Origin of the sequence: Anabaena sp. UHCC 0451 (assembly GCF_034931405.1) — a bacterium.
Taxonomy (GTDB): Bacteria; Cyanobacteriota; Cyanobacteriia; order Cyanobacteriales; family Nostocaceae; genus RDYJ01.
The window spans coordinates 57,672-102,079 of sequence record NZ_JAYGHA010000008.1; the positions used below are offsets into that span (position 1 = coordinate 57,672).

Consider the following 44,408-nt stretch of genomic DNA (forward strand, 5'->3'; position numbering starts at 1 on the left):
CCCCGTCACCCTCACTGGAATCGGTAACAAAGAATTTAATTCTGCCACAGGAACAATAGCCTTCAACAACTCCTTAGCAGCAGGTAGTAACAATCTCACGCTAACAGCAAATGAGATTAACTTGCCATCAACTCGTAATTCCGTCACGGGAACAGGTAATATTCAACTTCAACCTTCCACCCCCAGTCAAGATATTGCTTTGGGTGGTACTAATAATAGTGGGACAGAAATTTTAGACCTCACCATATCTGATCTAACTTCTTTAAAAAATGGCTTTAGTTCTATTACTATTGGACGCAATGATGGTAGTGGTAATGTCAATATAGATACTGATCTTGTCATCTTCCAAGATCCAGTCACAATTAATTCTCCTGGTGGGAATCTGACTGTTAGTGGTGACACTCAAATCTCCGCTGTAGATAACGGTTCACTAACTGTAAATACTGATTCGATCACGCTCAATGGCAGTATTACCAACTTAGCCTCACTCAATCTCAATACTAACTTAATTACGCTCAATGGCAGTATTACCACCAACAACCAACCTATCACTTTCCCCAGCCCAGTTTTACTCGGAAGTGGTGCTAATGTTGCTCTCAACTCTGGTAATGCCAACATTAGTTTTGGTAACACCATTGATGGTAATGGCAATTTAAATTTGGCTGCTGGTATAGGTAACATTAACTTTGGTGGTGCGATTGGTGGGATAACACCTTTAAATAGTCTGAATGTTACCGCTGGAAATACAACAGTACCAGGAAATATTACTACTGTAAATGGTGACATTATATTCAATAGTCCAGCTACTCTTACAGGTAACGCCACATTCGACGCAGTAGGTGATGTAATTGTGCCAACAGCGTTTGACCCTATCACAGGAATGCCTGTATCCTACAGTACGGAAACTGCTAAAATAGCCATTAATTCTGGTTTGAATGCGGGAAGCAATTCTCTAACTTTAACGGCTGATAAAATTGACCTGCCAACTTCAGCTAACTCAGTTATAGGCACAGGCAATTTAACACTTCAACCAGCAACACCCACTCAAAACATCGCACTGAATGGTTCTACTGACACAGACACTGAAACCTTAGACATCACCAGCACTGATATAGCAGCCTTAGCAAACGGTTTTAGTTCTATTACCATTGGACGCAATGATGGCAGTGGTGCGATTAGTGTAGCTAGTAATGGTGTAACATTCAAAGACCCAGTTAAAATTCAATCTCCTACTGGTGCAGGTTCAATCACAGCAACCGGAACAATAACAGGTACAGATAACGCTTCAATTAATCTGTTAGCTAACGAGAACATCACCACAAACAGCATCATTACAAATGGACAAAACATAGACGTTACCAGCAACATGGGTTTTATTAACCTTGGTAACTCCTTCAGAACCATTTCTGGTACAAACAGTGCTGGTAATATCAACTTGAATGGTAAAGTTAATCTACTTAACGACATCACATTTAATACAGATGCTTCCAGCCCAGGAAATATTAACTTTACTGGTACAGTTGATGGAGTTAGGAACTTAACCTTAACTGCGGGTACTGGTAATATTAACCTTTATGGTGATTTAGGTAGTACAAATCCACTCAATAGCCTAAATATTACCAGCGCAACTAATACAACTATTTTAGGTAATATTACCTCAAGCAGTGATATCTACTTTGGTAGCCCCCTCACCCTCATTGGTTATGGACAGGTCTTCCAATCTAATGAAGGTTCAATCACAGCAACAGGTGATATAACATCCAATTATCCTCTTACTCTGTTGGCAAACGGTGATATTTCTACTAAGAATATTGATAGTCCAACACCTTACCCTACAAGCAGTCCAACACCTTACCCTACAAGCAGTCCAACTGCTGATAGTTTTATCCTCAAAAGTACCACTGGCACAGTTACGACTCAAGATATTACAACCAATGGTGCAGGAATTAATATTGAAGCCAAAGACAGTATTAAAACTGGAGTTTTAAATTCCAGTTCTACTACTGGTAATGGTGGTAATGTCTTATTAGATCCAGATAATGATATTGAAGTTGCTGCTATCAACGCCCAAGGCGGTAGTAATGGTACTGGTGGTAATGTAGATATTACAACTCGCCGGTTTTTCCGAGCTACTGACACATTTACCGATAATAACGGCACAAATGCGAGTATTTCCACCGCAGGTGGTACAGGCAGTGGTTCTGTTACCATCCGTCATGCTGGTAATGGAGATATCCCATTTGTAGTAGGTGATGCAACTACCAACGGTACTGCGGCCGCCATTACTACAGGTTTCGGTAATGTTATTGCACCTACCAAATCTTTACCAGGTACTTATACTCAAGGCAACACTGGCATTCTTACTCAAGAACCGGAAAATCTACCCAAAAAAGATGTAGAAGAAAGTTCTACAGAAAATAATACACCACTAACTAATACTAATACCAACCTTCCCCCAGCGATACTGGATACAGAGGTTGCAGAATTAGATGAACGTGCGACAAAACAGTATCTGGGACAATCAGAGAAAACCTCAATCAAAAGCTTGTCTGATGTACAGGCTGCCCTGCGCCAAATTGAGGCGAAAACAGGCATTAAACCAGCAATAGTTTATGTAACCTTTACTGCCAGCGGTGACACATCAACAAAGAATAACGATGGACTTGATTTAGTTTTGATTACTGGTAAAGGTAAACCCATCCGCCAATCGGTTGCTGGTGCAACTAGGGCTAAGGTGATGCAAGTAGCTCAAAAGTTTTACGGTGAGATTTCTGATATCAATAAAGCCAACAGTAATAGCTATTTAACCTCAGCCCAGCAATTATATCAATGGCTCATCGCTCCTCAAGAAGCCGAGTTGCAAAAGCAAGGGATTACAAATATGGGCTTTATTATGGATGCTGGTTTACGTTCCATTCCCTTAGCTGCCCTGCACGATGGTAAACAGTTTTTGATTGAAAAATATAGTTTGGGAATGTTACCTAGTATCAGCCTTACAGATGCGAACTACGTTGATATTAAGAAATCCCAAGTCTTAGCAATGGGAGCTAGTGAATTTACCAAAGACCAAAAACAACAACCCTTGCAGGCAGTGCCAATAGAGCTTTATAACATTACCAAATTATGGAATGGTAAATCTTTTCTCAATAAGAGTTTTACCCTAGAAAATCTCAAGATTAAACGCCAACAAAATCCTTTTAGCATGATTCATTTAGCTACTCATGTAGATTTTGTTTCTGACAATTCACGTAACTCCTACATCCAGTTGTACGATAGTAAGCTGACACTAAATCAAGTACGCGAGTTGGGTTGGAATAAACCACCAGTAGAGTTATTAGTTTTAAGTGCCTGTAAATCAGCTTTTGGGGATGAAAAAGCAGAGTTAGGTTTTGCTGGGTTAACAGTACAAAGTGGTGTAAAATCAGCCGTTGCCAGTTTGTGGTATGTTTCTGATGCTGGAACTCTGGGTTTGATGACTGAGTTCTATCGGCAGTTAAAGACTGCACCAATTAAAGGAGAAGCACTGCGACAAGCACAATTGGCAATGCTTCAAAGTAAAGTTGCAGTTGAAGGAAATAAATTAACTGGTGTCAATAGCAGTATTGATTTACCAGCGGAAATATCTACCTATTTACAGAAGAATATTAATGGTAGTCTCTCCCATCCCTACTATTGGTCTGCCTTTACGATGATTGGTAGTCAGTGGTAAAAATTCCCTGCTGAATAAACCCAAAAGCTAGATGAATCAAGGGATTCAGAGTTAAAAAAGGGGAAGAAGGTGCAAGGAATAGACATTAAACCCATCAAGAACTGAACTGACAAGTCAGCGATTACGCTATCACTTTTCCCCTCATGAAAAGACTTTTTCAGCAAGCCCTACTTGAAGCGATAACCAATACCACCATTGATGCTAACAGCAGAAGCGTCACTATTTTGGTAAGCACCTAATCCAACTTTAGCGTTAGTGTAGACGAGGAAGTTTTTAGTTACTTCAGATTCCACCCCAGCACCAACAACTACAGAATCTCTGTTACCCAAAGGTGTAGGTTTACCATCTGACTCTACAAAAGAATAGCCACCAGTGATAAAGGCATTTGTTCTGTTAGCAATGGGTAAATCTACAGAAATTTCGGGAATGATAGCAGAGGTTTCATCGCTCCAGAGGACATTACCACGGGCTGAAAAAGGTGTATTTCCCAATTTCAAACGGCCTGTGACATTTCCGCCAAAAGTAGCAGCATCATTGTTTTGTCCACCATTGGTAACACCAGCAGCTACACCAGCACCAATATAACTAGCATCAGTGCCTTTTTGAGTTTCAGCAGCAGCTTTACCAACTGACAGGAAAGCAGGAACAATAACTAAGGAAGATAAAGCAGAAATTGTGACCAAAGATTTGAGAAAGCGTTTCATAATTGTTACCAAATTTTAGAAGTTTTACTGTTAAATTAACTGTCGAATAACGGTTAAAATTGTTCCAGATGATTTTAAATTTTACCAAAAACCTGGGTCTAAAGCCCCGTGCTTCTAGCACGGCTTTTCTTCAACTTCCGGATCATCTCTCTAAGTACGTCATTTTGAGTGCGATCTGTTTCCTCGCAATATTTCAAAAGTATTTCATACTCTTCATCAGAACACCGAACCGTTAATTTCTTCATGCCGTCATATTGCCGTCAATCTATGGTAGAATACTAGCATGAAAACACTGAAGTTTAAACTCTACGCACACAAACGGAATAGACACCTCAAGCGCACAATTAATGCTGCTGGGGTGATTTATAACCATTGCATTGCCCTACACAAACGGTACTACCGGATGTATGGCAAATGTTTGAGTTGTGCAAAACTTCAGTCACACATTGCCAAACTGCGGAAGAGAAACCCATTTTGGCAATCGCTAGGTTCTCAGGCAGTACAAGATATATGTCAACGCATTGAGAAAGCCTACCAACTATTTTTTAAACATAACAAGAAAGGAGTAAGACCACCAGGATTTAAGAAAGTTAAGAAGTACAAATCCTTCACCCTCAAGCAAGCAGGTTATAAGTTTTTGGGTGGTAACAGGGTAAAAATTGGTAGTAAAATTTATCAATTTTGGAAGTCTAGAGAGATTGAGGGAACAGTCAAAACCCTAACCATTAAACGCACGACCTTGGGTGAATTGTTTATGGTTATTGTTGTTGTTGATGATGGTAGCCCAGAAGTTGAAGTTAAGACGGGTAGAATCGCTGGCTTTGATTTTGGGTTGAAAACATTTCTCACTTGCTCAGACGGCACTAAAATTGAGTCTCCCCAATTTTTCAAGCAGTCCCTAAACGCCATTAAAAAAGCTAGTAAACAGCATTCTAAAAAGTTAACAGGTTCGTCCAACAGGGAACGAGCAAGAAAAAACTTAGTCCGCAAGTATGAGGGTATTTCTAATCGTCGGCGTGACTGGTTCTGGAAGTTAGCCCATGAGTTAACTGATAAGTTTGATGTACTGTGTTTTGAGACTTTAAATCTCAAGGGGATGCAACGTCTTTGGGGCAGGAAGATATCAGACTTGGCGTTTAGTGAGTTTCTGCAAATTCTAGAATGGGTTGCCAAAAAGAAGAATAAAATGGTTGTTTTTATCGACCAGTGGTATCCAAGTTCTAAGACTTGTTCTAGTTGTGGGCATATTCTAGAAAAGATTGATTTGTCTATTAGAGAATGGCGTTGTCCATCCTGCCAGTCAGTAAACGGAAGAGACGAAAACGCTAGTCGCAATATTTGTGCAGTCGGGGCATCGACTGTTGGGTTAGGTAGTGTAAGTCGGTATGAAACTGCAATTGCTGTTTGAGCCTAGAATCCTCACGCCTTTAGGCTGGGGAGTATGTCAAACAGATATAGCCTAGTATTCCAGATGAGAGATTTATATTTTGGTCATTTTCTCAGAGATTGAATCATGGTCAAGACTACAAAGGTATTGTCAGGTTTGATGGGTGTATGTGTCGGGGATGCGTTGGGTGTACCGGTAGAGTTTACAAGCCGTGCTGAACGTCTAAAATCTCCTGTGACATCAATGTTGGGTTATGGTACGTGGAATCAACCGCCTGGAACTTGGTCTGATGATAGTTCCCTAACTTTGTGTTTGGCAGAATGTTTATGTGAGGGATTTTCCCTAGATGCCATAGCTAATTTCTTTTCGCGCTGGTACACAGAAGGTTACTGGGGCGCTCACAGTCAAGTATTTGACATTGGTGGTACTACCAGACAAGCTATTATTAATTGGCAGCAAGGAATGTCACCTATAAATGCAGGTGGTAGTAGTGAAAATAGCAATGGTAATGGTTCTTTAATGCGAATTTTACCAATGGCCTATTTTTATCAAACCTTGACTTTTAGGGAATTAATAGAACGAGTCCATCAAGTTTCTGGCATTACTCATGGCCATCTTCGTTCAAAAATGGCTTGTGGGATTTATATCAGTATTGCGGTAGAGCTATTGGCAGGATTTAAACCCAAAGTAGCTTATTTACAAGGATTAGAGAAGATTCAAGCAATTTATTTTAATCATTTTAATAGTGAATATGCCTTAGAAAAACCCCATTTTGATAGAGTTTTCAGTGGAAAAATTGCCCACATCCCCATTGAAGAGATTAGTTCTGGTGGTTATGTCATTGATACTTTAGAAGCATCTTTGTGGTGTTTCTTAAATAGCTCGTCCTACGCCCAAGCTGTGCTTACAGCCGTTAACTTAGGCGGAGATACGGATACTACTGCGGCTGTGACTGGTGGTTTAGCCGGAATTTATTACGGCGGGGAAAATATTCCTTCAGAATGGCTGGAGCAAATTCCTCGTCAAGAAGACATTATGGAATTGGCCTATCGTTTAGCTATGGCACTCTGAAGAAATACAGGTACAGCTAAATCAGAGACAGGGAGTAAACCTGACCATCAATCAACAGCCTGGTAATGCCTTTGGCTTGTAGATGGGTACTAGCCTTATGCAGCATTCTACTATCAGGAACTTTAATTACGCGATCGCGCTTGGTAGAGAAGCGTTTAGCCACTCGGTGATTATCAAACACTGGCAGAGTTTTCTGTTGAGTTTCGATAGTAGGAATCGGACCCAAATCGCCAAAATCCTTGAGTGGTCTAGTAATTAGTTCCGCAGAGCGGTCAATGACCAAATAACAAGTTTTGGGTAGGTGGGCTACCGACAATGGTAAAACCTGAACGGCGACTTCACCTGCTCTGAGTCTAGTGAATAAAGGCGTTGGTTCCCCAAAGTCCTCGTCTTCAAAATCCTCCTCATCGTCATATAAATCGTCGTCTAAATCGTCCAAATCATCAGACTCGTCCAGTAAATCATCCTCGAACATATCTTCGATGACGTTAGTCACTGGTTCTTCATCCTCTAGGACTGCTCTAGGGATGCTGGGTAATTCTGACGGTTTATGCCGGACAATTTCGATTTCCCTGGCTACTGGCTGTTGTGGCTCTTCTGTGGCAGAAGAGCGGGTTTTCACCCTTCTAATCACCGGAATTGGCCGGGGAATCGGCTCAGGACTAGGAGCTTCTTCTTCTATCCTTGGCTTCTGTATTTCAACCTTGGGCAACTCCAATAAAATCTTATCGCTAGTTGCAGGTTCTGTTTCTATTGGTCGTTGACTCAACAGCGGTAATTGTTCGTAGCTTACCTGCGCTCTGCCTTCAGGGGTTCTAGCAGCGCGTTTTAAAGAAACAAGATATTCGTAATCTTCTTCTGGTAAGGTGCTTTTGAGTAATCTGCTAATCGTTGAGTTGCTGACACCATAGCGTTCTGCCAAAGTCGAGGTGGTTTCGGCAGTCTCTTTATATAACTTGAGAATTTCTTGTTTGTCGGAATCTGTTAATTTTCTCACGGTAGACACCAAAATTTGTTAAGTTCGTTTGCGTCCACTGGTACGCCGCTTGAGGCTCAATGATGCTTCGTATTCTAAAGCAGCGCCCATACCAAATAACACTCCACTAAACACCCAGAACACTTCTAGTATGTCTCCACTTTGATAATCTGGAAGATAGTTAGTGGCATATTTAAACCACATATCTGCAATGTAGAGCGAAAACGCTGCGGCTGCAATCATTCTCCAGGAGAGAGAAACTTTTCCTCCCCAAAAGGCTAACAACATGATTGTAGCGATAATTAACAGCAGTACATCACTAACTACGTAAAACCAATCTAAAATTAGTTTTATTTGCTGCATAAGAGGCTCTAGGTCTGCTGAAATGTCTGGATTTTGCCGAGAAATGAACCAAGCGATAAAACTGCCTAATGCACCAACAGCAAACACAATTAGCCACTGCCATTTTTCTAAGTTGATGCGTCGGGAGAACAAAGCTAGGGACATACCTGTACCCAAGAAGAGATAAGTTATGACAAAAAACACGTCAGCTATAGACACATCCGGTTCTTGTCCCAAACCTATTTCTATATACCCAAAAACTATGCCCCCGATAAAGTAAGCCAACATACCTAAGCCGATAAATAGCCAAACTTTTCGACTGCTGATAATCTGAGTACTCCGCCAATTTCGCCAACACAGAAAACTTGCACCCAAGTATGCTGAACCTTCAAAGATATTAGTTCCCAGTAGATACCAAGCTTCGCGGATTTCTTTGCCATCATTACTGGGATCAGGAATTTTGGCGCTGAACAACAGGAAGTATAATAGAGCTAACATCGCCCAGCCGAGACTAAGCAAAACGATGTTTTGAATGCTAAAGAGGTTTTTTGATCGGTATGAATTGTCGTATGAGTTACTCATAGTTTGTGACTAAGTAGATGCACTGTAGCAGTATGTTTGGCATAATTGATGGTGTTTCCAGTATTTGAGCCACTGGGAATCGTTCAAGTTAACACCTAAAGCTGGTGTCAATGAACGGTTATGTGAGCAAATAATATCCATACTAATGCCAAAGTTTACCGAGTGGAGATTGATTTAACCAACTAATAAATATTAATTGTTCTTCTTCTGCCATATCTTGTAGCCTATCCTCTAATTGATGTGCAAAGTTGGTATCACCAAAATATGTTTTTCCTAGTTTGTGTAGTTCTTCCAGGAGAATAATCACATGAGTTTCTTGCCAAGGAGGTAATTTGGGCATTTGTGAAAGCTCAACAGTTAACAAAGATTTGGCCGATTCTGAGGAAGATGCTTGGGGAAATTGTTTTTGCTGTAATATCCCTGTTATATCTTTTTCAAATAAAGCAGCTTGTCGATTACCTAATAAATCTTCAATATCCAGATAAACGGCTTGCAGCAGCAGAATACTCGCTAAGGTCAAAACTTCAATATTGCTATGGCTACCTGTATCATTTTCTAGCTGTTCTAAGCGTATTTTGCCCCAGACGCTGTAACGCTCTGGTTCTTCTAGCAAGACACAAGCTTTACCACGATTGTCAGTCAGCGATCGCCACAGAGTTTTAGCTTCAACCTCTTGACTGGCTTTGAAAACACTTATCAGGCGGAAGGTTTGCCCCTGATAATGGAGGATCGGCACCTGCTGATCCCGCGTTGGGTGCTGAATAGTCGATATTTCAACATCCTGGCGTTTAAGAATAAACATGGCACTAGCAACTCACTCCTCACAGGGGCTGTTTTGATAAGGGATATCTCATGGACTTGGGCAAGATTGCCAAAAGTATAATTATTTATATTATGGTGGAGGAAAATTAGGCATTTGCCAAATACTTGACCACCCTACGCCAGAGATAACATGGACGTTCATGAGCAAATTCCCCCTTGAGATCACAATATATCGGAAATATACCCTTTGTTTTCGTCTTTTAGTTTACATCGACTGACTCATGACTTGGATATTAGTCTTGAGATTCTGAATTTTCTAATTTGCCCTTGCTTTTTACTAGGAAAAATATATATAATGGTGTATGATGACTTTTTGAGAAGCCAGATATTAGTCTTGGGCGCGTAGCTCAGTGGATAGAGCAATTGCCTTCTAAGCAATCGGTCGCAGGTTCGAACCCTGCCGCGCTCGTTTTAAGTAAGTAAAAACCCTCAAGGGTATAAGTAATTATATCCTGGTTTGGGAAATTAATTGTTAATTTTGCTGCATTACATCAGGTACTTGCTAAAGTATATGGCAATAGTTTTGTTTTATGCTTTAGCAAATAAAACCTCATTTTTATAAATGGTCTTAAAGAAAATACCAATTCACGATATCCTATTAACTTGTTTTGAATTACTCGTGAATTTGTGATTAAGAACGATATCTGGATTACCGAAATGGCTCAAAAAGGTATGATCGCGCCTTTTGAGCCTAGTTTAATCCGAAAAGTACAAAAAGACCCATCTTTAGCTGTGCAACCTGTCATTAGCTATGGTTTATCTTCTTATGGTTATGATATCCGTCTTTCTGGCTCGGAATTTCGGATTTTTCGACACATTCCCGGTACTGTCATTGATCCTAAAAATTTTAATCCCCAAAATTTAGAATCTACTCAACTGCATACAGATGAAAGTGGTAGCTATTTTATCCTACCCGCTCATTCCTATGGTTTGGGTGTTGCCTTAGAAAAACTGGAAGTTCCAGAAAATATTACAGTAATTTGTATAGGTAAATCTACGTATGCTAGATGCGGAATAATAGCAAATTTAACTCCCGCTGAAGCGGCGTGGAGAGGTCATCTTACCTTAGAATTCTCTAATTCTTCCAGTGCTGATTGTCGTATTTATGCTAGTGAAGGTGTTGTACAGCTACTCTTTTTAGAGGGTGAACCATGTGCTGTTAGTTATGAAACTCGTAGGGGTAAATATCAGGATCAAATGGAAATTGTAACTCTTGCTCGCGTATAGTCCAATACTTGTGAAACAGCTATTTTCTCAATAAAACAACTTGATAATTATGTTTTGATAATCGCAATAGCTATCGCTTAATTTTTGCAGGTGTCCAATTAGATAATCATGCCAGAAGAAGAACCAATCTCAGATCCCTTTTTAATACAACTATTAGAAGGGTATAATTTAACAGAGGTGGCTGAGATTGAAAAATATATGATCGAGTGGGATGCTGCTACTTATAGTAGTGTTGCTCAGAGTATATTAGACCATGCTGCTAGAAAAGATATTGACCCTTTAAAGTATTTACGCAAAGCTCATAACTTTAATAAAAAAGGAGCAGTCAGAGTTCCAAAAACTGGATATCGTGGAGATAGTTCAGCTGTATATCGCAAAGGTAATGAATATCTGATTGTCAAACCAGACAAATATGGTAGCGAAAAGATAGTTACTTATGGAGTTAACAATGACTGAAGCAATTTTAAATGAGCAGGAATTGACAAAGAGAAATATTGCTCAATTATTACCACAGTTGACAAATCTCTATCAAAACACCCGCAGGGAAAGAAAAGAAATTGCTACTCAGTTTCCCCCAGAGAATGAAGAGTTTTCACTGTTAGAGGAAATTGAACTTTTAACAGTCAATTTAAGAGGTTATGCCAGTCAAATTGCAGCTACAGGTGACATAGTTAATAAGGAGCAGGTAATTTCTCAATTACAAGCAATGCGAGTTTTTAGTATCACCCAAATTGGGAAATTTTACTTTAACAGTAATGGCAAATATGAACAAATGAAGGATTATATTAGGGTGTTGGATTACTTGAGATTGTTATTGTTAGAATATTTGCAGTCTGTTTAAAATATAAAACTTAACTTTTATCAAAATTGATATAAATGGATGATTTATAACTATTAGCAATCGCCATAGGATTATTGAAAGCTGACACATTTATACATTTGATAAGTGTAAATATGTATTAATTTTCAAAGGTTTATCCTGTTCATAAATAAACTGTTCTTTCATTAACAAAGCCATTTCCGCTTTTTGTAATTCCACACCTAAATACATTGCATGAGATACTTGTAACCCAGGACAATCTGTGAAGATTTGCTGGGAAAGTTTATGTGCAGATTTACCAGAATAACAATTAACTACTTCTCCAGAACCAGGAGTTGTATGTTCGACAATAATTTGATTATTCTGGATAGTAATAATAAAACTACCAGCAGGATCAAAATAGTCTTTTTGCTGAGATATTTTAAGATATTGAGATGAAATTACATTGGCGACATTTTCAAAACAATCATCATAAATATGGGCGCTTTGACTAATGGTAATTAATGCCCCCATTTTCAAAACATGATCAGTTTTTTTAACTAAAGAATTATAAATATACTTTTGTAAAGCTCTTAATCCCATCGCATTTGCTGGCCAAGCTGAGAACATATCATTACTTCTGAAGGTGGCAGTTAAAGATAGTTCATTATCAACTATTCTCACCCAAATATGATTTAAACAAGGAGGACTATCATTATGATCTTGATTAGCATCCCATAACGACATTACTGCTCTAGCTGAATCAATATCATTGACTAATTTATCAATTACTTGTTCAATTTGATCTCGTCCAAACCAAGAACGCAAACGTTGTCCATAGGTATATTTCACACCTTCCCGATGTGGTGCATCATCTAAAATTTGCGAAATATATTCTTCTAAAAAGCTTCTATCAATTGGTAAATAATTAGGTTCAGGAAAATAAAAATCATCAGGTTCATCGGTGACAACTGCCATTAAATCTATTAATTCTTGCCATTTTCCATCATAACCAGTTGGTCTAATTGTACCTGTTGTTTTAATACGATGAATGATTTTTACCCAAGTTTCAGCGATAGTTTTACCTTCTATGCGATGTCCATAACGTGAACCAGGTAAAACAGTCGGTTCAATGGTAGACATGGGAAATTCTAACGGTATTCCCCAAGATTCAATTATTTCTTTTTGGGCATAAATTTTAATTTTTTCTACTGCTTCAGTAATTGATTTAGCTTCTTCAATTTCTACAGAATGACGCAGTTTTTCTAAAGCATTAATATCAATATCTATATCAATATATCCAGGAATGGGAGAACGAATAACCCAAGATTTACGTCCGGTATCGCTTAAATTTTCCTCTACACCATTGCAGAAAAAATCTAGTAAGCATTGCGACGCACCAGCGTTTTTATCTTCTTTGGTAGCGTTGAGGACAACTAAATAACGAACATGAGGATTGAATAACAAATTGCGAATTAGTAGATTTATACCCCTGGTGGGTGAATATAACTGTCCAATTACAGCATACTCTAATGGTTGCAGATGTTTTGCGATCGCTTGCTTCACCGTCCAACCTGTAATTACTGCTGTTTGCCCACTTCCGTAAATCAACTGATTGGGTTTGTGCTGTGCTGCGTAACGAAATTGAGTTGTATGACCTGTTTGTGGCATCTTTTAGCAAAAGCTCAAAAATAGCAACTTATATTACCATAGGATATATATATCAAAAGATAATTTTACAAAAATTAATGCTGTAATCGGACTTTGGATAAGCTTGTAAAAAGAAGTTAAAACGTGATTACAGAAAATTTCACAAAATCGAGAGACGTGAAAATTACCATCTTTAATTTTGGTAATTTTCGGCAAAATTTAATGCTATCTTGTAAGCATTCAACAAAGGGGAATCTATGGTATTAACTGCTTCAACAATGTTACCGCTAGGTACAAAAGCACCAGAATTTCATCTACCAGAAGTGGTATCTGGAGACATAATTTCACTTGCTACTTTTGCAGATAAAAAAGCATTACTAGTGATGTTTATTTGTCGGCATTGTCCATTTGTGAAGCATATCCAAACAGAATTAGCTCAATTAGGAAAAGATTATCTTAACAGTGATTTAGGTATTATTGGCATTAGTGCTAATGATGCTCAAAACTACCCAAATGACGCGCCAGAATCATTGAAAAAAATGGCAGATGAGTTAGGATTTAAGTTTCCCTTATGCTACGACGAAACCCAAGCCACAACAAAAGCTTATACAGCAGCTTGCACACCTGATTTTTTCTTGTTTGATAAAGAAAGAAACCTGGTCTATCGTGGACAATTAGATGATAGCCGTCCCAGTAACAATAAACCTGTAACAGGTGCAGATTTACGCGCAGCTATTGAAGATGTTTTAGCTGAAAAACCAGTCACCAGTGAACAACAGCCAAGTGTTGGTTGCAATATTAAATGGAAACCAGGGAACGAACCAGGTTACTTTGGTTGAGAAAATCTCAACACAATCAGCACTTATAGTTATGCTGTCCCGATTTCTCCACGAAGTCGGGTATTTATTTGCTTGGCAATATAGATAACGTGACAGTTTCAGTAAATGGCTAAAATATGCTTGATATTTTTAGGTAAAACCTAGATTTTTCTTTGCGTCTTTGCGCCTTTGCGTGAGTTATTTTAATAACTGGCACAATAAAGACCAAAATATTGTAACATTAGCATCAAAATAGACGTATCTACAGATACGAATGATGTTTATGTCACCACCCCTTGACCGTCAATTAAAAATTGAACTGAAGCTATCTTCTTCTCATCCTCAGTTATTAGCAGGACTAGATATTTGGCTGCGCTTGGGTTTAATATCTGATGCTGAAGTTAAAAAGTTATGTCGAGATTATCTGATTTGTGCTGTAATATTGCAACCCCAGGTGGAAAATCATCCACAAGAGGTATTGACAAATAATATAAAATTAAACCCATTAATTGCTACTTTACCTCCAGAACCAAAAACACCAGCTAAACCTAATTTTATCATTACAATGTTGGAATCATTGGGTGAAGAATTAAGTGTGAGATGGTTGTTATTTTTAGGGATATTTTTAGTAGTTTTATCTTCTGGTGTATTAGCAGCAAGTCAGTGGGAAAGGTTTCCTGCTGTTGGACAATATGGAGTTTTATTAGCCTATACTTTAAGTTTTTGTGGTTTTACTTTTTGGACTAGCAAACAAAACAATTTAAAATTAACAGCACAAACTTTATTAATTGTAACTTTGTTATTAGTGCCTGTGAATTTTTGGGCAATGGATAGCTTTAGTTTGTGGAATAATCCTATTAATTGGGTAGTATTAGCTATTGCTTCTTTGCTGCTATCAACGGTTACAATTATACTTTCTCGAAATCGTACAATTCTTAGTAATTTCCCCAGTGGTAAATTACCTTTAGTGAATATTCTCAGTTTGAGTTATTTACATTGGGGTTGGAAGTTATCAAATTTTCCCTTAATTGCTGTTTATATTGGAATGGTAGGTACAACTTTAATTACAGTTCATCAAAATTTACGTCAACCACGAGAGAGATTAAGTAAACAAGATGATAGTTGGGGAATTGGAATATATTTTGCTGTCGTTATTTATGGTTTATTAGGATTATTATTTCGAGCGATTTTTGTAGCTGGTGTCAATGTTACTCAGTTGGGTTTAGCAATTGGTATTTGTGGTTGGTTAGTAACTTGGTTAGTAGAAAAAAATCCCAATTCTCTTGCTTACATTTGGGGAAACATAGGCGGAATTTTGTTATTTTTAGGTTGGTTAGTTTCAGTATTTACCCAACCAGAACAAGCAATAGTTGTCAGTGGTTTGAGTTTGTGGTTTTTTAGCCGTCGGTTACAAAATCAGAGTTTAAAAATTGATTTAACAGCTATTTTCTTGATTGGTTTACAGACAATATGGTTAGGTTGGAGGTTAGTACCTGAACAATTACAGCAATTTATCATTAATACAGCAACTTATCTGACTAATTCCCAAAATCAACCTTTAACACTATTGAGTATTGCTTTATTTCCTTATATCATTTTGATGTTAATTTTAACAGAAAAATTGCATCATGATGAAAAACAAGAATTAGCAACTTTTGGCGAGCAACTAACTCTATTATTAGGTGTTTGCTTAACTAATTTCGCATTACTTAATCCCACAGTATTAACATTAAATCTTATATTTTCTACAATCACTTTAGCTCTTGTTACTAAACGCCATTCTTCCCAACCTCATTTAGTTTATTTAACTCATGTCACAGGAGTTTTAACAGTTTTTTCTACTATCAATTGGCTGTCACCAGGATTGAGTCAAGAAATTTGGGCAGCAATTTTGTTAACTATAATGGTTGCAGAATGGGTATTTAGTGTGGGTGCAGGAATTTGGGAACGTAGTGCTTGGTATATTGGTTTAGGACTTGCTACCCTCAGTTTTGTTTTGCTATTGGTAAATATTCAAGCATCTACTTATGATGTGATTTACAGCTACAACAGTTGGGGAATTATTTGGTTAATTACACCTTTAGCACTTACAGGTTTAGCTATTCGCACTACTGAACAAGTTCGTATTTTTAATACTTTTTTGAGTATTGTAGCCATCATAGCTGCCCAGTTTTTAACTTTGCCTTTGACAGAAACGAGATTAATTGGTTTGGGTGTTGGTGTTGGTGTGATGTTTGTCAATACTCGCTATTTAAGAAAACAAGAAAATGCAGCTTTAACTATTGGTTTTGGACTGGGTTTTATTGCTGCAATATTATGGAATTTACCAAGTTTATCTGTATCAGCTTGGTTTATGGTAGGTGCATTTGCTATCTTCAGTTTATGGTTAGGACGCACCTTACTTTTACGAAAAGGTACAGAATTAGCGGTTATTTATGCAGCAGCTAGTGATAAATGGGCTATTACACTCTGTACCCTAGAATTATTAGGCATAACATTACATTCATTCCTCATTTATACAGGAAATAGCAACGCCGAAATTCTCTATTTTATCTCCACAACTATAACTTTAGCTGCAATTATTTACCGCAGTTGGCAGCAACCGAATAACTGGGCATTTTATAGCATTGGTTGGTGTTTAGAATTGTTAGTGGCTGAAGTTGTGGGTTTTGGTGAATACTCAATTATTAAAATAGGTATTGCTAATATTGGACTGGGTTTAACAACTCAATTATTTGGGGAATGGTGGCGCAGAAAATATCAAATTTTACCTCAAAGTTTCCATATTTTACCCCTCATTTATGGTGCATTTAGTATTTTATTGAGGTTAACCACATTTACCGACTGGACAGGTTTATATAGTTTAGGAATAGCCTTAATTTTGATTGGTATAGGACGCAGAAAAGAAGAATTTAAACCTATACTTTACCTTGGCATTATTGGTATCTCAATTTCTGCTTATGAACTCCTATTTTATCAAATGTCTCAAGCCACAGGAGGAGGATTAGGAGATGGTTTAATTGCTATGTCAGCCCTGGGTACTAGCATCATGTATGTTTACCGCATTCTTTCCCCTTGGTTAGTCAATTATTTTCGTCTTACATCAGGAGAACTGAAAAATATTGCCCATTTGCATTGGTTTTGGAGTAGCAGTTTATTATTAGCTGCTGTCACATTTCCTCTGCCAATTAACTTTTATGTAGGTATAGGCACAGGACTATTTTTAACTCGCTATGCAATATGGCAAGGGAGAAGAAATAATCTCAATTTACCTATACAAAAGGTGGGAAATCTAAATGTGGATGAAATTTGGGTTTATCTGGGTTTATTAACAGCAGGTATGACTGGTATTTATTTGCAGAATTTACCAATAAGCAGCTTTTTTATTCAACATTTAATGCCTTGGAATGGTTCTTTAGCTTGCGTATTTGCTTACTTCCTTTACATTTTACCTTGGGAAAATTTAGGCTGGGCAAAAACACCTTGGCAAAGAACAGCATACATCTTACCGTTAATAATCATAGGAATTACCCAACAACAAATTTATCCCATCACCTTAATTATCGCTGGTGGATATTATATATTCCTGTCCAAAATAACTAGACAAATTCGTTTTACCTACATTAGTGTAGTTTTAATAGATTGGGCTTTATTTAACTGGTTTAATCAATTAAATTTTAAAGATAGCTTATGGTATATCACAACCATGGGAATATCAATATTATATATTGCCCAAATAGACCCACAATTAAAATTAGCAGAATCCAAAGAAATTCGTCACTTTGTGCGAATGCTAGGCAGTAGTTTAATTTGTGGTTGGGCGGTTTTGTTTCATCAAAATTTACCTTTTATTCCTGGTATTTTTAGCTTCATTGCCATTTTCGCTGGACTAGCTTTAAGAATACGTGCGTTTCTTTATGTTGGTACGGCTACTTTTTTCATTACAAGTATTTATCAACTGGTAATTTTCAGTTTCAGCTACTCTTTTTTAAAATGGGTTATCGGCTTATTATTAGGTATCCTCCTAATTTACATAGCCGCTAACTTTGAAACCCGACGCACTCAAATAAATTCTTTCCTTGAAAATATCAGCGACAAATTTCAAGAATGGGAATGAATATAGTAATGCTAGATTAGTAATAATTCAGGTGAGTCGATAATTTTATTAACAGCTAAACCTCTATTTAAACAAAAAGTCTCCATTGCTGATATTTGGTTTTTTAGCTCTGGTTTTTTAGCTCTGGTTTTTGACCACTGGACGATACTCCTAAAGATTTCCATCCAGGATGACATATATAAATAGTGGTGGGAAAACAAGAACCGCAAAACGCAGTAACGATAGTAACAATGCCATTTATTGCTTTATTTACACTTCTGGTGTTATGTTAAATGCAACTAGTTTACACGTCTTACAAAAAACGTAAAACAACTGAAAAATAGGCATTATAAGAAAAAAGGCTGAAAATCCTTGAGATTAAGTTTTGGAGCTTGGCGGAAAAACATGGCTAGAATATTTTGGGCATAAATATGGAAAGGTAACAATTGCTGTTCCTGCCCATAACACTTCTCAAAATTGTTCTAATTGTGGTCAAAAAATACAAAAATACCTATCAACTAGAACCCATAATTGTCATCATTATGGGTTCGTAGAAGATAGAGATATTAATGCCAGCATCAACATCCTAAAATTAGGATTAAGTACCGTAGGGCATACGGGAACTTACGCTACAGGAGATTTGCCACGCCACTTGCTTTAAGCCGGGGAAACCGTCCAACGCAGTGGCTCCTCTTGGGCGATTGGTGAGGCAGCGCGGTCTTGGGGGTCTCCCCCATGAGTGACTGCCGAACCCTAAGGGTGTAAACCTGTCGTCTAACGGCGAGTCTATCAATGTAGAATCCCCGCGTCTTTAGACCGGGGAGTGTCAAACAAGTATTAAAAAATAGAAAACATGACCATTGAATCTAATTCCTCCCATCCACCAAGTCTAGAACCAAACTCAGATCACGATTTACAACCAGATGATTTTGATAGTGATACCAGTGAAAATGGACTCACAGCCGAAGGTTTGGCTGCAAAACAAGCTTTAGCAGCAATTTCTTCTTTACAATCTCCCCAAAATACAAATGCTCTCAAACGGGCTACATCTAACTTTAAGGAACTTTCTCGTAATCAGTTGTCAGTTAAACCTAGAGCTTTAATTTTTACTTTATTAGCGATCGCTCTCACTTTTATTGGTATTATTATTAATAATTCATTTCTGGGCATTTTGGGAACTTTCGCCACTTTGGTTTTATCCATAGCCATGCTTTTCCCTTGGTTACAAGATGTCATTAAAGAATGGTTTTCTCCCCAGGATAGAACATTGTTATTAGGCTTTATCGGCTTATTAGTAGGTATTATTGGCTTATTCAGATTTACTGGTATAGGTGCTATTCTGCTGCGTTGGGGAAGAACAATTAACTGGGATGCTTCAGGAACTTTAGCCGAATGGTTTGGGGCTTTAGGGCAAATTTTTATAGCTGTAATCGCTGTTTATGTAGCTTGGCGACAATATGTAATTTCTAAAGATTTAACCATTCAACAAAACCTGCTCACAGTCCAACAAAATATTATTACTCAGCAACAAACCATAGATTCTTATTTCCAAGGTGTTTCTGATTTGGTATTAGATGAAGAAGGATTATTAGAAGATTGGCCACAGGAAAGAGCGATCGCAGAAGGACGAACTGCTGCTATTTTTAGTAGTGTCGATGGTAGTGGTAAAGCCAAAATTCTCCGCTTTCTTTCCCGTTCCAAATTACTCACACCCTTAAAACGCGATCGCCGTTTAGGTAGAGCTATACTCGATGGTATTGGAGGTTATGCCGAAGACAGGTTAGAAGGTGTGCGCGTTATAGATTTAGGTGTCATGTTAGCAGGTGCAGACCTCTCTCAAACAGATTTACGTTGGACTGATTTGAGTGAAGCCAACCTAGTGCGTGCTAATCTCAGTGGTTGTGATTTAGTCAAAGCCAACCTTTCCCGCACAATTTTATATGATGCTAATCTCAGCGATGCTGATTTAAATGCCGTACGTTTATTTTATGGTTCCTTAGAAAAAGCCTCACCCCGTAGTCGTACCCAACCACCGGATTATGAAACCGGAGAACACACCGGCGCAGTTGTGGAAAATGCCGATTTCAGCAACGTCCAAAGAATGTCTGAATTAGCCCGTTATTACTGCTGCGCTTGGTGTGGAGAAAAAACCAGAGGAACTATTCCCGGTGGTTGTGAAGGTATTCCTAACAAGTTGGGAAGGTGAAGTTAGCAAAACTTAGCTTTTAACTGGCTGGGAGAATGATGTTTAAGGAAGTACGCACATCATCTAATGGAGTTTCCCAAAAAAGTTTCCATTCTATCCCAAATAGAGGCTTGGCCTGTTTTGCTATCATCCATCCTTGCGCGATCGCATCCATGTATTTTGTCGAAAGCTCAATATCATAAACAACCACTTTGAGCAGGTTTTTTGTTAACAATGCTAACCAGAAGCGTGTCGCGTATAACTGAGAAACATAAAAAGCTTCTAATTGAATTTCACCCAAGATATTTGTATCGGAACCAGTGACGATATGCCAAATGTCATGGGTTTCCGTGATATGGGCTGAAAAAAATTGTAGGTAATGAGGAGAAGAGATTTTCAGCATTCGCTCTGGAATATCATGATTATCAATCATTTTTTCTCGTGTAGTTTTTTTATCAATGTTAATATCCCTGATGGTAACAAACCGATAAACATAACTATCAATAAACTTTGTTTGTCCCCAAAACTCTTTACCAATTTTCTTAAAATATTCAACAAAACACTTTGCACCTTTAAACTGCTGAATAATTGTCCATTCTTTGGCAGTGTCTACCTTTGCTTTCATCTCTATACAGAGGATAACTTTTTTCCTGTCAGTATCAGCAACAATGATAAAATCTGCCCGTTTACACTCGCCCTTTGAACCATTAAAAATAGTAGCCGAACCAATGTCTTCTAATAAGCGATTGCGATCAAAGTTCAAGTCTTTACGAAAAATTGCAGCACCAGTTCTTTCACTACTAGCAATAAAAGGACGAGGTAAAAATTTCACAAAAATTATGTTTTTTAGTGCGTCACTAATGAAACGTTCAATGATCACATTGGGGATTTTTACCTTTTCTTTATCAACTACTAAGGTAATTACTAATTCTGTGCTTTCTTCACTTTTTGTAATTGAGAAAAGCGAGCCTTCACCAAAGTTAACTATAACATCAAATTTACTGACTAAACTAATATTGTGTATATCTAAGTCTACATGAAACCCTGTATTTTTAAAGCGTTCTACCGATGCCGCAAAAATATTTGGTAATTCTTGACTATATACTTGACACCCTTGAAAAACAATTTGCTCAACCTGGTTAACATATTCTTGAATATCAAGGCGAATTACTCCATCAGTAAGAAGCTGCTCAATCTTATCACCGTTGATTTGGATCGAAAACATTCGCCGCCAAGTATATAAAAAGCCGAACAACGCATAAGTTGCATAAGTTTTACCTGTATTGTTGCCACCACAAATGATCGTCAAATCCCCAAGTGTGAATTCAGCTTGCTTTAAAGCACCAAGATTTTTGACTTTAATTTTCATTGCCATATCCTTTAGCATTCGCGTTGACGTGCCATAGGCAATCATCTTCTACTGTTTAACTTTTCAATCATATCCTTATTGACATTGAGAGAAATAACTAGATTCTGGAATGAATGTGCGATCGCAATTAATCCTCACAGTGTATATTGTCGATAAGTAATTGTGTTTAGATTTTAACTATGTTTTTAACTTAAACCAGGACATCTGAAAATATGAACCACAAAATCCGCGCTGTCATCGTTAATCCCAATGTACCAGGGCGTTTGGCCTTAAGTGAAGTGAATGCACCCACACCAGCCGCAAATGAAGCCATAATCAGAGTTGCAGCAATATCACTCAATCGCGGCGAACTCAGACGCGCTTCCACTGCTGAGGCTGGTTGGCGGCCTGGTTGGGACTTAGCTGGTACAGTAGAAACTCCCGCCGCAGACGGTTCAGGACCAGTCCCAGGGGTGCGAGTGGTAGGTTTTCTGCCCTCCGGTGCTTGGGGAGAACTGGTATCCGTACCTACAAACGCTTTAGCAGAAATACCACGTTCAGTATCTTTTGCTCAAGCTGCCACACTGCCCGTAGCTGGTTTAACTGCCTATCATGCCCTTAAAAAAGGTGGTTTTCTCTTAAATAGCTCCGTGTTAATAACAGGTGCATCCGGTGGCGTTGGTAACTTTACTATTCAACTAGCGCGGTTAAGTGGTGCAAAAGTAGTAGCACATCTGCGTCAGCCTAAATATGAAGCCATAGTTAAAGCAGCAGGAGCGCATCAGGTAGTCATCGGTGAAGATATCTCACCTGCTCAGGAATATGGACCCTATCATTTAATTATTGACTCTGTGGGTGGTGATGTTCTAGGTAAAGCTTTGGGTTTATTAGGCACAAATGGTAAAGCTGTGGTGTTTGGAACTACCGCAGGAAGAGAAGTAACTTTTAACGCAGGTAATCTTTATGCCCTTGGTGGTGCGAGTATATACGGTCTGATTGTCTTCCACGAACTCAAACAAGAATCGGCATCTGTGGGGTTAAAATGGTTAGTGGAGTTAGTAGAATCTGGCCAATTACGTCCTCATATTGATATTGAAGCTCCTTGGACCCAAATTGCTGATGTAGCTCAACAACTGATTGATAGACGTTTTCCTGGTAAAGCGGTACTACACATTTCTAACTGATAAAAAACTTTGAGAACATTGCTGGTATAGGACTCATATTTGAATTTTGAAAAAATCTCAGTATTTGTAGGGTGCGTCAGATATAACAAATCTGTTTATTGATAGAATGTATACAGTCTGACGCACCCTACGTATCATTTCATAAATCAAATATTATCCCTATATCATGTTCACCTAATTGCTTATAATAAGCTTATGGCTGGCTGCTGCTAAATGATTTTTGTCTACCAATTAGCAATTACCAGCCAAACAGATATAATAACTATTCAAACTAACACGATATAAAATGATTAAACTCGACCAATTTTTAAAGTTAACAGGTATAGCTTCCACTGGAGGTCATGCCAAACTGATGATTCTTGATGGTAATGTCCAGGTTAATGGTACAGTTGAAACCCGTAGGGGAAGAAAATTAATAGAAACTGACACAGTAACAGTAACCGGGAAAACCTTTAACGTTGGAGATGTAATTTCAGATTAGTTTTTTACTATTCAGGTAAAGTGAGAATTTTCATACCCTATTCTGTGACGGCGATGGTATGCTCAAACTGGACTGAAAAACCATCACCTCTTGCATACTCTTGAACAAAAAGGTATTAACAAATATCATGAATAGAATCTTGTATTATCATCAACAATCTAATTTTTCTAGAAAAATCCGCATATTGTTACAAGAGAAAAATTTAGATTGCGAATTGCAAGAAGTTAATCTCATGAATAAACCCTCTGAATTTTTACAACTTTCACCTATTGCGAAAGTTCCTGTATTTGTAGAAACAGATGGGACAGTTATTTGGGATTCAACATTAATTGCTGAATATTTAGATGAAACTTATCCAGAACCTAGTTTTTATCCCCCAACTCGTCAAGCACTTCTAGAATGTCGTAAATGGGAAGAATTAGCAGACCATTTAGGTGATAATATCATCAATTTATGGATTCTCAATTTAACTAATAATGTATCATCACCACGTTATCGAACAAAATTAGAAAACACTATTAATCATCTTTTAGCAATTTTTGAGCAACAATTATCCCAGTCTGAATATTTATTAGGTGGTGACACTTGGACAGCAGTAGATATAGCCGCATTATGTTCTATGGGTTACTATAGTCTACGATTAAATGAAGATTGGATTTTACAGTATCCTAATTTGGGAAACTGGTTTCATAAATTGCATCAACGTGAGTCAGTTAAATCAACTATTCCCATACCTGAAAATTAACTATTTCCCCGACTTCTGTTGTTTATTGTGTCCATAAATGATAAATTGATTTAGTGAAGTCGGGGATATGGGTATGAACGATTGCTATAGCTGAATACTTACAACTATTTTTCCACCAAGTAAAAACACATTTATCTTCACATGAATAATTACCACAAGCAAAACGTTGTCATTATCGGTGGGGGTCCAGCGGGATTAGGTGCAGCTTTAATGTTAGCAAAACGAGGCTGGAAAGATATTAAAGTTATTGAAAAAAGACCGTCAGCAGATTATTATGAACCCGATAAATCTTTTAGTTATCAAATTGATGGTAGGGGACAAAAATTAACTGATTTCTTAGAAATAACCGCCAAACTTGCTGATTTAAGCGTTCCTAATACTGACTTTTACTTTACTATCATTCAAAAAGACGGTACACGCAAAACCACAAAACTACCCATTGCAGATTCTCAACGTAAAACAGCTTATTGGCTACCTAGAGCATCTTTTTTAGATTTACTTTACCAAGAAATTGCTCAACATTGGCAAGATACCATTCAAATTTTATTTAATACTGAATGTGTAGAAATTAAACCACATTCTCAAAATTTAGAACAGTTAGAAATTATTACCCAATCTCAAAATCAAGAACAATTAACTTTTATTCCTAATTTAATTGTCGGGTGTGATGGTTTAAATTCTCTTGTTCGTCAAACTCTTCATGAAATAGAAGGAAAATCAAATTTATTTGCAATGCAACAGTTTCCTTCTCCTAGTGCTGGCTTAAAATACAAAGTTCTAACTTTACCTGCTCAATTTCCTTTATCAGCAAAAGAGGGAGATTTATCAACATCGACAATGGCTTATGGTATTCGGTCTAGTTTTAAAGGTCGTAAAAAAGCAATTTCTTTAGGTTTATTACCTTTGAAAAATCCAAATCAACCCAGAACTGCCAATATTATTAACTACCCAAATCATGAAATTTGGCAATTATCAACACCAGTAGAAGTTGAGGAATTTATCAAACAAGCATTCCCGCAACTTCCCATAGAAAAAATAATTTCTGCGGAAGAAATTGCCAGATTTACAGCTAGTGAAGGTGGTAAATTTCCTATGCCTCAATATTGTTCAGGTTTATATCAAATTTTCGGCAAACCTGAAAATAACCAAGGAACAGCGGTAATTTTATTGGGGGATGCTGTACATTGTTTTCCTCCTGACATCGGACAAGGTGTTAATTCTGCTTTGGAAGATATCTATATTTTTCAGGAAATATTACAAGAAAAACAAGATAATCTTGCTGCTGCACTTCCGCGTTATCAAAACCTCCGTCAAAACGATATTAAAGCCTTAATTCGCTTAGTGCAAATAAGTTATCCTTGGCAATATAATCAAGACCAATTACAAAAAAGATTGTGGAGTATTAATTTCTTTTTACGCTTACTTTTAAATCGGTTATTTCCTATTTTATTTTCTCCTCATTCCTTTTTATTGATTCAAAATCATGAGTTATCTTATTCGGAAATACTGCATAAAAGTAATAGAACTACTCAAATTTTATCAATTTTGGGAGGATTAATAATATTGAGTTTAATTTTGATGTTTACAAGTTCTCATTAATTCTTGCTGTTGTCTGCATCAGGATGTCCAGGATTTAAGGATTTTCAGGATATGAATGCAAATAATAATGTTGATAATTGAAAACACGTTATATATGGGCGCACACTTTTCCACTCATAACATAAGCATAATACACTTTTTTCGTCTTGTCAAGTCTTAACAGGAATTTTATGAATTACCTACATTTCAGTAGGACTTACGCAAAAACTATCCCAAACTCCTATTCCTCTGTGTTCTCTGCGTCCTCTGCGGTTCGTTTCTTCATGATTTTGCGTAAGTCCTGTTCAGATTAAATAATTTTCATACTCTGATGAATCCGTAACTTATGGGTAACTATGGCGGGCAAAATGCCCACACCACAAGAGTTTTAGCTATAGTTTCAACCTATGTCGGTAAGGTGAGAATTTCCACACCATCTTCAGTTACAACAATAGTATGCTCAAACTGGGCGGAAAGTTTGCGATCGCCTGTTACCGCAGTCCAACCATCGCTTAACATCTCTATTTCATAAGTTCCTTCATTAATCATCGGCTCAATAGTAAATACCATACCTGGTCGCAATCGCTTACCTTTACCCCTTGTGCCAAAATGGGGAACATCTGGTGCGGTATGAAAAATATTACTAATCCCATGTCCCACAAACTCCCGCACCACTGAAAAACCTTCAGCTTCAGCATACTCTTGAATAGCAGCACCAATATCCCCAATTTTTGCCCCTGGTTTTACCTCAGCAATACCTAAGTGCAAACATTTTTCCGTTACTTCTACCAACTTTTGGGTTTTAGGTGCAGCACTACCGACAATAAATGTTTTAGATGTATCACCGTGATAACCATCAACAATGGGTGTGACATCAATATTGATAATGTCACCTTCCTTGAGAATTTGCCTAGCATGGGGAATACCATGACAGATCACCTCATTCACACTGGTACAAATTGACTTAGGATAACCTTTATAACCTAGTGGTGCGCTTTTAGCTCCCTGTGCTTTTGTCCATCTTTCCGCTTCATCATTGAGTTGTAAGGTACTCACACCTGGTTTTACCAAAGGTTCTAGATGTAGTAACAACTGGGCTGCTAGACGTCCAGCCCGACGCATTTTTTCGATTTCTCGCTGGGATAAAATAACTATGGTTTCGGTTTTCATTTATTTACGACTCTTTTGTTAAAAATATAGTTAAACCTGTGTTTGCTGCTCTGCGTGCTGCATCTGCAACTTTCAATGTATACAAGCTTGCTTGCGGCGTTACATACAAAGGATGTCCATAAAAAAGATGGTCTAATACCATTTTCGTATCTTTAGCAAATAATCCTCGGCGATTACCCATATCAATCAATGTTGTTTCATTTGCTTGTACCAAAATTCCTGTGTCACCATCCAGAATTAAACCCCCATTTTCACCATTAATTTCTAACCTACGTTCTGATTGCCACAGACTTTCACCTTTACCATAAATAACTTGAGCTAACAAACCATTTTTAAAGTATAATTGCGCCATACAAAGACAAGTTTGATAATAATTAGTCTCTGTCTCCCAATATCGCTGATGACAGTTGGCAGTCAAAACTTCACCAAATAAATTAGTCAGCCGATGTAAGCGAGATAACGCACCCATCAAGGGAAAGCCGAAATATTCATGGTTATAAGTCCACCTGCGGGGTGCTGGATGTTCAGGTTTAACGGTACTGTGGCGGACATAAAACAAATGACCAAGTTGGGGTAAATTTTGTTTTAAAGCTTGATGCCAACCGCCCAAAAGTTCAATATGTTCGACGTGCAGTAGTTTATTTTTCGCTTTAGCTAAGGCAATCAGTTCTTCTGCTTCCTTGACATCCAGGGACAGGGGATACTCGACAATGACGTGTTTGCCGTTAGTTAAGGCTGCACGGGCTATTTTACCATGATCCTGATTAATCGCGGAGATAACAATTAAATCCAAATCTTCCCGTTCCACCAGTTGTTGCCAAGAATTGCTCACCTCTGTTTGATATTCTTGAGCAAAAGCGGTTGTTGTTTCGGGAGTATGTCCAGCTATCGCTACTAAATGTGTCCGCAAATCTTGGCGTAATGCCTCAGCCCGGAGTTTTGCTGCATACCCAGTACCGACTAAACCCACCCGCATGGTTGTATTGGCCAAAGGTGGCTCGGAATTATACATGATTTTTACCAGTTCTGTTGCTTGGATTTTTGGATCTACAGCTACTTGTATAAACACTGAATTAGCGACAGTGCTATCAATGCCTATGGCATTCTATCAAAAAGCCAGCCAACAACAGTAATCAGGTGAAGAGAAGAGTGATTATACTATTGATGGTGCAAAAATTAACTATTATTTCCATCCAGGCAACCCCAAAATATTACCCACAAAGATTTTTTGAACATCTATCTTATTGATGACTTACTGAGGATTTTACATAACTAAAACTTATTGTTAAGAAGTAACTAAATTTCATTACTAATCGTGGTCAATTTTCGGTTACAAAGTTTAATTTTTCCCGTAGTATCAGAATTGAACCAAATCGAACTGGCAGCTAATCCTATAGGGTTATCTGCACGGTTTGCTTTAGGATAACTTATCTGCCTTGATCAAATAGAGAGGATTTCCAAATGCCAGTTTACAAAGTCACATTAATTAACACAGAAGAAAAAACAGAAGTTACTATTGATTGTGCTGATGATACATATATTCTAGACGCTGCTGAAGAAGCAGGTCTGGACTTGCCCTACTCCTGTCGTGCGGGTGCTTGTTCTACCTGTGCAGGTAAATTGGTCAAAGGCAAAGTTGACCAATCCGATCAATCATTTTTAGATGATGATCAAATTGAAGCTGGATATGTATTGACTTGTGTTGCTTACCCAGCTGGAAATGTCACCATCGAAACTCACAAAGAAGAAGAACTTTACTAAAAGTTGGGCTTTGCCTTTTCGACAAACTATCACCGCCCTACTGTGACAGCAGTATAGCGGTGTCTTTCTTTTATCTATTTTTTGGAACTATTTCTAGATTAACGCAGTTCTGTTTTGCGCTCTGAAGATGTCAAGAAAGGTTTAATCTCGTTACCGAGAACTTTAATTTCTGTACCAGGATAATAGAATTGGAGAATTTTGGCACTTGACCAACCTAGTTTGGCTAAATTTTGAGCGCCTGTTTGACTTAAACCTACTCCATGTCCTAACCCCCCACCGATAAAGGCATATCCCCACAGTGTTGGCGTTCCTTTATTTAGAGGTTGTAGATAGAAAAGTGTGCTGAGAGGAGCCGCAAAGGCGCTACGAATTTCATCTTTATGCAAGGTAAACACGCCAATATTCGTTTTTATAGTTAGATCCAAAATACGTCCGCTTTCGCTACGCTTGGTGATAGCGATGGCTTCGATGGTTTTAAATTTGCTATATGGACTTTTTTTCACCCGCAAAAATTTCTGTAAGTCCTTGGTAATATCCTCGATACTGGTTTGTTTGTTCCAGCGGAATACATTCCAGGTGCTTTCATTAAATCCTTGTTGCAAGTTAATAAACTGGCGAAAATTATTTTCGTCTGCTAAACTTTTTTGTGATAAATTCCAAATATTTGTAGCCGCATCCACTACTGGCCGCAGATAAGGACGATCTTCTCCATTCCAGACATCGCTAAAGAAGGCGGTAATACCACCTGTAGTTGAGGAATATAGGGCATCTACTATCTCGTTATTATAAGTGAGTACCATACCCCGTGTAGAGGCGATCGCTTGATCTGTTGTTTGTGCTGCTCCATTTAGCCCATCATACACTTGACAGTGTGTGTCAGCGCATAATTGGTAATTATCAATAGCAAATCTACGTACATTACGCAGGGCATAGGTGCGGGCAATAATAGCCTGTGCTTCTAGAGACGCTGTTGGCGCTCTCGTGCCAATTTCATAAGGTAAAACCCCTCGTAAATAGGTTTCTAAAGGAACTTGATTAACAAGGGAGTAAGTACCATAAGCATTGGGCTGTAAATTCAACTTTCCTGCATAAAGACGACTATTGCCAGTTTTTTCGCTTTTATTGACGCGAATTTGGTTTTTACTCGTGACAATTTCTAGATAATTATTGCTGTATCGTTTACCATTGATTTCCCAACGGACTCGCGGTATTTGTTTAAGAATTTGTGTATCTAAATATGGCAGGTTCTGCCCTGATGCTTTGATGCTTTCTAACAACAAGCGTCGCACTAAAGGACTGCTGTAAACTTCTCGTTTAGCCCAGACTTGCCAACGTTCGGGTTGGGCTATTTCCACTTCTATGCCTTGAGAACGCCAATTTCTGGCGCTGTCTTCAGCTGTTTCAAAGGTGCGGAAGTCTCCTAAAACTACTACTTCCTGCACTTTTGGTTGAGGCAAAGTTTCCATAACTGTTTCTAGCTGGACAGGGTTGGCAGTGATGAGGGTTTGCTGCTGATTATCTACTTGCCATTTTAGCTGTAAGCGATCGCCTTTGGTTGGTGTTATTTGTAACTTGTCCGTAGGTGTAACTCCAAATCGCTGGACAATGCCAATTTTAAGTTCCACATCTTGGTTATTGTTTACAGGAGTTGAGGCCGCAGTCAATCCCAATAAGCAAAAGGTCGTTACTATTTTGTAGGCTGAACGCCAGAAAAATATTTTCATGAAAACTCGATTGTGATCCCACAGTGAAGATTTGGGGCGAACTTTAACTTGTTTTGTAGCGTTTTGCTTGTATTCTATATGCGATTCCATAATATCATCACCTGCTTGATGTCAACTATATTCAAAATGACTTAATCGTTTGATTCTATAGGTGGAGGTAAAGCATGAGCTAAACCCTTACAAATTGAACTCATCATGATTATGATTTATTGATAAACCCCAAATTAAATAACTATAGCAATACTACTCGGCTCAGAATCTGAAAGCTGTAATTTGGGAGTTGGTAAAAGTCGAGAAGTTGTTGTTATAACCGTATGATCGATCGATCTTACCTTTGGTAGATGAAGTTAATGATGAACCTAGTGCAGATTTATTAACTCAAAGAATGCAGGTTCATGAAAAAACAGCTTGGATGTGGAGAAGTTTGTTGGCAGAATAGAGTTTAAAAAATGGGGTATAATAGGTGACAAAAACCTATACCCATTCCTTATGTCTGATCCAGATTTCACCCCTAAATTACAAAATTTAATGCAGCGTGCGGGGATTTCTAGTTTTAAAAGTCTTAGTCGCACGGCTGGGGTTTCAGAGCGCCAAATATTGCGTTTGCGGCGGGGAAAGCTGAAACAAATAAAACTGGATGTGTTGTTAAGCCTGTCGGAAATACTACAAATATCATTAAGTGAATTAGTCGCTACTTTTTCAACTGGCAGTTTTGATTCCACAACTCAGCACCCAATTACTCAGGCAAAATTGTTACAAGAAAATACTGACTTAAAAACAGAGTATGAACGCATTGTACTGAAACTGGAACAACAGAGAGAAGATATACAACAAGAGTTTCAGCGATCAAGTTTGCAAATATTGGAGTCTTTACTATTGTTTTGGCCGACAGCAGCACAGAAAGCTAGGGAAAATCCCCAATTAGCGGCAGTAAAAATATTACCATTAGTCCAAAAGCCGCTGGAGCAATTATTACGGGCTTGGGGAGTGGAGATGATCGCTACTGTGGGAGCAGAAATACCCTATGATCCACAATGTCATGAATTGTTGCAGGGAACAGCCCAACTAGGCGAAATAGTCAAAGTATGTTATGTTGGATACAGTCAAGGTGATAATCTACTTTATCGAGCCAAGGTCAATCTTCCATAACTCAAATTAATTGTACAAATATGAAATAGCAACTATTGATTAGTTATTTTTGTACTTTATTATTTAATTATGAGATGAATGAAACTTTTTATTTAGGGGTTCAATATTTACAATATAATATGAAGTTTTAACTAGATTATTTAAATGATTGGGTGGATAATTTACAATTATTGAAATATTTAAATAATGCCTATAAAATTTCAGATTTTTATATCCTTTATTGGTATATAATAGGCACAAGAGAAAGTCATTGATATCAACCAGAGTAACCTAATTATGAGTCAGTCGGTGAAAGTTCTTACACTTAAAAAAAATTTAAACGCTGAAACTTCACCCGAATTTCAGCAAGATATTGCCCAAATTATGACCAGTGGTGCAAAGATTGTCTTGGTGGATTGTCAAAATATTACGTTTCTGGATAGTTCTGGTTTAGGCTCTTTAGTATTAGCTTTCAAAACTCTACGCGATGTGGGCATTAAAATGGTGATCTGTTCGATTAATGAACAAGCAAGGATGATATTTGAATTAACAAGTATGGATGAGATATTTGAAATCTTTCCCAGTCAAGATGCTTTTAATCAAGTTATCTTTGCTAAAAACTAATCAAACTTAATTTGCAGAATAGATAAATCATCATCAAAAGTTTCTTTGGAGTTTAAATTGATTAAATATTTCAGTATATAATCAAGTTGGTAATCAACTGAATGTTGTAAGCTAACTAGTAACTGAATAAAACTATCCAGACTCCAAAGAGTTCCATCTGATTTAGTAATTTCATAAGCACCGTCGCTAAAAGTATAAAGACTACTAAATTTTTCAATAGTGCAAGTTGCATCTATATATTTGGCTTCAGGAAACATCCCCACCGGCATACCTTGTGTTTTCAAGAGTTTTGTTTCTGTGGTGCTGGGAGATTTTCCTGATACTAATACTGCGGGTGGATGTCCAGCACTTGCATAAATTAACTGGCGACTGACTCTATTATATACACCATACCAAATAGTAAAATATTTATCATTTTGATAATTGATCTGAAAAGTATCATTTAAAGCTTTTAATACCTGACTAGGTTGATAGTAATTAAGTCCTTTGAGCGCCCGTGATCGCAGCAGATTGAGTACAGAAATAGAGGGAAGAGTTGCTCGGAGTCCATGGCCAGCAGTATCTAACAGGTAGATTGCCAGATAGTCAGAATCGAGCCAATAATAATCAAAACAATCACCTCCTAATTGTCGGGAGGGTAGAAATCTATAATTAATATTCAGAGGTTTAGACATTGGTAAAGGTAGCAGAGATTTTACATATTCTGCTGCTTCTGCTAGTTCTGTTTCTAATAATAGTTTTTGGGTTTGTAAATCCCGATTTAACTGATGTAGACGTAATCCGGCTCTAACTCTGGCTTGAAGTTCATTTTGCTCGATAGGCTTAGAAATAAAATCATCAGCACCTGCATCTAGTCCTTTAACGCGATCTGCAACTGAATCTAAAGATGTTAATAAAATAAAAAATGTGGTAGATAAATTAGGATCTTTCTTAATGCGATCGCAAACTTCCAGACCAGTTAAACCCGGCATAATCCAATCACAAATAATCAATGCTGGAGGACAAGAAAGAGCCTGTAAAATTCCTTCTTGTCCATTATTGGCAGTGATTACTTGATAACCATGTTTTTCTAACATCCTTTTGAGAAGTATTTGTATTGAAAAATCATCATCAATTACTAAAATTTGAAACATGATCAATGGTGTATATAATCAATAAAATAAAAATGCCAGAGTACGGTGATGAATAAATGGTTAGTATTTCTGAGTGGTTAAAATATACTAACTTGTGTGAAAAAACCCATGTTTAATGATTTACCAAGCTACATTTTTTGGCTGCCATCAAATATTATGAAGATGCTAGAGGGTTGAGCCAAAAAAGTATGATTTTTTTAAGTTGGTATAAATCACGATATACTTCTTGCTTAAACCATTGCCCCATAGCATCAAGGGGAGTAAAAGAAGTTCCTGGTTGCCATTTAATCTCTTGACCTAAAGGTGTGGTGTGATTTCCCGATAAGGTTTGGATTGTCACCATTTCTGGAAAGCGATTTTGCAAGATTTTTGTTAAAATTGCAGACTGATCAAGATTATCATTACTAAATTTTATTAATAAATTACGGCGGATGTGATAATTTTCTTGTACCAGTTGGTTAGTTTCCAAAGGCGTGGGAGTAAACTCAATTGTCAAGGTAGAATTTAGTTGTTCTACTAGGGGAATGGCATCTTTAGCGGTGTAGTTGTTAAAAGAAATGAGAATATTACCTGCTCGTTCCACTGGAAAAAGGCTACCAATTAATAAATGGAGTTTGCAGCCCATACTGTGTCCAATACCATAGGTAGGCAGGTATAGGTTGCGTAATTCTCCTGAAGAGTGTAAGCGTTCTAGAGTGCGGTCAAAGTTGAGTAGTACAGATTCAGCTATTGCTCGATGATCTAACGTATTGACAAAAGGCGTAGCAATAACAACGTAGCCTTTAGCTGCCAACTGTTCTAGTAACCAGCGGTAAGTTAGGTGAGGTGCGGTAGCGACAAATGCACCTCCTAAAAAATGGATAATACCGATGGGATGACGCGGAATAATTGCCCAGTTGCCTCTGATTTCTTTCCAGTCCATGTTGATGTGCTATACCTACAGTTAAGCTAAGTTAAGGTTTGTTTCATATTCTTTAATGTTACTCCGTTACTGCCAGAAGATTAACGATAATTTTTGAGAGAGTCTAATCTTCTAAAAATATCAATATGTGTTTAGCTTCACTAAATAACTGGGTGATGCTATGACAGACTAAATGGAAAAAAGATTAATTTGATTTACTAATTGTGTTTTAACGCTGATTCTGTAACCTTCTCATTTCGTATTGGACATCTAAAGCAATTTGCAACGCTTCATTTAATAATCGGTCATGTTCAGTTGCTTGTTCAGTAACTTGCATGGAACTTAAAGTAGCTATATCATTCGCAAAGAAATCAGAATTACTCAGGATAAAATTTTTATTTTCTCGCAGAATTCGTTCTGTTTTTAAAGCACGTACTAAATCTAATTTTGTCAGGCTTAAAGCCTGAATAACTCTCTCTCTTTGCTTGATACCTACAGTTGGATTTCCAGCATCTTCTATTTGGTCATTAATATCTATAGCTTTAATAACAGCATTATAACGTTCAACATCATTGATTAAAGTTTGCAAGGAATGTGTCATATTTTTTTTGATCAGCTGACCTTTTTTCTTCCACATTAAATACAATAATGTTTGGATTACACCACCAATCCAAATACTTACTAATATCATTAATATCCAAGATGGGATTATTATCCAACTAGCAAATATTTTCAGCAGCATATCAAATAATAAATATGAAATTACTACCAGAGAACAGCTGATAAAAACTACCGTAGCTCCTTCAGAACCCTTGATTTTTGCAAATAATGATTTCCTCCATAAATTGAGAAAATTTGTAATAATAAACAATTCATTTTTGACAGGTAAATTAGTCAATTGTTCTAATTCATGATGACTAATTTCTAAACCCTCTAAATCATCACGCACAGCTTCCCTCACCTCAGCAAAATAATAATTTACTCTAATATAGCAATCAAATTTCCAGAATGGTAACAGGTATAGCATTTTACTAGACTTTTACCTAAGTTTAGATAAAAGTTGATTTTTTTAAAAATACTTAGATAGGGCAATGCTAACCAGGCAATACTTAAAAAATTCTCAGCTATCATCATAATTTCTATGGATATAATTAATTTCAGTCTAAAATTATTTATTATAGTTTCATGCCTGGGATAGATGACAACAAAACTTAATAATTGTACGTCGATTTATTTATGAATCAGTGTGAATAAATAAAATCCGGCAAAACTAAACATAAATAAGATGGTTACAGCATAGATTATTACATCCTTGAGGATAAATAATATCCAATCTTTTCTAAGCTCCTGTTTAAATTTTAGTTCCCTTAACCTGCGCTCAAGTTCTACATCTTCCTTAGTCGGTAAGTTGATAAAACTATTGGTATATATATCATCAAATATTTCTGTTGTAGTCCGTGTTTTTTGATCATTTGCTAAAGTTTCCGGCAAATTTTGTAATTGCTGATTCACTTCGTTGGAAACAATAGGTAAATTATCCTCTTCTAGCTTCTTCATTTCTTTTTTGATGGCCTTTTTCACAACTTTGACTACCAGTGCTTCTAAATTTTTATCTGTCATCTGTTTGCCAGTAAAATATTTGATCAAATCACCGTTGTAAGTGTAGTTTAACTATATGCCAAACATCTGAAGTTAAGGCTACAGTAACAAAAACTGCTGTAATTTCTGTAAATATCAAAAATGGTAACAATAGTTCTTGTGATTAATATCCTTATCTCACTAATGCTTCTCTATCTAGCACGACAAGTATGGCTAATAAAACAAAAGCTGAGAATTATAGCAGCTAAATTAAACATTTATGAACACGCTATATATGCAGTATTGCATACAGTACCAGCAAATATTTATACAGGACAACAGCAAATTTATGACTTGCAGCAAAAACACCAAAACCTCAAACTGCAAATTCAACAAGTGCGGCAGATTCTGAACATCATACTATTAGGCAAAAAAATTTGGCAGAGGTATCTATAAACAATTATTTTGCCTTTTTTTCTTTACCCCTTCCCTCCTTGCCTCCTGCCCTCTGCCTTTCTTGATCAAACCAACCTAAAATGAGTGTAATAGAGATAAACAATAAAAATGTCTAATAATCGTTCGGGAATATTTATAGGCGGCTTGATGTTAGGAGCTACTATTGGCGCTTTAACCAGTTTGCTCGCTGCTCCCCGCACAGGGCGCGAAACTCGGAAACTGTTGAAAAAATCTGCTGATGCCTTACCAGAATTAGCAGAAGATATATCAGCCAGCGTGCAGATTCAAGCAGATCGACTTTCTGCCAACGCATTGCGGAACTGGGATGATACCCTAGAGAGACTGCGGGAAGCGATCGCAGCTGGAGTAGAAGCTACTCAAAGCGAAAGTCAAGCCCTAAAACGGCCAAACCCTGCTGATACTAAAAACACAGATTCTCTGAACCAGAACCTAGAACGCTTATAAATAGCATAATTGTGATTGACCCTCTGTTTTGGCTGGGATTTTCCATTTTCTTAGTCGCTGCTAGTCTAACTGCTGTTTTAGTAGCGACTATACCCGCTTTGCAGGAGTTAGCACACGCCTCTCGTAGTGCTGAAAAGTTATTTGATACGCTTTCAAGGGAGTTACCACCAACTCTCCAAGCCATCCGTAATACCAGTTTAGAAATCACAGATTTAACCGATGATGTGAGTGAAAGTGTCAAAAATGCCGGTCAAGTCGTTAAACAAGTAGATCAAAGTTTAGATAGCGCCAAAAAACAAGCTCAAAATGTTCAAGTTAGCACACGCAGTCTTGTCATTGGCGTTAAAGCTGCCTGGACAACCTTCACGCGCCAAAAACCTGCTAGACGCAGCCCCGAACGCTTACCAATGAAAGACAAACCAGAGTTAACTTTGCCAGAGCAGAGGAGCAGAGGAGAATAATTAATGACTAATGTCTTAGATTAGAGTAAAGTAAAGAAGTGTAAAGAAGTATCACTTTTCTCGTACTCTTTTAAAAAGCACTTGTTTACGTTGGCCGTTAATATTTGTATAAAAAATTCCATGCAGCGTTGTTTTTGGCGAAAAATTTTAGTATCCATTGCAGTATTTTGCTTTGCTGGAGCAATTTGGGCGATACATTCACCATCAGCCCTAGCTTATGAAAACCCAGATTTACTACCTGACACATTTACCCCAGTTGTCGATTTAGCGAAAACTCTCCCTGACCCCCAAGAAGAAAAACTAGTTACAGACTTAGAACAGTTTGAAACTGATACTGGCTGGAAATTGCGAGTATTAACCCAGTATGATCGCACTCCGGGGAGAGCCGTAATTAAATATTGGGGTTTAGATGACAAAAGCATTCTTTTAGTTGCAGATGCTCGTGGTGGTAACATTCTCAGCTTTAGTGTGGGTGATGCAGTTTATGAACTTCTACCCCGTACATTTTGGATTGAACTACAAACCCGTTTTGGTAACTTGTACTTTGTCCGCGAACAAGGGGAAGACCAAGCCATCCTACAAGCTTTAGATTCGGTTAAAGGCTGTTTACTCAAAGGTGGTTGTAACGTCGTTCCCGGACTACCAAGGGAACAGTGGATACTTACCGTCATTACCTCAGCTGTTGGTGGCGTGATTTGTGGCTTTGCAGCCCAACCCCGCAATAATAAACAAGTTTTTGCTTGGCAATGGGCGTTAATTTTCTCGCCGTTATGGGGAATTTTGTTTATTGCTTTCGGTATTGCTCCAGTTATAACTCGTACAAGTGACTGGGTTCCTTTAGTTCGCAATATTTCCGCTTTCTTAATTGGTGTTTTGGTAGCTTATTTATCTCCAGCTTTCAGTCGTCCTCCTTCCAGCAGCGAATCTTAGCTAATTGGTAATTGGTAATTGGTCAAAATATTTTCCCAGTCCCCAGTCCCCAATCCCCAGTCCCCAATCCCCAGTCCCCAATCCCCTATTCCCTATTCCCTACCTTCTAATGATAAGCTGAAAGCTGATCTGTGAGAAGCTTAACAGCAATGGAATGGCACATAACTGATGCTCAAAGCTTGGCAATTATTGATAGTGAAATTGGCGATCATGTCTTTTCACCAGCAGAGTATGAGATAGTCCGGCGCGTAATATACGCCACATCTGATTTTGAGTACAAGTCTTTGATTCGTTTTTCAGAACACGCTTTACAAGCAGGAGCAGCCGCACTGGCAGCACGTACTACTATTGTAGTAGATGCACCAATGGTACAGGTGGGTATTGCCTACGATATTCAAAACACCTTTGCTAACCCGGTGTATTGCAGTATGGAGGCTCTGACCCGTCCCCAAAAAGAAAGAACCCGTTCTGCTTGGGGGATTGAAACTCTAGCCAAGCGATATCCAGAGGGAATTTTTGTGGTCGGTCAAGCCCAAACTGCTTTAACTGCACTTGTCGATTTAATTGAAGCAGAAGAAATTCGACCAGCTTTGATTATTGCTACACCAGCAGGATTTATCAATGTAGATTCTGATAAAGAACGGTTGCAAGAATCTTTAGTGCCTTACATTACTATTGATAGTCGTAAGGGTAATGCGGTTGTAGCAGCGGCAATTGTTGATGGTTTGGTTGATTTAGCTTGGCAAGCTTATGGTCAAGATAGAAGTGGAGTCAGTTAAATTTTTAGCTGTCACCTGTCACCTAATAATCATCATCGTCTCTGTATTTCTGTGGTTCTGGACGGCGACGACGTGGTTGTTCTCGTTGGTTTGTTCGTAAACGACGACTAACTTCATTAAAGAAATCCTCACGCACATAGGGATAGTCACTTACCCAGAGATTACTATTAGGGATGTAGATGTTGCTAAATTCTTCGATGGTGCTTAAATCTGGGCGATTTGACATTACTATCATTTCTGCGATTTGACCACGGGCGATCGCTTTGTGAGCAGGACGTAATGGGGCATCAAATTCTACAGTAAAACCCGTGTTATCACCAACTTCTAAGTTAATTCGTTTTTCGCGATTTTCGATAATTACCAATTCACCTTTGTTGTTGACGGTTTCCTGTTTTCCAGTCAATTTATCTGTAATCCACCAATCTAAAACTCGTCCTCGGAAAAAGCCGCTGTACTTGTAACGGCGGCATTTTGCATTGCGAATACTGGCTTGAAATACGGGATACCACAACCAAAAAAAAGCGCCAAATACCCCAAAGCTGAAAATCAGCCCAAAATCTAGCTTCAAAAAGATTCTTCCCAGAAAAATTACAACTACAGTCACTACAGAAATTAAAAGCCGCTGTAAAAGCGAGCTAAGTTTTCCCCAGTAGTATTTGTACTGTGAACCACTGGCAATAAGAGGGATAATTTGTTCAAATTTTTGGCGAGTCAGTGGAACAAGCATATTTTAGAATTTAGAATTTAGAATTTAGATTTTGGATGGGAAAAATCGCAAATTGAAAATTTATAAAAGAGATATCAATGGGCAGGATAATCAGGATATCAATATAATAATTCTGAAAACAGACTACACATTTATTTTACTCCTGACTCCTGACTCCTTTTTTACAGTATTTTTTCTAATCCATATACTAATGACTTTAGCTGGTTGACTTTGCGAATTGCTAATAAAACTCCGGGCATATAGCAAGAGCGATCGCTGGTATCATGGCGTAAGGTATAAATTTGCCCGGCTGCACCAAATATAACTTCCTGATGGGCAATTAATCCAGGTAGGCGTACACTATGAATTCTAATCCCTTCATCGGCTAAAGAGCCTCTAGCTCCTGCTATTTTTTCTGTTTCTTCAACTTGAGGAACGTTAAAAGTTTTACCTAATTCTGCTAATAATTGAGCAGTTTGAATGGCTGTACCGCTTGGTGCATCGGCTTTTTGGTTGTGATGCAGTTCGATAATTTCTACATGATCAAAATATTGGGAAGCGGTGACAGCGGCTTGTTGTAGCAGTACCATGCCAATGGAGAAATTAGGAATCAGCAAACAACCTGTACTCGCTTTTTCGGCAAAATCTGTCAAATTTTGAATTTGTTCGGGACTTAAACCGGTAGTTCCCACTACTGGACGAATTCCATAAGCGATCGCACTCCGCACGTTATCATAAACTGCATCAGGATGGGTAAAGTCTACCATTACCCCTGGTTGTAGCTGTCGTTCCCCTGCTACATAACCTAACATTGGCTCTAATTGATTGGTAATAGGAACTTCCAACGGTTCGCTTAAACCTGCCAGTTCTCCTGCGTCCTTGTCTTGATGTTCCGGTGAGGTATCGAGAGCGCCCATTAATATCATATCCGGTGCTTGGGCTACAGCTTTGATTACTTCACGTCCCATTTTGCCAGCAGCACCGTTGACAATTACGGGGATAGTAGATTGATTGGTCATAATTTCAGAAATGCGTTTTTGGTTATTTTACATAAAAATGTAACTCTTAAACTAAGTGATAGTCTAAAGTCGTTTTAACAGGTTCTACCGCGTCTGGGTATTGATCAACATCAGCACGTAAATTACGAATGCTAATTAGGTGCATATTTTGGTTTTTATTTGCAAGGGTAGGTAAAAGGCCAAAAAATTAAAGGATTATAAGTTTTTTTCCAAAATCCAAAATATAATCACCTTTTACCCAATTAACTTATCTCATATTTTGTTTTTTCTCAGCTTTAGGATCACGGTTAGCAACAGCAGCTAATTCTGCATCCATCAAAGTTTTTCCAGTTGCAGCCAGATAAACATCATCTAAACTAGGACGAGATTGAGCAATTCCAAAAATAGGTAAACCTGCATTATTTAACGCCTGTTGAATAGTAATCAATACGTCATTTTGAGGTGTAACTACCAAATTTAAGGAATTACCTTGAGCGTTATTAATGATGATTTCTTGAACAAATGGTAATTCTTGAAGTAGATTTTTAGCAATGTCTGCTTCTTCATTGGGTGAAAATTCACGAATGCGTAAAGTAATGCGATCGCCCCCAACTTGATCCTTTAACTGCGAAGGTGTACCCGTAGCAATTACCAAACCCCGATCTATAATTGCCACCCTATCCGCTAAAGCGTCAACCTCTTCTAAATAATGGCTGGTAATGACAACGGTAGTTCCCGCAGTGCGTAACTTCCGCAAAAATTCCCATACCACAAAACGGCTTTCTATGTCAAGTCCTACCGTTGGTTCATCCAATACTAATACATCTGGGGAATGCAATAAACCCGCAGCCAAGTCTAGACGCTTGCGTAAACCACCAGAATAAGTGCCGGTTTTTTTATCTGCGTATTCTTGTAAACCGAGCAAATCTAATATGGTGTTGATGCGTTGTTTGATCACCCCACCAGGGAGATGATAAAGTGCCGCTTGTAATTGTAGCAACTCCCTACCCGTCAACACCTTATCTAAAGCCACTTCCTGAGCGACATAACCCAGCTTTTGCCGTGCTAACTTAGGGTGATCTAAAACTGAAATTCCCGAAACTTCGATTTTACCAGCATCGGGAGTAGTCAGTGTACACAAAGCCCGCAGAGTGGTTGTTTTTCCTGCACCGTTAGGACCGAGTAAACCAAAGATTTCCCCTGGTTGCACCTGAAAGGAGACATCTTTAACGGCGATCACAGTACCGTAACTTTTTTGTAGATTTTCGATTAAAACAGCGGCAGCCATGACAGCTATAATCCCTAACTATACATTTCGCAACAATCTATCTTTTATTGTACGAGTTAGACGTTAGCTGTGATGAGTTCTGTTCTACTATTCTTGAGAAAAATTAAGTTAGGGGTTTTGTTCAAGAGCGATCGCCATAAGTAAATTAGAATGCAGGAGTCAGAATTATTACCTCTAATTGCACTCCCAACTCCTGAATCCTGAATTTTAAATTCCTAGTCGTTGATAAACTTGATCTAAATGTTTGAGATGTTGCTGTGGATCAAAACAGGCATCTATTTCTGCTGCTGACAACTTTTGAGTAACACGGGGATCTTTACTAATCAAATCCCGGAAATTGCCTTCTGGTTTGTTCCAGGCCGTATGGGCGCTTTCTTGAACTATGGCATAAGCTTCTTCTCGCTTTAGTCCTTTATCTATCAAAGTTAGTAAGACTTTTTGACTGAAGACTACACCACCGTAGCAGTTGAGATTCCGTTCCATGTTTTGGGGATAAACCAGAAGATTTGTCACCAAATCAGTAATTTCATGCAGCATAAAATGGGTTAAAATGCAAGCATCTGGTAAAACTACCCGTTCTACGGAACTGTGAGAAATATCTCGTTCGTGCCATAAAGCGACGTTTTCTAAAGCTGCACCTGCATGACTTCTCACCAGTCGCGCCATCCCTGTTAGTCGTTCGGAACGGATGGGGTTACGTTTGTGAGGCATAGCACTAGAGCCTTTTTGACCTTTGGCAAAAAATTCTTCAACTTCCAAAACGTCGGTTTTTTGGAGATTACGAATTTCCACGGCAAAGCGTTCTATAGACGCAGCAACAAGGGCTAACTGCTGCACAAAGTCGGCATGAATATCACGGGAGATGACTTGAGTTGAAGCCGTATCGGGTTTAAGTCCGAGTTTTTGACAAGCGATCGCTTCTACACGTGGTTCAATATTGGCATAGGTTCCCACCGCTCCAGAAATTTTACCTACAGCTATGGTTTTTCTGAGAATTTGGAGGCGTTCTTTGTGTCGCAATACTTCCGCTAACCACCCAGCTAACTTAAAACCAAAGGTCATTGGTTCAGCGTGAATACCATGCGATCGCCCAATCATCACAGTATAACGATGTTCTCTGGCCTTGTAGCGAATAGCCTGAATTAAATCTTCCAGGCGTTGCAATAACACATCTAAACTAGAAACCAATTGCAGTGCTAAAGCTGTATCCAAAACATCCGAACTAGTTAACCCCAGATGAATATAGCGCCCCGCATCACCTACATATTCATTGACATTGGTCAAAAAAGCGATCATATCATGGCGGACTTCCGCCTCAATTTCTAGCACCCGCTGGGGGTCAAAATTCGCCTTGGCTTTAATTTCTGCAACCGCATCTGCGGGAATATAACCTAATTCTGCCTGGGCTTCACAAACGGCAATTTCTACTTGCAACCAAGTTTGTAGCTTATAGGTCTCGTTCCACAGATTGCCCATCTCGGGCAAAGTATAACGCTCAATCACATTCGGGCATATAATACAACCGTCATATTTTACAAGGGAATAGGGAATAGGGAACAGGGAACAGGGAATAGGGAATTTAAAAATCTTGTAAATCTTAAGTGTTATTACGTAAGTAAGCGTTGAAACTGATTTCAAATTCAGTGAAACAACGATGGCTTAATTTGTATTGACTGAGGAAAATAATTACAGCTTGGAAGCAAATATACTAACTCCCAAATTTCCTCGGTAAAAGGATGACTACAAAGGAATTGATATGGAAAAAAGTGAAACCTCTGTCCAGTCTGATGGTATGGGGCTATTACATTTATACCACCAAAATCCTTCGATTAAACTGCGTAACCAACTTGTGGAGATACATCAAGGTTTAGTGCGGAAGATGGCTTATAAGTTTATCCATCAATGTCATGAGCCTTATGAAGATTTGGAACAAATTGGTTATTTGGGGTTAATCAGGGCTATTGAGCGTTTTAATCCCAACCAAGGATATGCTTTCAGTTCCTTTGCTGTACCTTATATTCGCGGGGAAATACTGCATTTTTTGCGCGATCGCTCCACTTTAGTCAAAATTCCCCGACGTTGGCAAGAAATTTACCATGAGGGACAAAAAATTCGCAAAGAATTAACATTATCTTTAGGCCGTGCTGTCAAAGATGTAGAAATTGCCAAGAAACTGCATATCTCTGTTCAAGAATGGCAAGAATGCAAATTAGCGAATCAAAACCGTATGCCTTTAAGTTTAGATGCTACTATAGGTAATTATATAGATTATCAATTAACTTTGGGTGATTTGCTTCCCTGTCCTCGGACTACTCTACTTCAGCAACAACAAGAAGAAAGACTACAACTGCAAGGGGCTATGAGTATGTTAGATGATAAACCCCGCATGGTAGTTGAATTGATTTTGGTAAATGAACTTACCCGTAAAGATGCTGGTAAAAAAATCGGTGCTAGTCCGATGACAGTCACTCGGTATCTGCATAAAGGTATTGAAGATTTGATTTGTTACTTACAACCACAAGCTGAATCAGAGGTGATGAGTGCTTAAATAAAAGCAAGTTCACGCTTACTATAGGAATCATATTTGAATTTTGAAAAAATC

At 38.1% G+C, this 44,408-nt stretch carries 39 protein-coding genes, 1 tRNA gene and 3 pseudogenes (1 of these 43 only partly in view); 25 read left to right on the forward strand and 18 right to left on the reverse strand.

Translation table 11 applies throughout. From position 1 onward, the window contains the following. On the forward strand, positions 1–3,709 hold the end of the coding sequence (locus VB694_RS07450; protein ID WP_323359680.1) for a CHAT domain-containing protein. It extends 4,469 nt beyond the left edge of the window; 3,709 of the gene's 8,178 nt are visible here — the last part of the coding sequence; its start codon lies beyond the left edge, outside the window; the stop codon is at positions 3,707–3,709. 167 nt (positions 3,710–3,876) lie between these two features. On the opposite strand, the gene VB694_RS07455 is transcribed toward VB694_RS07450, so the two are convergent. Together VB694_RS07455 and VB694_RS07460 are read right to left on the reverse strand one after the other, a co-directional pair. Then, the gene (locus tag VB694_RS07455) at positions 3,877–4,413 is read right to left on the reverse strand and encodes a hypothetical protein (RefSeq protein ID WP_323359681.1); all 537 of its coding nucleotides are present in this window, start codon (positions 4,411–4,413) and stop codon (positions 3,877–3,879) included. 98 nt (positions 4,414–4,511) lie between these two features. After that, positions 4,512–4,658, reverse strand: a complete 147-nt coding sequence (locus tag VB694_RS07460) for a ribbon-helix-helix protein, CopG family (RefSeq protein WP_127053311.1) — start codon at positions 4,656–4,658, stop codon at positions 4,512–4,514. 38 nt (positions 4,659–4,696) lie between these two features. Between VB694_RS07460 and VB694_RS07465 the strand changes: the two genes are divergently transcribed. Further along, on the forward strand, positions 4,697–5,821 hold the full coding sequence (locus tag VB694_RS07465) for a transposase (RefSeq protein WP_323359682.1): 1,125 nt from the start codon (positions 4,697–4,699) through the stop codon (positions 5,819–5,821). A 105-nt stretch (positions 5,822–5,926) separates the two neighbouring features. Next, positions 5,927–6,871, forward strand: coding sequence for an ADP-ribosylglycohydrolase family protein (locus VB694_RS07470; RefSeq protein ID WP_323359683.1), 945 nt, complete (start codon positions 5,927–5,929; stop codon positions 6,869–6,871). Between the two features lie 16 nt (positions 6,872–6,887). Here VB694_RS07470 and VB694_RS07475 read toward each other — a convergent pair whose 3' ends face one another. The 3 genes from VB694_RS07475 to VB694_RS07485 form a co-directional block, all read right to left on the reverse strand. Then, on the reverse strand, positions 6,888–7,868 hold the full coding sequence (locus tag VB694_RS07475; protein ID WP_323359684.1) for a transposase: 981 nt from the start codon (positions 7,866–7,868) through the stop codon (positions 6,888–6,890). Between the two features lie 18 nt (positions 7,869–7,886). Further along, complete coding sequence (locus VB694_RS07480; protein WP_323359685.1) at positions 7,887–8,771, reverse strand: hypothetical protein; 885 nt, start codon at positions 8,769–8,771, stop codon at positions 7,887–7,889. 142 nt (positions 8,772–8,913) lie between these two features. Continuing rightward, on the reverse strand, positions 8,914–9,573 hold the full coding sequence (locus VB694_RS07485) for an Npun_F0813 family protein (RefSeq protein ID WP_323359686.1): 660 nt from the start codon (positions 9,571–9,573) through the stop codon (positions 8,914–8,916). 356 nt (positions 9,574–9,929) lie between these two features. Between VB694_RS07485 and VB694_RS07490 the strand changes: the two genes are divergently transcribed. From VB694_RS07490 to VB694_RS07505, 4 genes are all read left to right on the forward strand, one after another. Further along, positions 9,930–10,002: transfer RNA gene (locus tag VB694_RS07490), tRNA-Arg, on the forward strand. Positions 10,003–10,250: 248 nt separating this feature from the next. Continuing rightward, a complete protein-coding gene (gene dcd / locus VB694_RS07495; protein ID WP_323359687.1) occupies positions 10,251–10,820 on the forward strand; it encodes a dCTP deaminase in 570 nt (189 codons plus the stop codon). A 108-nt stretch (positions 10,821–10,928) separates the two neighbouring features. Then, on the forward strand, positions 10,929–11,276 hold the full coding sequence (locus VB694_RS07500; protein WP_323359688.1) for a hypothetical protein: 348 nt from the start codon (positions 10,929–10,931) through the stop codon (positions 11,274–11,276). Continuing rightward, entirely contained in the window at positions 11,269–11,661 is a 393-nt protein-coding gene (locus VB694_RS07505; protein WP_323359689.1) for a hypothetical protein, read from the forward strand. Before VB694_RS07500 ends, VB694_RS07505 begins: the two co-directional genes overlap by 8 nt. 90 nt (positions 11,662–11,751) lie before the next feature. Here VB694_RS07505 and VB694_RS07510 read toward each other — a convergent pair whose 3' ends face one another. Continuing rightward, positions 11,752–13,290 carry a thymidylate synthase gene (locus VB694_RS07510; protein ID WP_323359690.1) on the reverse strand — a complete coding sequence of 513 codons (1,539 nt, stop codon included), beginning with the start codon at positions 13,288–13,290 and terminating at the stop codon, positions 11,752–11,754. A 236-nt stretch (positions 13,291–13,526) separates the two neighbouring features. On the opposite strand from VB694_RS07510, the gene VB694_RS07515 reads away from it, so the two are divergent. The 4 genes and pseudogenes from VB694_RS07515 (at position 13,527) to VB694_RS07530 (ending at position 20,389) form a co-directional block, all read left to right on the forward strand. Then, entirely contained in the window at positions 13,527–14,108 is a 582-nt protein-coding gene (locus VB694_RS07515; protein ID WP_323359691.1) for a thioredoxin family protein, read from the forward strand. A 262-nt stretch (positions 14,109–14,370) separates the two neighbouring features. Beyond that, positions 14,371–18,204 carry a DUF2157 domain-containing protein gene (locus VB694_RS07520; RefSeq protein WP_323359692.1) on the forward strand — a complete coding sequence of 1,278 codons (3,834 nt, stop codon included), beginning with the start codon at positions 14,371–14,373 and terminating at the stop codon, positions 18,202–18,204. A gap of 379 nt (positions 18,205–18,583) precedes the next feature. Further along, positions 18,584–18,829 (forward strand): annotated as a pseudogene (locus VB694_RS07525) (zinc ribbon domain-containing protein); the annotation flags it as partial. Positions 18,830–19,036: 207 nt separating this feature from the next. Continuing rightward, entirely contained in the window at positions 19,037–20,389 is a 1,353-nt protein-coding gene (locus tag VB694_RS07530; RefSeq protein ID WP_323359693.1) for a pentapeptide repeat-containing protein, read from the forward strand. 19 nt (positions 20,390–20,408) lie between these two features. Here VB694_RS07530 and VB694_RS07535 read toward each other — a convergent pair whose 3' ends face one another. Further along, complete coding sequence (locus VB694_RS07535) at positions 20,409–21,743, reverse strand: Coq4 family protein (protein ID WP_323359694.1); 1,335 nt, start codon at positions 21,741–21,743, stop codon at positions 20,409–20,411. A 206-nt stretch (positions 21,744–21,949) separates the two neighbouring features. Here VB694_RS07535 and VB694_RS07540 point away from each other — a divergent pair, with 206 nt between their 5' ends. The 4 genes and pseudogenes from VB694_RS07540 to VB694_RS07555 all read left to right on the forward strand — a co-directional run bounded on the left by VB694_RS07540 (position 21,950) and on the right by VB694_RS07555 (position 25,725). Further along, positions 21,950–22,900, forward strand: a complete 951-nt coding sequence (locus tag VB694_RS07540; protein WP_323359695.1) for a zinc-binding dehydrogenase — start codon at positions 21,950–21,952, stop codon at positions 22,898–22,900. 271 nt (positions 22,901–23,171) lie between these two features. Further along, positions 23,172–23,381 (forward strand): annotated as a pseudogene (locus tag VB694_RS07545) (RNA-binding S4 domain-containing protein); the annotation flags it as partial. A gap of 127 nt (positions 23,382–23,508) precedes the next feature. Then, positions 23,509–24,126, forward strand: a complete 618-nt coding sequence (locus VB694_RS07550; RefSeq protein WP_323359696.1) for a glutathione S-transferase family protein — start codon at positions 23,509–23,511, stop codon at positions 24,124–24,126. Between the two features lie 141 nt (positions 24,127–24,267). Beyond that, positions 24,268–25,725, forward strand: coding sequence for an NAD(P)/FAD-dependent oxidoreductase (locus VB694_RS07555; RefSeq protein WP_323359697.1), 1,458 nt, complete (start codon positions 24,268–24,270; stop codon positions 25,723–25,725). A 384-nt stretch (positions 25,726–26,109) separates the two neighbouring features. On the opposite strand, the gene map is transcribed toward VB694_RS07555, so the two are convergent. Both map and VB694_RS07565 read right to left on the reverse strand, forming a co-directional pair. Next, complete coding sequence (gene map / locus VB694_RS07560; protein WP_323359698.1) at positions 26,110–26,874, reverse strand: type I methionyl aminopeptidase; 765 nt, start codon at positions 26,872–26,874, stop codon at positions 26,110–26,112. A gap of 4 nt (positions 26,875–26,878) precedes the next feature. Further along, a complete protein-coding gene (locus tag VB694_RS07565; protein ID WP_323359768.1) occupies positions 26,879–27,886 on the reverse strand; it encodes a Gfo/Idh/MocA family oxidoreductase in 1,008 nt (335 codons plus the stop codon). A gap of 449 nt (positions 27,887–28,335) precedes the next feature. On the opposite strand from VB694_RS07565, the gene VB694_RS07570 reads away from it, so the two are divergent. Next, a complete protein-coding gene (locus tag VB694_RS07570) occupies positions 28,336–28,635 on the forward strand; it encodes a ferredoxin (protein ID WP_323359699.1) in 300 nt (99 codons plus the stop codon). Between the two features lie 98 nt (positions 28,636–28,733). On the opposite strand, the gene VB694_RS07575 is transcribed toward VB694_RS07570, so the two are convergent. Next, positions 28,734–30,359: a SpoIID/LytB domain-containing protein gene (locus VB694_RS07575; protein WP_416233471.1), complete on the reverse strand. Its 1,626-nt coding sequence runs from the start codon at positions 30,357–30,359 to the stop codon at positions 28,734–28,736. A 319-nt stretch (positions 30,360–30,678) separates the two neighbouring features. Between VB694_RS07575 and VB694_RS07580 the strand changes: the two are divergent. The 3 genes and pseudogenes from VB694_RS07580 to VB694_RS07590 all read left to right on the forward strand — a co-directional run. Beyond that, a pseudogene (locus tag VB694_RS07580) lies at positions 30,679–30,798 on the forward strand (DNA starvation/stationary phase protection protein); the annotation flags it as partial. A gap of 50 nt (positions 30,799–30,848) precedes the next feature. Continuing rightward, positions 30,849–31,508, forward strand: coding sequence for a nucleotide exchange factor GrpE (gene grpE, locus VB694_RS07585; protein WP_323359701.1), 660 nt, complete (start codon positions 30,849–30,851; stop codon positions 31,506–31,508). Between the two features lie 276 nt (positions 31,509–31,784). Beyond that, positions 31,785–32,111, forward strand: a complete 327-nt coding sequence (locus VB694_RS07590) for an STAS domain-containing protein (RefSeq protein WP_323359702.1) — start codon at positions 31,785–31,787, stop codon at positions 32,109–32,111. Here VB694_RS07590 and VB694_RS07595 read toward each other — a convergent pair. The 4 genes from VB694_RS07595 to VB694_RS07610 form a co-directional block, all read right to left on the reverse strand. Beyond that, positions 32,108–33,244, reverse strand: coding sequence for a PP2C family protein-serine/threonine phosphatase (locus VB694_RS07595; RefSeq protein ID WP_323359703.1), 1,137 nt, complete (start codon positions 33,242–33,244; stop codon positions 32,108–32,110). The genes VB694_RS07590 and VB694_RS07595 overlap by 4 nt on opposite strands. Positions 33,245–33,398: 154 nt before the next feature. Further along, a complete protein-coding gene (locus tag VB694_RS07600; protein ID WP_323359704.1) occupies positions 33,399–34,166 on the reverse strand; it encodes a DUF1350 family protein in 768 nt (255 codons plus the stop codon). A 208-nt stretch (positions 34,167–34,374) separates the two neighbouring features. Then, positions 34,375–35,094 (reverse strand): hypothetical protein, encoded by a 720-nt coding sequence (locus tag VB694_RS07605; RefSeq protein ID WP_323359769.1) that lies wholly within the window; start codon positions 35,092–35,094, stop codon positions 34,375–34,377. Positions 35,095–35,375: 281 nt separating this feature from the next. Then, entirely contained in the window at positions 35,376–35,765 is a 390-nt protein-coding gene (locus VB694_RS07610) for a hypothetical protein (RefSeq protein ID WP_323359705.1), read from the reverse strand. A 120-nt stretch (positions 35,766–35,885) separates the two neighbouring features. On the opposite strand from VB694_RS07610, the gene VB694_RS07615 reads away from it, so the two are divergent. The 5 genes from VB694_RS07615 (at position 35,886) to VB694_RS07635 (ending at position 38,814) form a co-directional block, all read left to right on the forward strand. Next, the gene (locus VB694_RS07615; protein ID WP_323359706.1) at positions 35,886–36,179 is read left to right on the forward strand and encodes a hypothetical protein; all 294 of its coding nucleotides are present in this window, start codon (positions 35,886–35,888) and stop codon (positions 36,177–36,179) included. A gap of 108 nt (positions 36,180–36,287) precedes the next feature. Continuing rightward, the gene (locus tag VB694_RS07620) at positions 36,288–36,644 is read left to right on the forward strand and encodes a YtxH domain-containing protein (protein ID WP_323359707.1); all 357 of its coding nucleotides are present in this window, start codon (positions 36,288–36,290) and stop codon (positions 36,642–36,644) included. Positions 36,645–36,655: 11 nt separating this feature from the next. Next, entirely contained in the window at positions 36,656–37,105 is a 450-nt protein-coding gene (locus tag VB694_RS07625) for a hypothetical protein (RefSeq protein ID WP_323359708.1), read from the forward strand. Positions 37,106–37,225: 120 nt separating this feature from the next. Next, the gene (locus VB694_RS07630; protein ID WP_323359709.1) at positions 37,226–38,035 is read left to right on the forward strand and encodes a TPM domain-containing protein; all 810 of its coding nucleotides are present in this window, start codon (positions 37,226–37,228) and stop codon (positions 38,033–38,035) included. 149 nt (positions 38,036–38,184) lie between these two features. Further along, positions 38,185–38,814, forward strand: a complete 630-nt coding sequence (locus VB694_RS07635) for a precorrin-8X methylmutase (protein ID WP_323359770.1) — start codon at positions 38,185–38,187, stop codon at positions 38,812–38,814. 22 nt (positions 38,815–38,836) lie between these two features. Here the strand turns inward: VB694_RS07635 and VB694_RS07640 are convergent, their stop codons facing one another. The 4 genes from VB694_RS07640 to purB form a co-directional block, all read right to left on the reverse strand. After that, entirely contained in the window at positions 38,837–39,541 is a 705-nt protein-coding gene (locus VB694_RS07640; protein ID WP_323359710.1) for a phosphate ABC transporter permease, read from the reverse strand. A 161-nt stretch (positions 39,542–39,702) separates the two neighbouring features. Then, a complete protein-coding gene (dapB, locus tag VB694_RS07645; protein ID WP_323359711.1) occupies positions 39,703–40,539 on the reverse strand; it encodes a 4-hydroxy-tetrahydrodipicolinate reductase in 837 nt (278 codons plus the stop codon). Positions 40,540–40,786: 247 nt separating this feature from the next. Next, complete coding sequence (locus tag VB694_RS07650) at positions 40,787–41,806, reverse strand: ABC transporter ATP-binding protein (protein WP_323359712.1); 1,020 nt, start codon at positions 41,804–41,806, stop codon at positions 40,787–40,789. Between the two features lie 207 nt (positions 41,807–42,013). Then, complete coding sequence (gene purB / locus VB694_RS07655) at positions 42,014–43,309, reverse strand: adenylosuccinate lyase (protein WP_323359713.1); 1,296 nt, start codon at positions 43,307–43,309, stop codon at positions 42,014–42,016. Between the two features lie 253 nt (positions 43,310–43,562). Here purB and VB694_RS07660 point away from each other — a divergent pair, with 253 nt between their 5' ends. Next, entirely contained in the window at positions 43,563–44,354 is a 792-nt protein-coding gene (locus VB694_RS07660; protein ID WP_323359714.1) for an RNA polymerase sigma factor SigF, read from the forward strand. Positions 44,355–44,408: the final 54 nt, after the last annotated feature.

Bases quoted from the DNA above. Each gene is read 5' to 3' on its own strand.
- VB694_RS07520 (WP_323359692.1), top strand. From the start codon at position 14,371: ATGTCACCACCCCTTGACCGTCAATTAAAAATTGAACTGAAGCTATCT.
- map (WP_323359698.1), bottom strand. From the start codon at position 26,874: ATGAAAACCGAAACCATAGTTATTTTATCCCAGCGAGAAATCGAAAAA.
- VB694_RS07590 (WP_323359702.1), top strand. From the start codon at position 31,785: ATGAGTCAGTCGGTGAAAGTTCTTACACTTAAAAAAAATTTAAACGCT.
- VB694_RS07650 (WP_323359712.1), bottom strand. From the start codon at position 41,806: ATGGCTGCCGCTGTTTTAATCGAAAATCTACAAAAAAGTTACGGTACT.
- VB694_RS07505 (WP_323359689.1), top strand. From the start codon at position 11,269: ATGACTGAAGCAATTTTAAATGAGCAGGAATTGACAAAGAGAAATATT.
- grpE (WP_323359701.1), top strand. From the start codon at position 30,849: ATGTCTGATCCAGATTTCACCCCTAAATTACAAAATTTAATGCAGCGT.
- VB694_RS07595 (WP_323359703.1), bottom strand. From the start codon at position 33,244: ATGTTTCAAATTTTAGTAATTGATGATGATTTTTCAATACAAATACTT.
- VB694_RS07530 (WP_323359693.1), top strand. From the start codon at position 19,037: ATGACCATTGAATCTAATTCCTCCCATCCACCAAGTCTAGAACCAAAC.
- VB694_RS07455 (WP_323359681.1), bottom strand. From the start codon at position 4,413: ATGAAACGCTTTCTCAAATCTTTGGTCACAATTTCTGCTTTATCTTCC.
- VB694_RS07630 (WP_323359709.1), top strand. From the start codon at position 37,226: ATGCAGCGTTGTTTTTGGCGAAAAATTTTAGTATCCATTGCAGTATTT.
- VB694_RS07470 (WP_323359683.1), top strand. From the start codon at position 5,927: ATGGTCAAGACTACAAAGGTATTGTCAGGTTTGATGGGTGTATGTGTC.
- VB694_RS07635 (WP_323359770.1), top strand. From the start codon at position 38,185: ATGGAATGGCACATAACTGATGCTCAAAGCTTGGCAATTATTGATAGT.
- VB694_RS07485 (WP_323359686.1), bottom strand. From the start codon at position 9,573: ATGTTTATTCTTAAACGCCAGGATGTTGAAATATCGACTATTCAGCAC.
- VB694_RS07460 (WP_127053311.1), bottom strand. From the start codon at position 4,658: ATGAAGAAATTAACGGTTCGGTGTTCTGATGAAGAGTATGAAATACTT.
- VB694_RS07565 (WP_323359768.1), bottom strand. From the start codon at position 27,886: ATGTATAATTCCGAGCCACCTTTGGCCAATACAACCATGCGGGTGGGT.
- VB694_RS07575 (WP_416233471.1), bottom strand. From the start codon at position 30,359: ATGAAAATATTTTTCTGGCGTTCAGCCTACAAAATAGTAACGACCTTT.
- VB694_RS07515 (WP_323359691.1), top strand. From the start codon at position 13,527: ATGGTATTAACTGCTTCAACAATGTTACCGCTAGGTACAAAAGCACCA.
- VB694_RS07570 (WP_323359699.1), top strand. From the start codon at position 28,336: ATGCCAGTTTACAAAGTCACATTAATTAACACAGAAGAAAAAACAGAA.
- VB694_RS07535 (WP_323359694.1), bottom strand. From the start codon at position 21,743: ATGGCAATGAAAATTAAAGTCAAAAATCTTGGTGCTTTAAAGCAAGCT.
- VB694_RS07660 (WP_323359714.1), top strand. From the start codon at position 43,563: ATGGAAAAAAGTGAAACCTCTGTCCAGTCTGATGGTATGGGGCTATTA.
- VB694_RS07540 (WP_323359695.1), top strand. From the start codon at position 21,950: ATGAACCACAAAATCCGCGCTGTCATCGTTAATCCCAATGTACCAGGG.
- VB694_RS07640 (WP_323359710.1), bottom strand. From the start codon at position 39,541: ATGCTTGTTCCACTGACTCGCCAAAAATTTGAACAAATTATCCCTCTT.
- VB694_RS07610 (WP_323359705.1), bottom strand. From the start codon at position 35,765: ATGACAGATAAAAATTTAGAAGCACTGGTAGTCAAAGTTGTGAAAAAG.
- VB694_RS07480 (WP_323359685.1), bottom strand. From the start codon at position 8,771: ATGAGTAACTCATACGACAATTCATACCGATCAAAAAACCTCTTTAGC.
- VB694_RS07510 (WP_323359690.1), bottom strand. From the start codon at position 13,290: ATGCCACAAACAGGTCATACAACTCAATTTCGTTACGCAGCACAGCAC.
- VB694_RS07500 (WP_323359688.1), top strand. From the start codon at position 10,929: ATGCCAGAAGAAGAACCAATCTCAGATCCCTTTTTAATACAACTATTA.
- VB694_RS07615 (WP_323359706.1), top strand. From the start codon at position 35,886: ATGGTAACAATAGTTCTTGTGATTAATATCCTTATCTCACTAATGCTT.
- VB694_RS07600 (WP_323359704.1), bottom strand. From the start codon at position 34,166: ATGGACTGGAAAGAAATCAGAGGCAACTGGGCAATTATTCCGCGTCAT.
- VB694_RS07620 (WP_323359707.1), top strand. From the start codon at position 36,288: ATGTCTAATAATCGTTCGGGAATATTTATAGGCGGCTTGATGTTAGGA.
- VB694_RS07550 (WP_323359696.1), top strand. From the start codon at position 23,509: ATGAATAGAATCTTGTATTATCATCAACAATCTAATTTTTCTAGAAAA.
- VB694_RS07555 (WP_323359697.1), top strand. From the start codon at position 24,268: ATGAATAATTACCACAAGCAAAACGTTGTCATTATCGGTGGGGGTCCA.
- dapB (WP_323359711.1), bottom strand. From the start codon at position 40,539: ATGACCAATCAATCTACTATCCCCGTAATTGTCAACGGTGCTGCTGGC.
- VB694_RS07465 (WP_323359682.1), top strand. From the start codon at position 4,697: ATGAAAACACTGAAGTTTAAACTCTACGCACACAAACGGAATAGACAC.
- dcd (WP_323359687.1), top strand. From the start codon at position 10,251: ATGGCTCAAAAAGGTATGATCGCGCCTTTTGAGCCTAGTTTAATCCGA.